This is a genomic window from Streptomyces sp. NPDC002698, from assembly GCF_042888945.1.
Lineage (GTDB): Bacteria > Actinomycetota > Actinomycetes > Streptomycetales > Streptomycetaceae > Streptomyces.
Map to the genome: position 1 here is coordinate 1 of NZ_JBIAQM010000035.1, position 57317 is coordinate 57317.

Here is a 57317-nt window from a genome sequence, read left to right on the forward strand (position 1 = left end):
GGGGCGCGCGCCGGGCCGGGGCCGCCGGCGCTGCCCCCCGCCCCCGGCGGGGGCCCCCCCCCCGCCCCCCGCCGCGCCCCCCCCCCCCCCCCCCCCCCCCCCCCCCCCCCCCCCCCCCCCCACCCCTCGTCGCGTTCCCCGGGCCCGCGGACTCCCCCCCGGGGCGGCCGCCGGTCCGCACGCGCGGGCGGAGCGGCCGACGGTCGCGTACTGGCGTACGAGAAGGATCCGGACAACCGTGCCGCGGTCCGCGACCGCACCCCGCCGACGCGATCCGGGCCACGACACCGGCCGCGCGTCCGTCGAACCGGCCGTTCCCCGGCGCCGTTCCGAGGGCTCGCCGCACATCAGCTCCGTGCGCGCGGGCCCGGCCGGCCCCGACCGCCACCACGCGCCCCCGGTCGGCGCCCCGACGGGCAACTGCACGCCGGGGCGCGGCACTTCAGGGTCCGATCGTGCCGTCGAAGGGTCCGGGCGGGGTGTCCCGCCCCGTGATCGGCCCTTTCACCCCGTGCGAAGGGGCGGCGGCGCCAGGCGCGCGACGGCTCGCGCGGTGGCGCGAAGTGTAACCCTCACACTCCCTCGAAGTGACAGCGATGTGACGGGTCCATGAAACGGTTTGCCGAACATGCGTAGGGTGCAAACAACTCAACAGAAGCGGCGGGCCGGAAATCCGCACGGTTCGCGGACCGACGACGCGAGGGAGGGAGCCGGAGCGATGGGCGACCACAAAGAACAGCCCCTTCGGGTGGGTGCGGCCGTACGGCGACGGCGCCGGGCACTGCGGCTCACCCTCGCCGTCGTGGCCGAACGCAGCGGCCTGTCGGTGCCCTTTCTCAGCCAGGTGGAGAACGAGCGGGCCCGGCCCAGCCGAAGTTCCCTGGAGCGGGTCGCCGACGCCCTCGGCACCACGGCCGTCGACCTGCTCGCCGCCGCCGACCCGGCGTGCAGTGTCGACGTCGTGCGCGCCGACGCCGGGGCCGAGTTCACTCCCGGAGCCCACGCACGCCCCCTGGTGCGCGGTCACCACCAGCTGCACGCCACCGAGTTCACCGGCGACCACGAGGAAGCCCGCGAACTCCAGCACCGGAACGACAAGTTGATGTACGTCGCCGACGGCGGTGTCGAGGTCGAGGCGGAGGGGCGTGCCCATCGGCTGGGGCGGGGCGACACGCTCTACCTCACGGGCGGTGTGCGGCACCGCTGGCGCGCCACCGTGCCGGACACCCGGGTCGTCGTCGTGGAGGTCGCCGACCACATCGACGCGGTGGAGGACCGGCACACCTTCGGCAAGCGCTGAGGACACGCGGACGACAGGGTCGGCCCGGGCGGACGAGGGCGGCTCGGGAGAGGATGGCGGGAGACAGGACGGCGAGGGAGAGGCGGACGGCCGTGCGGGTGGTGTCCCTCGTGCCCTCGCTGACGGAGGCCGTGGCCGTGTCCGTGCCCGCCGTCCTGGTCGGCGCGACCGACTGGTGCAGCCACCCCGCGGACCTGGACGTCGTCCGGATCGGGGGAACCAAGAACCCCGACGTCGATGCCGTCCTGCGGCTGGGGCCCGATCTCGTCGTCGCCAACGAGGAGGAGAACCGGGAGCCCGATCTGGCCGCCCTGCGGGAGGCGGGGATCGAGGTGCTGGTCACCGAGGTGCGGGACGTGCCCGGTGCCTTTCGCGAGCTGGACCGGGTGCTCGCCGCCTGCGGCGCGCGCGCCCGTCCGCGCTGGCTGGACGCGGCGGAGGCCGCCTGGGCCGAGCCGGCCGCCCCCGCCCGCCGCAGGACCGCGATCGTGCCGGTGTGGCGCCGGCCCTGGATGGTGCTGGGCCGGGACACCTTCGCCGGAGACGTGCTCGCCCGGCTGGGCGTCGACAACGTCTACGCGCGCCACGAGGACCGCTATCCCCGCGTCCCGCTCACCGAGCTGACCGCGGCGGCCCCCGATCTCGTCGTGCTGCCCGACGAGCCGTACCGCTTCACCGCCGACGACGGGCCGGAATCCTTCACGGGGATTCCCTGCGCCCTGGTCGACGGCCGCATGCTGACCTGGTACGGACCGTCACTGGCCGAGGCACCGGCGCGGCTCGGGGAAGCATTGCGGACAGCGGTGCCGTGACCGGAGGCTCAGCCGACGGAGCCGTCCGGGCCGCCGGACCGTGGTTCCCTGCGGGGGAGTTCCGGTCCGGCGGCGGGGTCCGTTCAGTGCTCGGGCCCCTCGGTCGCCAGCAGTTCCCGGAGTTCGTCCAGCGCCTCCCGGAGCCGGTCGGCGAAGGTCCGCATCTGCTCGGCGACCGCCGACGGCGTGCTCAGGTAGAGGTTGAACCGGTCGGGAAGCAGCACGTAGGCCACACCGATGCACTGGCTGCTGGTCGACCCGAAGCCGAAGTACTGGATGTTGACGGACGGCGCGGAACTCGTGCTCAGGTAGTCGTCCCGCATGGTCAGCCAGCCCGGCGTCCGGTACAGCGCGGGCTGCTCGGTCACCCCGAGCTCGGCCCCCCGCCGGCGCTGGATCAGCTCCAGCTCCCACAGGTGCTGCTCCGGCACCTGTCCGGCCTGGCACGCCTTCGCGCGCGCCACATGGGCCTGGGTGGCCGCCCGGAACGCGGAGCGCCGGGCGTCCGCGTCCGCCGCCGGATCCTCCATCGCCGCCACGAAGGCCACCATCTCGGGGGTGACCACGCGCATCGCCTCGGTCCGCCCGTGCCGGTACTGCCGGGTGGCGATCGACTCGTACGTGGCGCCCAGGTGCCCCTTGGCGCGCTGGTGGGCGAGCTGGTAGGCGGCCTGGACGAACGCGTCCGGCGAGACCCCCAACGCCTTGGCCGCGCCGCTGCCGAAGTCCGCGAACGACAACGTGCTGGTCGCGGTGTTCTCCCCGTACGCCGTGAACGCCTCGGCGGCGGAGCGCGCCAGGTCCCGCAGCGCGTCGTCCAGTGCGAACACGATCGGTTCCATCGCCGGCAGCCCCTGGGAGCGGGCTCCGGACTGCCGGGACTGCTCCTCGGCCGGGGTGTCGAGCAGGGCGTCGGTGAAGGTGAGGATCGTGGTCCCGTCCAGCTCGCAGTGCTCGACGTTGATGCCCGCCCGTCCGTCGGCGAAGACCACGAACGACACGGCCTTGTCGAACCAGCGGTTGCCGCGGTCGCCGTACAGCAGCTGGTCACAGGCGTCCTGGACGTCCGCGGGGGCGAAGTCCTCCAGAGCGACGCAGAACAGCGCGGTCTCGACATCGTCAAGGGCTTCGGCGTTGCGGGGATGGCAGGCGAGAAGGGACTCCCGGGCGGCCGCCCACTCCGCGCGGGCCATGGTGGTGAGGTGGCCCACCGAGGTGTCCGCGCCGGCCGGGTCGGCCTTCATCACGGCGCGCAGCCCCGCCTCGATGTCATCCAGGCTGTGCGGGACACCGTCCGGACCCAGCACGTCCAGCCGGAACATGCCGCCCCGGAAGAACACCACGACGTGCCGCGCCTCGGACGGGCCGGGCCACTCCTCGGTGTGGGGGGCGCGGACGGTGTCCTGCCGCGCGCCGGGGATACGCGTGCTGGAGAACAGGAACTTGTTCTGCACCATCGACTGAGGCACCCCGCGCTGCACCACCGGCGGGATCAGCCCCTGATCGAGCTGCCGCTTGTAGTTGAGGGCCCCGGCGACGAGCCCGGCCGCCCGCTCCACCTGCGCCTGGCCGGAGTCCTTGAACAGGAAGAAGAAGTTGGCGTTGAGGGCGATCCGGTCCCGGCGGCCCAGGTACCGGTACGGCCAGAAGTCGTCGAGCCAGCTGTGCACGCCCTCCGTGGCGTCGTACTCCTCCAGCGCGGCATGCAGCACCCGGCCCGGGCCACCGGGCCGGAGGAAGGCGGCCACCTCCGCCTCGGTCGCCGACCGCTCGTCGGCGGTCAGCAGCGGCGTGCACCAGGCGAGAAACCTCTCGCAGCTCGCGTCCGGCGTAGGCAGCGGCACGCGCGGGAGGCTGTCCTCCTGGGCGAAGGTCGTGTTGTCTGACGCGTCCTGACTGGTCTTCAACTCTGCTCTCGATTCGGATCGTCGGTACCTGTGCGCGGACCTGTGATGTCGTTGTGCGGCCGGGAAAGGTAGAGCTGTGCGTACAGCCAGCCTTCCGCCTCCAGGCCCCGCGGATCCACCCCCGCGGCCGACATGCTGTCGAGCACGAGCGCCTGCTCCTGCGGGGAGGCGAACCGCCGCTGTCTGAACACCTCGTCGACGCGGACGGTCCGGTAGCCCAGCCCCGCCAACGCGCGCTCGACGGGGTCGAACGGGAACATCCGCAGCACGAAGTGCGCCATCCAGGGCCGGTGGACGCCCTGCGCCCGGACGACTCGCGTGAGCGTCCGCTCGGTGACGTAGCCGACGCAGCCCGTAGAGATCACCAGGTCCGTACCCGAGAGCTCGGCGCGCTGTCGCGGTGTGGGCTCGTGCCGCTCCAGGTCGGCGTGCACCACGGCGTCGAGGAACCCGGCCTCGAGCGCGTAGGACAGCGCGCTGCCGGAGGTGTCGAGGCCGACGAAGCGGATGGCCCGCGGGGGCCGGCGTGACCGGGCCAGCTCCCGGTCGCGGGCCAGCAGAGCCTCGCGGCTCTCACTCGCGCGCTCCTCGTCGCCGTAGCGCGCGTACAGCTCGTCCATGGTCGCGTCGTACTTCAGCAGGGCGGCGTTGATCCCGTACGAGCAGCCGATGTCCAGCACCTTCGGTACCGCGACGCGCCGGGACTCCCGGTACTCCTTGATGAACTTGGCGAAGTAGGGCTTGGCCTGCTGGGGAACGCCGTAGTCGAGCGGGCGCAGCGCCCTGAAATAGGTTCGCGGATCGGGCTGGTCGTAGATGTGGTCGAGTGAGACTTTTCCGGTCGCGTCGAAACGCACAGGGCTTGCTCCTCCGTGGATCGCGCAGGGGGAAGGAGAGGAAAGGAGAGGAAGGAGGGGGAGGGAGAAGAAGGGAAAAGTGAGGGGGAAGGACCGCGGCGACCCGCGCTTTCTCGCCGTCCGCTAGTCCAGGAGCCGGTCGCCGCGGACCGCCCTGCCCTCGGCCGCCAGATGCTCGGGCAGCACCCGGCCGAAGAGCTGCCGGGTCCGTTCCACGCTCCCGATGACGCCGGGGCGCTCGCTGTAGGCGAATATCGCGGAGTGGCGCGCGACCTCGCCGCGCACCGGGCTCACCCGGTGCAGCGAGTAGCGCCCTTTGAACAACTGCAGGTCACCCGGTTGGAGGGGGAGACGCCGGGTCAACCGCTCGCCCCGGCCGTCCACCACGTCCCGGACGTCGTCGAAATTCTCGTCCTGCGCGGTCCGGATGTTCGGGCAGTACTCGAAGACACCGCCGTCCTGCGCCTGCTGGGTGAGCATGCTCACGGTGAACTCGTTGGTGTCGAAGTGCCAGGGGTGCTCCATGCCCGGCGCGACGACGTTGAGCACCAGCCCGGAGAGCGGGTCCGCCAGCTCGTGCAGTTCCGGCAGTTCGAAACAGAGGGCGATGAAGTGCCGGAACGCCGGGTCGGAGTAGAGCCGGCTGATGAGGGAGCCGGCGGGGATGCGGTCCCGCGCCACGAACGCGTTGCCCCGCTCGAAGGTCCTCCGGCCGGGATGGTCCTCCGGCAGCGCCGAGTCCACCGCGATGTTGTAGACGTTCACCGTCTCGACGTCGTGGTGCGCCCGGGGGGCGATGGCCGAGCACTCCTGCCGCAGCACATCGCGCAGCGACGGGCGGACGAAGTCCGGCAGCACGGTGCAGCCGGACGCCGACAGGTCGCGCCGGGCACGGGAGACCACGGCCCGTCCCCGGGCGCTCGCGAGTTCCGACAGGGGATAGCGGGCCGTGTCCACCAACTGATCAAGCGTCAGGGATTCCGAAGAACGCATTCGATCCTCTCCACATGCGGGGCCGCCCCTCCCGTCGGTTCCTCGCCGGCCCGCGGTTCCACCGCTTGCGCACGCGCGGGACGACCGGCGCGCTCCGTGCGGTCGGCCGGACCTCACACGCGCCTCTTCAGTAACTCGGCTGGCAGGAAGGGCACTTGAAGTTCCCACAGCGGCGCGGTGTTGTCTGTGACGCGTCACACTGCCCCACTGTGAGCAGGTCCTGGTCACCGACGTATACGTTCCACCCGGACCGGCGTGGTAAAGCGCGACGGCATCCGCCCGGAACTCGGACGAGCATGCCGACGCCCCCGACGGGAAACCCCGCCCTTCGGATTCTCATCGTCCGAAGGGCGGGGCGTCGTCCAAGGCGTGGCGAGGCGGCCGCGGGAGACTACGTTCGTGAGGGCGCCGCGAGCAGCTTGCCGCCGATCAGGCCGTGGGCCGTGCGGACGGCGGCCACCGACCAGGCGGTCACCAGCAGGACGTACAGGGCGACGGCGAGCACCTCGAAGGCGGCCAGTCCGGTGTGCCGGGCCAGGCCCTCCGCGCCGGTCACACAGGTGCCCACCGGGAAGGTGAACGCCCACCAGGTCATCGCGAAACCCATGCCCTGGCGGCGGGCCCGTACGACCATCGCGACGGCCAGCGCGAGCCACAGCAGCGCGAAGCCCAGCACGGGGACGCCGTAGAGCACGGCCAGGAGCGCGAAGCCCTGGTCGTAGGGGGCGGACATCACACCGGGTGCGGCGTCCGCGAACTTGCCCACCGCGGTCGTCGACTGGCCCAGCGGGCCGAGCACGAGGAACAGGGTCGGGGTGAGCGCGAGCGGCAGCGGACCCGCGGTGACGAGCCGGGCGAAGATGACCGGCAGCATCACGAACGTGGCCAGCAGGCTGATCCCGAACATCGCGACGCAGGCGAGGAGCAGGGTCTCCCGGGGCTGTCCGGCCGGCAGGTGCGGAACGAGGAGGGGGCCGACGGCGGCCGACACCATGGGGGCGACGATCGGCAGCAGCCACACGGGGGACGCCTGTCCGGGCTCTATCCGATGCCGGACGACCATGAGGTACGGGACGGCCACGGCGGCGACGAGTCCGATCAGCGTCCCGGCGGTGAACAGGACGGTGTCCACGGCGACGGCCGCCGGTGTCCCGATCCAGTCCCGGCCGACCAGGAGGGTGCCGCCGCCCACGGCGAGCAGGGCCATCGAGAGGCAGCCGTAGAAGGGGGCCACGGCCGGGTCGAGGAGGTGGGCGCGGGCCTGGTCGCGGTGGTGCGTCCAGTGCAGGGCGCGGGCGGCGAGCAGCGACACCAGCAGGGTGAGCGAGAGGGCCCACACGAGGGTGCAGGCGGTGCGCAGGCCCGGCACGTCGGCGGGGAGCCCGGCCCCCGCCGTGGCCACGATGGCGGTGCCCATCACGGAGGCGTACCAGTTCGGACCGAGATGCCGGACGGCGGCGACGGCGCGGTTTCCCGGGACACGGGGGGTCTTCGTGTCGGGGACGGTTCCCGCCTGATGGGCGGACAGGGGCTGGGCTGCGGTGACCATGACACCACGGTCGCGCCGCCGCGGGTTCCCCACCAGGGAGTGCGCGCCTATGACGGCATAAGCTGGCTTTATGAGCAGCAGCGCTGAGGATCGCCATGAGTAGCGGTGCTGAGGATCGGCCCGGCGCCGGGATCGCGCACCGGGTACCCGATCTGGGCGCGCTGGAACTGCTGCTGGCGGTGGCGCGCCTCGGCAGCCTCGGGCGTGCCGCCCGTGAGGTGGGGATCACCCAGCCGGCGGCCAGCAGCCGTATCCGTTCCATGGAGCGGCTGCTCGGGGTGGCGCTAGTCGACCGTTCGCCGCGCGGGTCCCGGCTCACCCGTGAGGGGGCGCTCGTCACGGACTGGGCCCGTCGGGTGGTGGACGCGGCCGAGGCGTTCGACGCGGGGGCGCAGGCCCTGCGCGACCGGCGCGACTCCCGGCTGCGGGTGGCCGCGAGCATGACCATCGCCGAGTACCTGCTGCCCGGCTGGCTGATCGCCCTGCGCGCCCAGCGTCCCGACACGGCCGTGTCACTGCTCGCCGGGAACTCCGCCGGCGTCGCCGAGCGGCTGCTGACGGGTGAGGCGGACCTTGGGTTCGTCGAGGGGCTCTCGGTGCCGGCCGGTCTCGACGCCACCGTCATCGCGCACGACCGGCTGATCGTGGTGACGGCGCCCGGACATCCCTGGGCGCGGCGCCGGGCGCCCCTGGCGGCGGCGGAGCTGGCGGCCACGCCGCTCATCCTGCGCGAGGAGGGGTCCGGCACGCGTCAGGTACTCGACTCCGCGCTCGGAGGGCTCGCGCGCCCGCTGATCGAGCTGTCGTCGACGACGGCGGTCAAGGCCTCCGCCGTCAGCGGCGCGGGACCCGCCGTGCTCAGCGAGCTCGCCCTGGGTGAGGAGCTGTCCGCACACCGCCTGGTGGGCATCCCGCTCGCCGACGTGCAGCTCACCCGCGCCCTGCGGGCCGTCTGGCCGACGGGGCACCGGCCCACGGGCCCGGCCCGTGACCTGCTGTCCCTGACCCGGGGGGCGTAGCGGGCAGACTTGTCTCGCCCCCTCCGCCCCTGCCCGTCCCGTACCCGGGGCTCCGCCCCGGACCCCGCTCCTCGATCGCCGGAGGGGCTGGGTTTTCCTGTCCGGCGCCGGAAAGTTTCAGCCCGTCCGGCGATTGAGGACGAGGCCGTCAGGCCGAAGCGGGGGGCTGGGGGCGGCAGCCCCCAGGTACGGGACGGGAAGGGGCGGAGGGGGCGAGAAACGTCGGTGCGAGGCCCGGACCGCTCAGGACGCCGCCGCGACCAGGCCCCGCATGACCCGCAGGTCGTCTCCCATCTCCGGGTGCCACTGGACTCCCAGGACCCAGGCGGGGCCGGGGAGTTCGACCGCCTCCACGGTGCCGTCGGCCGCGTGCGCCGAGGCCAGCAGGCCCGCACCGAGGCGGTCCACCGCCTGATGGTGGTAGGTCGGCACGGCGCACGGCTCCGGTACGAGACCGGCGTACCGCGTCCCCGGTACGGGTGTCACCTCGTGGTGTCCGACGACGCCGGTGTCCTTCACGTGCCCGTCGAGGTGCTGGACGAGCGTGCCGCCGAGGAACACGTTCAGGAGCTGGTGGCCCCGGCAGATGCCGAGCAGCGGGGTTCCGGAGTCCAGCGCGGCCCGGATCAGGGCGAGTTCCCAGACGTCGCGCTCGGGAGCGGGCGGGCCCGTACGCGGTGAACGCTCGGCACCGTACCGGGCGGGATCGACATCGGGGCCGCCCGCGACGACCACCGCGTCGAGCCGGGCGACGGTCTCGCGCGCCAGCGCCGGATCGTCCGGCGGCAGCATCACGGTGAGTCCGCCCGCCCGCTGCACGAGCCGCGGATAGCCGGCCGGCAGCAGCGCGGCCTCCAGCTCCCACACGCCCCAGCGTGCCCCGGCCTCCAGATACGTACTCACACCGACCAGCGGCCTGCCCACGCGCTACTCCCTCGGATCCGGGTCGCCACGGCGCCCATGAACGGCGACGCCAATGGAAAGATCTCATACCTTTACGGAACGAGGGGCGCGACGCGGGACTCCACGCGGCGCCCCCTCCCGCGCCGGGACCGCGCGCCCCGCTCACACCGGGAACCGTGCCCCGCTCACACCGGGAACCGTGCCCCGCTCATGCCAGGAACCCCCGCAGCAGGGCCGCCGTGCCCGCGCAGTGCTCCCGCATCATCTCCCGTGCCCCGTCCGCGTCCCCGTCGAGCACCGCCTCGACGATCGCGGTGTGCTGGCGCTGCGAGTGCTCCAGGTTGCGGACGAGCAGCGGGATGCAGTCGAGCAGGTCGTTGACCCCGGCGCGGACGGCCGCGTACCGCTCCGTGAGGGAAGGGGAGCCGCACAACTCCGCGAGGGTGAGGTGGAGCCTGGTGTCCAGGCGCCGGTAGTCGGCCAGCGGGGCGTCGTCCGTGCGCTCCAGCGCCTCGCGCAGGCGCCCGGCCTGCTCCGCGTCGAGCCCGTGTGCCGCGCACAGCCCGGCCGCGCCCACCTCCAGGACCTCACGGAAACGCAGCACGTCCTCGATGTCGACCGCGGCCACCCGGCGGCGCAGCTCGTGCTCGCCCGGTGTGTCGGTGCGCGCCAGCACGAAGGTGCCGCCGTACCGGCCGCGCCGCGACTCGACCAGACCCTGGTCCTGGAGCACCTTCAGGACCTCGCGCAGCGTCACCCGGCTGATGCCGAGCCGCTCGGCCAACTCCCGCTCCGAGGGCAGCCGTCCACCGCCCGGCACCAGGCCGAGCCGGACGATCTGGAGGATCTGCTCCAGCGCCTCCTCGAAGCCGTTGCCCGCCCGCACCGGCCGCAGGACCGGCGTCAGCCGGTCGTCCGTACCGCGGTCGGGTTGCGCCCGCGTCATCAGGTCGCGCCCCCTTCCCAAGCAATGGTTCTCCGCAATACCTTATGGCCCTCGGCTGACCCAAGGAGGCTTTTCCGGTGGCAGACCGCACACCCCCGCTCTCCGTCGACGAACTGCGCGTCCTCGTCGAGGCCGGTGACATCGACACGGTCGTCCTGGCCTTCCCCGACATGCAGGGGCGGCTCCAGGGCAAGCGGTTCGCCGCGGCCTTCTTCCTCGACGAGGTCCTGGAGCACGGGACGGAGGGCTGCAACTACCTCCTCGCCGTCGACACCGACATGAACACCGTCGACGGATACGCCATGTCCTCCTGGGACCGGGGCTACGGCGACTTCGCCATGCACCCCGATCTCACGACCCTGCGACGCGTGCCCTGGAACGCCGGCACGGCCATGCTCATCGCCGACCTCGCCTGGAACGACGGCTCCCCGGTCGTCGCCGCGCCCCGCCAGATCCTGCGTCGCCAGCTCGAACGCCTCGCCGCGCTCGGCCACACCGCCCAGGTCGGCACCGAGCTGGAGTTCATCGTCTTCAAGGACACCTACGAACAGGCCTGGGACAGCGGCTACCGCGGGCTCACCCCGGCCAACCAGTACAACATCGACTACTCGGTCCTCGGCACCGGACGCATAGAGCCCCTGCTGCGCCGCATCCGCAACGAGATGCAGACCGCGGGCCTGACCGTCGAGTCCGCCAAGGGCGAGTGCAACCCCGGCCAGCACGAGATCGCCTTCAAGTACGACGAAGCCCTCGTCACCTGCGACCAGCACGCGATCTACAAGACCGGCGCCAAGGAGATCGCCTCCCAGGAGGGCGTCTCGCTCACCTTCATGGCCAAGTACAACGAGCGCGAGGGCAACTCCTGCCACATCCACCTCTCCCTGGCCGACGCCGACGGAACCAACGTGATGGCCGGTTCCGCCGAGGACCCGGGCGGCATGTCGGAGGTCATGCGCCACTTCCTCGCCGGACAGCTGGCCGCCCTGCGCGACTTCTCCCTCCTCTACGCGCCCAACATCAACTCCTACAAGCGGTTCCAGCCCGGCTCCTTCGCCCCGACCGCCGTCGCCTGGGGCCATGACAACCGCACCTGCGCGCTCCGTGTCGTCGGCCACGGCCGCTCGATGCGCTTCGAGAACCGGCTGCCCGGCGGCGACGTCAACCCGCACCTGGCCGTCGCCGGCCTCGTGGCGGCCGGCCTGTACGGCATCGAGCGGAAGCTGGAGCTGCCCGAGGCGTGCTCGGGCAACGCCTACACCGCCGAGTACGCGCACGTCCCCACCACCCTGCGCGAGGCCGCCGAGCTCTGGGAGAACAGCCCGATCGCCCGGGCCGCCTTCGGTGACGAGGTGGTCGAGCACTACCGCAACATGGCGCGCGTCGAACTGGAGGCCTTCGACGCCGCGGTGACCGACTGGGAGCTGCGCCGCTCCTTCGAACGCATGTGAGGACCCCCTTGCCGCACCCGCACGCATCGCAGCCACCCGCATCGCACCCGTACACCTCACCCCCGTACGACCACGAACTCCGGGTGCTCGACCCGGCCACCGAGGAGGTCGTCGCCACCGTCCCGGCCGCCACCGCCCAGGACGTGGCGGACGCCGTCGTCCGGGCCGGCCGGGCACAGGCCGGCTGGGCCGCCCTCGCGCCCGCCGACCGGGCCAGGCTGCTGCGCCGCTTCGCCGCCGTCGTCGACGGCCACATCGAGGAACTGGCCCGCCTGGAGGTCCGCGAGGCCGGACACACCCTCGGCAACGCCCGCTGGGAGGCGGGCAACGTCCGTGATCTGCTCGACTACGCCGCCGGGGGAGTGGAGCGGCTGACCGGCCGTCAGATCCCCGTCCCCGGCGGCCTCGACATCACCCTTCTCGAACCGCTCGGCGTCGTCGGCGTCATCGCGCCCTGGAACTTCCCGATGCCCATCGCCGCCTGGGGCACCGCACCCGCCCTCGCCGCGGGCAACGCCGTCATCCTCAAACCCGCCGAGACGACCCCGCTCACGGCACTGCGACTGGCCGAACTCGCCCTGGAGGCGGGCCTGCCCGAGCACCTCTTCCAGGTGCTGCCCGGCGCCGGTCCCGTGGCGGGCGACGCGCTCGTCGCACACCCCGGCGTCGCGAAGATCGTCTTCACCGGATCGACCGCCGTCGGCAAGCAGGTGCTGGCGAAGGGCTCCGCCCTCCTCAAGCGCGTCACCCTCGAACTCGGCGGCAAGAGCCCCAACATCGTCTTCGCCGACGCCGACATCGAGGCCGCCGCGGCCGCCGCCCCCATGTCCTTCCTCGACAACTCCGGCCAGGACTGCTGCGCCCGCACCCGCATCCTCGTCCAGCGTTCCGTCCACGACCGCTTCCTCGAACTCCTCGCCCCGGCCGTCGAGTCCGTCGTCGTCGGCGATCCCTCCGACGAGCGGACCCAGATGGGCCCGCTGATCTCCAGGGCTCAGCTGGAACGCGTACGGTCCTACGTCGACGCCGACGCGCCCGGCATCCGGGGCAAGGCCCCCGAGGGTCCCGGCTTCTGGTTCGCTCCCACCGTCCTCACCGGCGTCGGCCCCGGCGCGCCCGTGGCGGTCGAGGAGGTCTTCGGCCCCGTCGCCGTCGTGCTGCCCTTCGAGGACGAGGCCGACGCGATCCGGCTCGCCAACGCCACCGACTACGGCCTGTCCGGCTCCATCTGGACCCGCGACGTCGGCCGCGCCCTGCGGGTCTCCCAGGCCGTCCGGGCCGGCAACCTGTCCGTCAACTCCCACTCCAGCGTCCGTTATTGGACCCCCTTCGGCGGCTTCAAGCAGTCGGGAATCGGCCGCGAACTCGGCCCGGACGCCCTCACCGCCTTCACCGAGACCAAGAACGTCTTCATCAGCACGGAGGGTCCCGCACAGTGACTTCAGACACCCCCGAGATCATCTGCCGCCGCCTGGTGGGCCGCACCGCCGTCATCACCGGCGCCGCCAGCGGCATCGGCCTCGCCACCGCGCGCCGGCTCGCCTCCGAGGGAGCCCACGTCGTCTGCGGCGACATCGACGAACAGCACGGGAAGGCCGTGGCCGCGGAGGTCGGCGGCACCTTCGCCAAGGTCGACGTGACCGACCCCGAACAGGTCGAGGCCCTCTTCAGGACGGCGTACGACACCTACGGCTCGGTCGACATCGCCTTCAACAACGCGGGCATCTCGCCGCCCGACGACGACTCCATCCTGGACACGGGACTGGAGGCCTGGAAGCGCGTCCAGGAGGTCAACCTCACCTCCGTCTACCTGTGCTGCAAGGCCGCCATCCCCTACATGCGCCGCCAGGGCAGGGGCTCCATCATCAACACCGCCTCCTTCGTGGCCCGCATGGGCGCGGCGACGTCCCAGATCTCGTACACGGCCTCCAAGGGCGGTGTCCTGGCCATGTCCCGTGAACTGGGCGTCCAGTTCGCCCGGGAGGGCATCCGGGTCAACGCCCTGTGCCCCGGACCGGTCAACACCCCACTGCTCCAGGAGCTGTTCGCCAAGGACCCCGAGCGGGCCGCGCGCCGGCTCGTGCACATCCCGGTCGGGCGGTTCGCCGAGGCGGACGAGATCGCGGCGGCCGTCGCGTTCCTCGCCAGCGACGACTCCTCCTTCGTGAACGCCACCGACTTCCTTGTGGACGGGGGCATTTCAGGCGCGTACGTCACACCGCTGTAGCCCGCGCGCCAACGGCCCGCGGGTGAGGGGGCGGCCCCGTGCCCGATCCCGCGGACCCGTTGTACCGCTCGTTCCGGCACGTCCTAGAGTGCCGGGATGAGCATGACGCCTCCACCCGGCTGGTACCGCGACCCTTCGTACCCGCTCGTCGAGCGCTGGTGGGACGGAACCGCGTGGACCGACCACCGGCGTCAGCCCGAGACCCCGCAACAGCCCCTGATACAGGCCCCGTCGCCCGGCGGATCCGGCTCCGGCCGGGCCAAGGCCGTCGCCCTGGTGACGGCCGCCGTCGTCCTCGTGGCGGCGATCGTCACCGGCGCCGTACTGCTGCGCGACGACGGCGGCGGCGACGAGGCCGCGACACGGACCGACTCCGCGACCGCGTCGCCCACCCCGTCCGACGACCCCTCGCCGTCCCCGTCCGGTCCCTCGCCGTCCGCCGGTGACCCGTCCGTCGTCGTGGACGAACTCGACGGCATCACCTTCCCGGTCCTCGACGGGTGGGCGAAACCGCAGTACGTCGCCGACCACGACATGGTGCTGACGACCCCGCGAACCTACGACTGCCCGGGCGACCCCGGCCTGTGCCGGCACGGACGGGTCGAGGCGCGTACCGCGACGGCCACCGACGAGACGTCGCCGAAGGCCCTCGCCGAGGGGGACATCGAGGACGCCGCCGACAGCGCGTACGGCCACGACCTCGTCGGCAGCCGCCCCTTCCGGGGCATCACCTCCCACCGGCTGGTGAAGTCCGGCTCGGTCGCCGTCGCCGGGCGCGCCGGGTATTTCGTCCGCTGGAAGGTCAAGACCGGTGTGGGGCCCGGGGGTTACGTCGAGTCGTTGGCCTTCCCGTCCAGCGTGGGCTCGCAGTCCCTGGTCATCGTCCGGTTCGCCTTCGACGCCGGTGCCGACGGGCCCCCGCTGTCCGACATGGACCGGATCACCGAAGGCATCCGCCCGGTGGGCGACAAGGACACCGGCGGCGGTGTGGGCAGCAGCATCGGCCCGTCCGAGTGAACGACGCCCGCCGGGCCGGGGGACAGGCGTTCCCGGCCCGGCGGGCGTGATCCCGCGGATCAGAGGAAGGTGTGGCCCTCGCCGCGATACGTCGGGACGGAGGCCGTGACGGTGTCGCCCTCCACGAGGTGCAGGGTGTCGAACCGCTCGCACAGCTCACCGGCCTTCGCGTGCCGGAACCACACCTTGTCGCCGATGAGCAGATCGTCCGCCGGGGAGCCGAGCAGCGGGGTCTGCACCTCGCCGGGACCCTCCTGGGGGTCGTACGACAGTCCCTCCGGCAGGTACGGGACGGGCAGCCGGTCCGCGCCCGCGGCCCCGGACGCGGGATATCCGCCGCCCAGCACGGTCACCACGCCCACACCGGGCCGGCGCACCACGGGCTGGGCGAACAGTGCCGCCGGGCGTCCGCTGAAGGACGTGTAGTTGTCGAAGAGCCTCGGCACGTACAGTCCCGACCCGGCCGCGATCTCCGTGACCGCGTCCTCGGCCGCCGTGTGCTGGACGCTGCCGGTGCCGCCGCCGTTGACGAATTCGAGGTCCGGTTCGACGGCCCGCACGGCCCGGACGACCTCCGCGCGCCGCTGGGCGAGCTCCTTGCGGGCGGTGGCCTGCATCAGCCGCACGGCACGCGAGCGCAGCGGCCGTCCCGAGATCGCGTCGCCGACGCCCGCTATGTGGCCCTCGTACGCCATGATCCCCACCAGCTTGAACCCGGGGGCGCGTCCGACGGCACGGGCCATCTCGGCCACCTGGGCGGGGGAGTGCAGCGGCGAACGCAGCGCCCCGACCCGGACCCGGCCGCCGAACAGCTTGAGCGAGGTGTCCAGCTCCAGGCAGACCCGCACGACCTCGGTGCCACCCTCGCGTGCCTCGTCGATGAGGCGGAGCTGCGCCGGATCGTCGACCATGACGGTCACCGCGGCGGCGAGCTTGGGGTCGGCGGTCAGCTCGGCGTAGCCCTTGCGGTCGGCCGACGGATAGGCGAGCAGGACGTCGTCGAAACCGGACCTGGCCAGCCACAGCGACTCGGCGAGAGTGAACGACATGATCCCCGCGAAGCCGTCCCGGTCCAGGACGCGTTCCAGGAGGGTGCGGCAGCGGACGGACTTGCTGGCGACACGGATCGGCTTCCCGCCGGCCCTGCGGACCAGATCGTCCGCGTTCGCGTCGAAGGCCTCCAGGTCCACGATGGCGACGGGGGCGTCGAGGTGAGCGGTGGCCCGGTCGTAGCGGGCCCTGTCGGCGGCACGGGCAGTCATGGACGAAGACTGCCAGACTCCATTACCGCAGGGTAGGGGGACGTTCCGGGCAGATGCCCCGGGGCCTCGCACTGGTTCCCGCCCGGGGCGCGTCAACCCGTAGAGTGACGCGGACGCAGGGAGGAACGACCTTGCCCCGGCGGACCCTGCCCGGGTGACGGTCCACCGGTGCGGGTATGCGTGCCCGTGGCGGACCTTCGGCGCACAGGAACGGCTCGCCGGGTTACGGGGCGTCCGACAGCCCGGTACGAGGAAACGGGGGGTGCATGGGTACGGAAGCGCGGCGCGCCTCGCATCCCCAGCGTCCCCCCGCCCCGCCCGCCTCGGCGCCGCCGGCCGCCCGGACTCCGCCGCCCCCCGCGAACCCGCCGGGCGGTCCGGCTCCCGCTCACCCCCCGGTTCCGCCGAAGCCGGTCCGCCCGCCCGGGCCGGACCTGTCGGGCGGGGAGGACTGGTCCGCCGAGGACCCCACGCCGAGCGTCCAGGGATCCCCCTCCGGATCCGGGCAGGCGGCGTCCGACCGCGCTCCGGCGCTCCCGCCGCGCCCCGCGAGCCCGCCCCGTGGCACGGCCCCGTCGGTGCCGCCCCAGCCCGTAGGGCCGCCGCCGCGGTCCGGTGCGCCGGGCGGACGATCCGCGGGCGGAGGCGCTTTCCGCTCCTCCGGCGATGCCTCCCCGACGGGTTCCACCTCGGCCTCCTCCGCCGAGCCGAGGCCCGGACACGCCCCTCGGGTGCCCGCGCCGCCGCCGTCCTTCGACTTCTTCGACATGTCCACGGAGCCCGAGGCACCGTCCGGTACGACGAACGCCCCGACGTCCGCTCCGCCGTCCGGGCCGCGGTCGGCCTCGTCCGGTACACGGGCGTCCGCCGGGCCCGGCGGGACCGGTGCCGTTTCGCCCGGCGGGCAGGGTGCCGCCGCATCCGGCGCGCCGGATCCAGCCGCTCCTGGCGCCCCGAAGCGCGACTCGCTCGCCCGGCCGAGGGCGGCTTCTGCGGGTGCGTCCGGCAGGCAGGGTGCCGCTGCGACCGGCGTGCCGGATCCAGCCGCTTCCCGTGCCCCGAGGCCCGACTCGCTCGCCCGGCCGAGGGCGGCTTCGGCCGGTGCGTCCGGTGCCCCTGGGACCGCTTCGTCCGGCGGGCCGGCATCCGCCCCGCCCCGTGCGGGGGGCTCCTCGGAGCCGGCCGCGTCCCGTGCGCCGGAGCCCGCTTCACCCGGCGCCCCGGGGTCCGCCGCACCTGCCGCACCGGAGTCCGTCTCGCCCGGCAGGCCGTGGTCGGCCCCGTCCGGTACATCAGGGTCCGACGCGCCGCGGTCCACTCCGACGGGGACGCCGGGGGCCGACCGCCGGGGTGCCGCCGCACCCGGCAGGCGGGGGTCCGACACGCCGGGCTCCGACTCGTCCGGAACGCCGGAGCGCGACCCGCGACGGTCCGCCCCGACCGGCCCGGCATCGTCCGCCGTGCCGCGCCCGGCGACGCCGTCCGACGCGCCGCGCCCCGTGCCGCAAGTCACACCGTACGGCTCCGCGACCTCCCCGTCGGCGAGCCCGGCCCCACCGTCGGCGGCTTCGCGGCGCTCCGCGTCGGACGCGGCTCCGCAGGGTCCCGGATCCGCGTCGAGGCCGGAGGCCCGGCGCTACCCCCACCTGCGCCCAGAAGGCCGGACGGGGCCGTCGGCCCCGCCGCCGCCCGCGGCCTCCGCACGCTTCCCGGACGCGCCCCCCGTGTCCGCCGGCCCGGCACGTCCCGACGAGGCGCCGCACACCGCGGGGCCGTCGCGACCCGGCGGGACACAGCGTCCCGCGCAGCGCCCCTCCCGGCTGTCGCACCCGGCGGCGCCTCAGCGCCCGTCCGAGCCCCCGCGATCCTCCGAGTCCGGGGCGTCCGAGCGGGCCGGGGCGGCAGGGCGGGGCCCCGGTTCCGGGGAGCGGGTCGGGGAGACTGCACGGGAGACGCGGCCCGGGCGGAACGATCAGGCACCCCTGGCCCCCGCGGCCGCACGGCCGTTCATTCCGGCCCCTTCGGCCCCTTCGGCGGCGCCCGCCGAGGCGACCCCGGCGACCCCCCACGTACAGCGCCCCTTCGTGTCGTTCGCGGAGCCCGAGACGTACGGCGGCGGCACCGCGCGCGTGCGTCCGTTCCGCCGGCGGGCCCGGCCCGGCGTCGTCACCGCGGCGACCTGTGTCGTGCTCGGACTCGGGCTCATCGGCGGCGCGGTGACCGGCAGTTGGCTCACCGGCGACAACACGGACGCACCCGGTTCGCCCGGCGCCTTCACGTCGGCCGGAGAGCTCTGGCACAGCGTGCCCGTGGACCGGCTCTTCCCGCCGACCGTGCGCGGGGACGGTGCGGGCCCCGGCGGTTCCGACCGCACCTGGACGCGGATCGCCGTCGCGCCCGACACCGGCTGCAAGGACGCCTTCGACCCGCTGCTGCGCCAGGCCCTCGCCCCCGTCGGCTGCCTGCGCCTGCTGCGCGCCACCTACGTGGACGCGACCCGCAGCCATGTCACCACCGTCGGCCTGCTGTTCACCAAGGCCGACGCGGCGGGCATGACCTCCCTGAAGGCCCGCTTCCGCAAGGAGGGCCTGGACCGGCGCACCGACCTGCTGCCCCTGCCCTACGCGGCCAAGGGCACCGCGGCCGAGGGTTTCGGCAAGGCCCAGCGTGCCTCCTGGACCGAGTCGGTCCTCACGGACGCCCCCGTCGTCGTGTACGCGGTCTCCGGGTTCGCGGACGGGCGTACGGTCGCCGCCCCGCAGCCCGCCGCCGACGCGATGAAGCCGGACTCGACCACGGCCGCGGCCCAGGCGGGCCTCGGCCATGAGGCCCAGGGCCTCGCCGACCGGGTCGAGCGAGGCCTTCGCAAGACCGTCACCTCGTCCACGGAGAAGCCGTCATGACCCGCCCCGACGGCCCCGACGGCCGCATCCGGCAGTCCCGCACGACCGGTCCTGCCGCTACGACCGGTACGACGCCCCCCGTCGGCCGCCCCCGGCGCCCGGCCCCGGGGGTCCGCGGGCCCCGGATCTCCCGCAGGGCCGGCGCCCTCGCCGCCCTGCTCGCCGCCTCCCTCACGCTGGTGCCCTCGGCCGCCGCGCACGCCGACGGCATACGCGCCCAGCAGTGGGGCCTCGACGCGATGCACACGCAGCAGGCGTGGCGCACGACCAAGGGCAAGGGCGTCACCGTCGCCGTCCTCGACACCGGCGTCGACGCCCTGCACCCCGATCTCAAGGGCAATGTGCTCGCGGAGAAGGACCTGGTCGGTTTCGGCGCGAGCCGCGGCGACCGGACCTGGGCCCGGCACGGCACCGCCATGGCGGGCATCATCGCCGGGCACGGCCACGGGCCGGGTGACGCCGACGGCGTCATGGGAATCGCCCCGGAGGCGAAGATCCTGCCCGTCCGCGTCATCCTCGAGGACAAGGACCCGGCCCGTTCCAAGGCCCGCAACACCCGTGGCAACGCCCTCGCGGACGGCATCCGCTGGGCCACCGACCACGGCGCCGACGTCATCAACCTCTCCCTCGGCGACGACTCCAGGTCCGCCCACCCCGAACCCGCCGAGGACGAAGCCGTCCAGTACGCGCTGAAGAAGGGCGTCGCCGTCGTCGCCTCCGCCGGCAACGGCGGGGAGAAGGGCGACCACATCTCGTACCCCGCCGCCTACCCGGGCGTCATCACGGCGACGGCCGTGGACCGCTACGGAACCCACGCGTCCTTCTCCACCCGCCGCTGGTACGCCACCGTCAGCGCCCCGGGCGTCGACGTGGTCATCGCCGACCCGGACGACCGGTACTACGAGGGCTGGGGCACCAGCGCGGCGTCCGCGTTCGTCTCCGGAGCGGTCGCGCTCGTCAAGGCCGCCCACCCCGGTCTGTCGCCCGCGCAGATCAAACGGCTGCTGGAGGACACCGCCCGCAACGTTCCCTCCGGGGGCCGCGACGACTCCCGCGGCTTCGGCTTCGTCGACCCGGCCGCCGCCATCAAGGCGGCCGGCCGGATCGAGCCGGAAAGCGGTCCCACGTCGGCCGAGTACGGCCACGAGTACTTCGGCACGGGCCCCGACGCCCCCGACGACGACGGCGGTCCGGCCGTATGGGCGGCCCCCCTCGCGGGCGCCCTGGGCCTCGCCCTGCTGACGGCCGCGGTGTTCCTGTGGCGCGGACGCAGAGACACGAATCCCTTCCAGCGGCCTTGACCGTGCGGGTCGTCGGGAACCCCGCGCTCCCCGCACACCGACTCCCGCCGGCCGGCCCTGTGGTGGCGGGCCTCAGTCCTCGGCCGTGTCCTGGAACGCGGACACCGCGGCCTTCGACACCGCTTCCACCAGCGAAATGCCCTTCGCCTGCGTGGAGTTCCCGTTCGACAGCGTCGCCACCAGGTAGTCGTGGCCGTCGGCGGAGATCCGCCCGATGCTGTTGACGTCCCACAGCCCGGTCGTGCTGCGCGCCAGCCACCCGTTCTTCAGCGCCCATCGAGAACCGTCGGCAGCGGCGGACACCCCCCACCGCTGGTCGGTCTCGATCTCGGCCATGAGGCCCTGGAGATAGGACCGCGAGGCCGCGCTGAGTTCGGAGTCCTCCCCGAACACCTGGCGCAGCAGCGTGAGTTGGTCGCTCGCGGTGGTCTGGGTCAGTCCCCACAGCTCGCCGTCGCCGCCCTGCGTGTCCTTCAGGCCGAAGCGCTCGTTCGCCGCGTCCAGACCGTCGGCCCGCCCGATGGAGGCCCACAGAGCGGTCGCCGACACGTTGTCGCTGTTCTCGATCATCGCGGTGGCGTTCGTCTTCTCCCGCGCGGTCAGATGCCGGTCCGCGTCCTGCGCCTGGAGCAGCAGCGCGGCCAGGATGTTCACCTTGACGATGCTCGCGGTGTCGAAGGCCGCGTCACCGTAGGCGGCGCTCTCACCGGAGTCCACGTCGAGGACGGCCACCGACGTCTTCGCTCCGGCCGCCACCGTCACCGACTTCAGCGCCTTCGCGAGCAGCGCGTCCCGGTCCACGGAGGGTTCCGCCACGGGTTCCACCGATGCCTCCTCGCTCACGGCCGGCGACGGCGAGGATGACGCCGACGCGGCCGACGATACGACGGCGGGACCGTCGTGCGCCTGTGCCTTCACGTACACCGTCCCGGCCGCCGTGGCGCCCACGAGGACGGCCGAGGCCACCGCGGTGTACAGAAGTGGCTTGCGTCGGGAGGGCCGGGCGCGGCGCCCGCGTGCTCTGTGACGGTCCATCCGCCGATGCTGGACGGCCGGGCTGTGCCTGCGGTTAGACGAGTGTTAGAGGTGTGTCAGCGAAGACTGAGAAACTCGTTAATCCCGTCAACCCGGGGTTTCAGGGGCCGCACAAGCCCAGCAGCATCCCCCCTATAGGGTCGGGGACCGTGGCGAACAAGAACATTCCCGACCCCGGCTTCCCCGACGACGACGGCTCCGCCGACCCCCGGCTGAGCGCGGCGCTCACGGCCTGGTCCGCCGACCGCGCCGCCGTACCGCCGGTCCTGGAGGCGCTCACGGGTGCCCGGCTGCTCGTGCCCGTCGTGGCGATGCTCGGCGAGGTCGAGGAGGACGAGAACGGGCTGCGCCGCGAGAAGACCAGCGACATGGCGGTGCCCACGCTCAAGGCGGGGAACCGTACGGCCCTGCCCGCCTTCACGTCCACGGACGCGCTGGCCCGCTGGGATCCCGAGGCCCGCCCCGTCGCCGTACGCCTGAACCAGGTCCTGGAGGCCGCGGCGCACGAGAAGGCCGACACGATCGTGCTGGACCTGGCCGGGCCCGTGTCCTACGAGCTGACCGGTTCCGCCCTGCTGGCGCTCGCCGAGGGACGGACGACCGCCGATCCGCTCGCCGATCCCGCCGTGGTCGAGGCGGTACGCGCCGCGGTCGCCGCGGAGCCCCTGGTGGTCCGTGCCCATCTCGGCCCCGGTCCGGCGGACGGCACCCTGGCGCTCGTGCTCGACCCGTCGGCCGCCCCCGCCGAGACGGCCCGCGCGGTGGCCGAGCGGCTCGCGGCCGACGAGACGCTGAGGGCCCGCCTGGTGCGCGGCCTCGACCTGGCACTGCTGCCGGCCGAGGTCACGCCTCCGGGCGAGCCCCTGTACGTACGCGCGTAGGTACGCGGGTGGTCCGTGTCCGTACGACGGACGGACACGGGTCGGCCGCTGTCAGCCGTAGACGGGTCCCGTGTACTTCTCGCCGGGGCCCTGGCCCGGCTCGTCCGGCACCAGGGACGCCTCGCGGAAGGCCAGCTGGAGGGACTTCAGGCCGTCGCGCAGCGGCGCCGCGTGGAAGGAGCTGATCTCGGTCGCGCTCGCGTCGAGCAGTCCGGCGAGCGCGGTGACCAGCTTGCGCGCCTCGTCCAGGTCCTTGTGCTCGTCGCCCTCCTCGGTGAGACCGAGCTTCACGGCGGCGGCGCTCATCAGGTTCACGGCGACCGTCACGATGACCTCGACCGCGGGGACCTCGGCGATGTCGCGGGTCATGGTGTCGTAGTCGGGGTTCTGGGGAGGGGTGTCACTCATGCCTCACACGATAGGCCCCGGCGCGCGCGACCCCGTCCACGGGAGCCCTCCGCCCGGCGAGAGGCGGTGAGGCGGCCTCCGGTTAGCGCGTACCCGGCGGAACTGCTAACCTTGTGTAACGACCGGCTGGGTACGTATGTGCTCAGCCCACAAGTGGAGGCTCCGATCTCCCACCCGACTGTCCTCCGGGACGGCGGGTCATCCGGTCAGGTGGCCACCACCGTTCCGTACGGACGGTGGAGTCGCCCGAATGTGCGCCCCGCGGTTGACTGCGGCGGTGCTCCGGTTAGCCATGGAGCCCCGCCTGTGTCCCGTCCGGGGCATTTTTCATGTGCCGCGATGGTTGGTCCACTGTCATCAGAGACATACGCGGCGGTCCGCCAGACCGTCGTGTGGTGCTACCGAGGAGGATCCATCAGCACCGAGCCCCGCATCAACGACCGGATTCGCGTTCCCGAAGTGCGACTTGTCGGTCCCAGCGGCGAGCAGGTCGGGATTGTTCCGCTTGCCAAGGCCCTGGAGCTTGCTCAGGAGTACGACCTCGACCTGGTCGAGGTGGCCGCGAGCGCACGCCCGCCGGTCTGCAAGCTCATGGACTACGGGAAGTTCAAGTACGAGTCGGCCATGAAGGCCCGTGAGGCGCGCAAGAACCAGGCGCACACGGTCATCAAGGAAATGAAGCTCCGGCCGAAGATCGACCCGCACGACTACGACACCAAAAAGGGTCACGTCGTCCGGTTCCTCAAGCAGGGCGACAAGGTCAAGATCACGATCATGTTCCGTGGTCGCGAGCAGTCCCGGCCGGAGCTCGGCTACCGACTGCTGCAGCGTCTCGCGACGGACGTCGAGGACCTCGGGTTCATCGAGTCGAACCCGAAGCAGGACGGCCGAAACATGATCATGGTTCTCGGTCCGCACAAGAAGAAGACCGAGGCGATGGCCGAGGCCCGTGAGGCTCAGGCGGCTCGCAAGGCGGAAGCGAAGGCCAACCCGGGTCGCTCGCAGAACGCCGCCGATGACGACATCGCCGAGGGCGAAGCCGTCGAGGGCGAGACCACCGAGGCCGAGTCGGCCGAGGCGCCGGCCGAGGCATCAGCCGAGGCCTGATCCCAGGGCTGACGCCCCGGGATGCCAACCCATACATATGACGTTCCACCGTGCCCGGTCTTGCGACCGGGCACCGGAACGCCACTGACGAGGAGAGAACGGCGCTATGCCGAAGAACAAGTCGCACAGCGGTGCCAGCAAGCGCTTCAAGATCACCGGCTCCGGCAAGGTGCTCCGTGAGCGCGCCGGCAAGCGCCACCTGCTCGAGCACAAGTCGTCCCGCGTGACCCGTCGTCTCACCGGCACCGCCGAGATGGCCCCGGGCGACGCCGCGAAGATCAAGAAGCTTCTCGGCAAGTGACGAACCGGCGCCCAGCGCCGTTTCGTCTGATCCGGGACCCCATCGATTTCGGGCCGTGTGAGTCCAACCACGGCCCCGCTACAAGGAGTTAAAAAGTGGCACGCGTCAAGCGGGCAGTCAACGCCCACAAGAAGCGCCGGGCGATCCTCGAGGCGGCCTCCGGCTACCGCGGTCAGCGTTCGCGCCTGTACCGCAAGGCCAAGGAGCAGGTCACCCACTCGCTGGTCTACAACTACAACGACCGCAAGAAGCGCAAGGGCGACTTCCGTCAGCTGTGGATCCAGCGCATCAACGCTGCGGCCCGCCAGAACGGCATGACGTACAACCGCCTCATCCAGGGTCTGAAGGCCGCCAACATCGAGGTGGACCGCAAGATCCTCGCGGAGCTGGCCGTCAACGACGCCAACGCGTTCGCCGCGCTGGTCGAGGTCGCGCAGAAGGCGCTGCCGTCGGACGTCAACGCGCCGAAGGCCGCGTGACGCTGCGCCGGCTCAGCCGACGTGACTGAAGGACCCGCAGGTTTCGGCCTGCGGGTCCTTTGCTGCTACCCCACGGGTCGCCGTTCGGGTGCGGGCCGCCGGGGGCCGGTCGCTCCCCCGAGTTCTCGACTCCGCTCGAACAGGGGGACCCCCATCGCGGCGGAACCGCGGATCGACCAGGCCCCGCGCCCCTGGGAGTCGGAGTCGCCCCCGCCGTCATGCGATCCGCACAGATACCGAAGGTGGACCAGAACATGCCCCCCGCCAGCCCCGAGCTGATCTCGCCCCGTTCCCCCCGTGTCTCCGCCGCGCGGCGGCTGGCCCGGCGGAACTTCCGGGGGAAGGAGCGGCTGTTCCTCGCCGAGGGGCCGCAGGCCGTGCGGGAGGCCGCGGCGTACGGCGGCGACACGCTCGTCGAGCTGTTCGCCACCGTGGAGGCCGCCGAGCGGTACGCCGACCTCGTCGCGGAGGCCCGCACCGCCGGAGCCCGGGTCCACCTGGCCGACGAGCAGGTCATCGCGGACATCTCCACCACCGTGACCCCGCAGGGAATCGTCGGCGTGTGCCGGTTCGTCGACACGTCCTTCGAGGAGATCCTCGCCGCCCGCCCGAAACTGGTCGCCGTGCTCGCCCACGTCCGCGACCCCGGGAACGCCGGGACCGTGCTGCGCTGCGCGGACGCCGCCGGAGCCGACGCCGTCGTCCTCACCGACGCGTCCGTCGACCTCTACAACCCCAAGGCCGTACGCGCCTCCGTCGGCTCCCTGTTCCATCTGCCCGTCGCCGTCGGCGTGCCCGTCGAGCAGGCCGTGGCCGGGCTCAAGGCCGCCGGCGTCCGCATCCTCGCCGCCGACGGCGCCGGTGAGGACGACCTCGACGACGAACTCGACAAGGGGACCATGGGCGGCCCCACCGCCTGGGTCTTCGGCAACGAGGCCTGGGGGCTTCCGGAGGAGACCCGCGCGCTGGCCGACGCCGTCGTGCGCGTTCCGATCCACGGAAAGGCCGAGAGCCTGAACCTGGCCACGGCCGCGGCCGTATGTCTCTACGCGTCGGCCCGTGCACAGCGCGCCTCCACAGGGTGCCGTTCCGTCACCGGCAGCTAGTAGGGTGACGGGCCCGGGGGCCCTCTGTGCCGGACGAGAGGTGGGGTACGGGGATGAGTGTCGGCACGGGCGGTGCCCAGGGCGCGCTGCGAGCACGGGACGCGCGCGGCACATCCGCGCCCCCGCTCGATGACACCGCCGGGGCCGGTCCCGGTCTCGGCATAGACCCCGACGACCTGCCCGACGGGATCGTCGTCGCCGACGAACACGGCCGCGTCGTCTGCTTCAACGCCGCCGCCGCCCGGATCGCGGCGGTCCCCGCCGCCGAGGCCCTCGGCCGCCGGCTCGAAGCGGCGCTCCCGCTGGAGGACCTCGAGGGCCGGCGCTGGTGGCAGCTCACGGACCCCTACGGCGGACTCGCCATCCGCAACGGCCAGCCCGAACGGAACCTGCTGCTCCCCGGCGGCCGCGAGATCCTCGTCTCCGCCCGCTATGTGCGCACCCACCCCACCGGGCCGGTCCGCCGGGTCGTCGTCTGCCTGCGCGACACCGAGGCCCGCCGCCGCACCGAGCGCAGCCACGCCGAGCTGATCGCCACGGTCGCCCACGAACTGCGCTCGCCGCTCACCTCCGTCAAAGGCTTCACCGCGACCCTGCTCGCCAAATGGGAACGCTTCACCGACGACCAGAAGAAACTGATGCTGGAGACCGTCGACGCCGACGCGAACCGCGTCACCCGGCTCATCGCCGAGCTCCTCGACATCTCCCGCATCGACTCCGGCCGCCTCGAAGTGCGCCGCCAGCCCGTCGACATCGGCGCCGCCGTCGGCCGGCACATCCAGGCGTACGTCGCCTCCGGCCAGCCCGCCGACCGCTTCCTGCTGCGCATCGAGCAGCCCCTGCCCGCCCTCTGGGCCGACCCCGACAAGGTCGACCAGGTGCTCAGCAACCTGATCGAAAATGCGGTGCGCCACGGCGAGGGAACCGTCACCATTGACGTGGCACCCTCCACCTCCCCGCGTGAGCGGCCGGACGAGGAGGGCACGGCGAACGCCGTCACGTCGGTCACCGTGAGCGACGAGGGCACCGGAATCCCGGAGGAGTCCATGAACCGCGTCTTCACCCGCTTCTGGCGGGGCAGCAAGCGCGGCGGCACCGGCCTCGGGCTCTACATCGTCAAGGGCATCGTCGAAGCCCACGGCGGCACCATCACGGTCGGCCGCGCCCCCGGCGGGGGAGCGGAGTTCCGATTTACGTTGCCCGTGGGCACCCCGGCGTACCTTCTGTAACGCCACAGCGGCCCCCACGGGCGCATCCGCACGGGAGCACCGCGAGGACGCCCAGTCCTGGGCAGGCCCCCACCCCCGTTAGACTCGGCCTTTGGCACCTTTGCGTCCTCTCATCTGCGGACGATTCGTCTCCGAGTCGATGACGGGGACCCTCAGCCAGCCAACCGGAAGCACGGGAAGAGATGTCGGCACCTAATAAGTCGTACGACCCTGTAGAGGTCGAGGCCTTGAAACCGGAAGAGATCGAGCGCATGCGGGACGAGGCGCTCGCCGCCTTCGCGGCCGCCGGCGACCTCGACGCGCTCCAGGAGGCCAAGGTCGCCCACACCGGCGGCACCTCTCCGCTGGCCCTCGCCAACCGCGAGATCGGCGCACTGCCCCCGCAGGCCAAGGCCGCGGCCGGCAAGCTCGTCGGCCAGGCCCGCGGCGCCGTCAACAAGGCCCTCGCCGCCCGCCAGAGCGAACTGGAGGCCGAGCGCGACGCGCGCGTACTGGTCGAGGAGGCGGTGGACGTCACCCTGCCGTACGACCGCGTACCGTCCGGCGCCCGGCACCCGCTCACCACCATGATGGAGCGGGTCGCGGACGTCTTCGTGTCCATGGGATACGAGGTCGCCGAGGGCCCCGAGGTCGAGGCGGAGTGGTTCAACTTCGACGCCCTCAACTTCACGCCCGACCACCCGGCCCGGCAGATGCAGGACACCTTCTTCGTCCAGGGCCCCGAGGGCACCCACGGCGACGAGTCCGGTGTCGTGCTGCGCACCCACACCTCGCCGGTGCAGGCCCGCGCCCTGCTCGACCGGGAGCCGCCCGTCTACGTCGTGTGCCCCGGCCGCGTCTACCGCACGGACGAGCTCGACGCCACGCACACCCCGGTCTTCCACCAGATCGAGCTGCTGGCCGTCGACGAGGGCCTGACCATGGCCGACCTCAAGGGCACCCTGGACCACATGGTCCAGTCGCTCTTCGGATCGGACATGAAGACCCGGCTGCGCCCGAACTACTTCCCCTTCACCGAGCCGTCCGCCGAGATGGACATGCTCTGCTACGTCTGCAAGGGCGAGTCCGTCGGCAACCCCGACCGCCCCTGCCGGACCTGCTCCTCCGAGGGCTGGATCGAGCTCGGCGGCTGCGGCATGGTCAACCCGCGGGTGCTGGTCGCCTGTGGTGTCGACCCGGAGAAGTACAGCGGATTCGCCTTCGGGTTCGGCATCGAGCGGATGCTGATGTTCCGTCACAGTGTTGAAGACATGCGAGACATGGTCGAGGGTGACGTCCGGTTCACCCGGCCGTTCGGGATGGAGATCTGATGCGGGTCCCGCTTTCTTGGCTGCGGGAGTACGTCGACCTGCCGGCGACGGAGACCGGGCGTGACGTCCAGGCCAAGCTCATTTCGGCAGGCCTCGAGGTCGAGACGGTCGAGCAGCTCGGCGCCGGCCTCAAGGGCCCCCTGGTCGTCGGCCAGGTGCTCACGATCGAGGAACTGACGGAGTTCAAGAAGCCCATCCGCTTCTGCACCGTCGACGTCGGCACCGCCAACGGCACCGGTGAGCCCCAGGAGATCGTCTGCGGCGCCCGCAACTTCGCCGTCGGCGACAAGGTCGTCGTGGTCCTGCCCGGCGCCGTCCTGCCCGGTGACTTCGCGATCGCCGCGCGCAAGACGTACGGCAAGACCTCGCACGGCATGATCTGCTCCGGCGACGAGCTGGGCATGGGCGACGACGGCAGCGGCGGCATCATCGTGCTGCCGCCGGAGATGGAGCCCGGCACCGACGCGATCGAGCTGCTCCAGCTCGTCGACGAGGTCCTCGACATCGCCGTCACGCCCGACCGCGGCTACGCCCTGTCGCTGCGCGGTGTGGCCCGCGAGGCCGCCATCGCCTACGGCCTGCCGCTGCGCGACCCCGCGCTGCTCGACGTACCGGCCCCGAACGCGTTCGGCCACCCGGTGCAGATCTCCGACCCGATGGGCTGCGACCGCTTCACCGCGCGCACGGTGACCGGCCTGGACCCCGACGCCCAGTCCCCGATCTGGCTGCGCCGCCGGCTCCAGAAGGCCGGCATGCGCCCGGTCTCGCTCGCCGTCGACATCACCAACTACGTGATGCTGGAGCTCGGCCAGCCCCTGCACGCCTACGACCGCAGCCGGGTCCAGGGCACGATCGGCGTGCGCCGGGCCGAGCAGGGCGAGAAGCTCACCACGCTGGACGGCGTCAAGCGCACGCTGGACGCCGGCGACCTGGTGATCACCGACGACCGCGGCCCCATCGGCCTCGCGGGCGTCATGGGCGGCGCCCACACCGAGATCGACGACACCGAGGGCACCACCACCGAGGTCGTCATCGAGGCCGCGCACTTCGACCCGATCACCATCGCGCGCACGGCCCGCCGCCACAAGCTGGCCTCCGAGGCGTCCAAGCGCTTCGAGCGCGGCGCCGACCCCGAGGCCACCTCGGCCGCGGCCCAGCGGACCGTCGACCTCCTCGTGCTCCTCGCGGGCGGCACCGCCGACGCCGGGGTCACCGAGGTGATCGCGCCGTCCGCGCCGCACACCATCACCATCCCGGCGGACCACCCGGACAAGGTGGCCGGTGTCGACTACGGCCGCGAGACCGTCGTACGCCGCCTCCAGGAGGTCGGCTGCGACGTCTACGGCCAGGACGAGCTGATCGTCACCGTGCCGTCCTGGCGGCCCGACCTGACCGACCCGAACGACCTCGCGGAAGAGGTCATCCGGCTCGAGGGCTACGAGAACCTGCCCTCCACGCTGCCCAAGCCCCCGGCGGGCCTCGGCCTCACGGACCGGCAGCGGCTGCACCGCCGGGCCGGCCGCGCGCTGGCCGGTGCCGGATACGTCGAGGCGCTGAACTACCCGTTCATCGGCGAGCACGTCTTCGACCAGTTCGGCCTCGCCGAGGACGACCCGAAGCGCAGGGTCGTCAAGCTGGTCAACCCGCTCTCCGACGAGGAGCCCGCGCTCCGCACGACGCTGCTGCCGGGCCTGCTGCACGCCCTGCGCCGCAACGACGGACGCGGCAGCCACGACCTGGCGCTCTTCGAGACCGGCCTGGTCTTCCACCCCCGGGAGGAACTGCTTGTCGCCGGGCGGCTGCCCGTCGACCGCCGTCCCACCGACGAGGACGTCGCGTCCCTGACCGCCGCGCTTCCCGCCCAGCCCCGGCACGCCGCCGTCGTCCTCGCGGGCGCCCGCGAGCAGGCCGGCTGGTGGGGCAAGGGACGCCCGGCCGACTGGGCCGACGCGATCGAGGCCGCGCGCACCCTGGCCCGCGAGTCGGGGACCGAACTCCTCGTCCGCTCCGGTCGGTACGGGCCGTGGCACCCGGGCCGCTGCGCCGAGCTCGCGGTCCTCGTGGACGGCGCGGAGCAGGTCATCGGGTACGCCGGTGAGCTGCACCCCGGTGTCCTGAAGACGCTGGGCCTGCCCGCGCGTACCTGCGCGATGGAGCTGGACCTGGACGCGCTGGAGCGGGCGAGCTCGGGCCACCCCAAGGGCCCGAAGATCTCGACCTTCCCGGTCGCCACGCAGGACGTCGCGCTGGTCGTCGACAAGAGCGTCCCGCACACGGACGTCGAGGCGGCCCTGCACGAGGGCGCGGGTGAACTCCTGGAGTCCATCCGGCTGTTCGACGAGTACGAGAGCGAGCAGCTCGGCGCGGACAAGAAGTCCCTCGCCTACGCGCTGCGGTTCCGTGCCGCCGACCGCACGCTGACCGTCGACGAGGCCTCCGCGGCCCGCGACGCGGCGGTGGCGCTCGCCGCCGAGCGCACGGGGGCGGTGCTGCGCGGAGCCTGACCGCTCCACCGGGTGTGCCGGGGAACTGTGCGCCGTGAAGGGGCCGCGGATCATTCCGCGGCCTGGCGCACGGTTCCCCGCACCCGTTTTCAACGGGTTCCGCCGGCTCCTGTCCAGGGGTTCCGCGGCTCCTGCCCGGCCGTTCCGTGGCCCCTGCCTGCATAAATGCGCGTCTCCGAAGACACCTCACTCATTCGGGTGACATGCCCGGGCGATCGGTCCCGGGCGGGCCGGGCGGTCGACAGAATCGGAGCGGTCTCTCCGAGGCCGTCTGCGCTGTCAGTGCCTATTGGGGGGCCAATCGGCATGATCCGTATCAAGGCTGGGGCTCCCCGCAGGGCGACGCTCCACACGCATTCGCGGAACCCGGCCCGGGCGGTCCTCGGCCCGCGTCGTCGGCGTGACCGGCTGAGAGCCGGATTCGACCGGGTGGTGCGCGGTCGCCGGCCCCGCCTCGGTCTCACCCGCTCGGGGTGCGGACGCGGCGCGCTCGGCCACCAGGTCCCGCGCACCGCCGACCGGCCGCCGCTGCGCCGGGCGGTGAACCTGGGGCTGCCCGCGGTCTGGGGCGCGCTGGCGATCTCGTACAAGATGGCCTGTCCGCTCGCCCAGGAGAACGGGTTCGGCGCCCGCGTCGTCACCAGCGCCGTCTTCTTCGCGGTCGGAGCCGGTCTGATACTCCACGTCAGAAGAGTGCTGCTGCGCGAGCTCCGGCAGATCCGCAAGGTCGCGGGAGCCGCGCAGAGCGTCCTGCTGCGCCCGCTGCCACCGCGGATCGACGGGCTGGACATCGCGGCGGCCCAGCTCTCCGCGGACCACGGCGCGAGCATCGGCGGCGATCTGTACGAGGCGATCGCCACCGAGCACGGTGTGCGGGTCGTGATGGGAGACGTGCGGGGGCACGGACTGGGGGCCATCGGAACCGTCGCCGCCGTCCTCGGCAGTTTCCGCGAGGCCGCGCACGACGAAGGCGAACTCGGCGGCGTCCTCAGAAGACTGGAGCGGGCACTGGCCCGGCACCTGTGCGAGCGGGACCGGGCCGGACACCCCTCCTCCGGGCCCGGCTCCGACAGCGACACCGCCGAGGAGTTCGTCACCGTCCTGCTCCTGGAGATCCGCGGGGACGGCGAGGTGCACGCCCTCAACTGCGGTCACCCGTGGCCGTATCTGCTCACCAGGGGCCGCGTCCGGCCACTCGTCCGCGCCGAACCGCTGCCCCCGCTCGGGCCGTTCCCGCTGCCGGCCCGTCTCCCGGCCGAATCCTGCGGCCGACTCCGTCCCGGCGAGGGTCTCTTCCTGCACACCGACGGTGCCGAGGACGCGCGGGACACCCGGGGGCGGTTCTTCCCGCTGCTGACGGCGCTCACCGCGGCCGTCCGCGACGGACCCGTCGTACCGCAGGCCGTGCTGCGCTCGGTGCTCACCGGCCTGCTGAGCCACACCGGCGGCCGGCCCGCCGACGACGTGGCCCTCCTGGTGCTCCACAACGACCGCCGTCCCCTCGCCCTGAAGCCGGACCGTGTGTCCCAGCACGTGCCTCGCTAGTGCCTGCCGCGGCACTGGGGCGCGGCGAGCACGGGTGGCCACCGGTCGCGCTTCGCGTTCCCGGCCGGGGCGACCGGCCACGGGACCCGCACCCGGACGACCGGAGTCCCGCGGTCGCCCCGGCCGAACCGGCTCTGCCGTCCGCCCGGCCACGGTGTCGGGCAGGCGGCCGGGCGGACGGCGCGGAGCGGGCCGCCGTACTGTACGAGGGGGAGCCCGGCGGCCCGGCCGGCCTCTTGCGAGGCATTTCAGTCAACCGGTACGAAACTCTCCGCGACAGCGCGCGCACAGCGCGGATACGGGCATTCCCATCACACCCCGTGTGAAAGGGGACGCACTACTCTCTCTGATGCGGTCGGGCGCGGTCGGGCATGACCGGCGCCGTCGGCAACGAGCCACTCGGGGGCATCCATGCAGCCCAACACTCTGCTCGACTCGATCCTCGACGAGGCGGGCATATCGCACGCGGGACTCGCCGCCCACGTCAACCAGGCGGGCCGGGCCCGCGGTCTGGCCCTGCGCTACGAACACACCGCCGTGGCACGGTGGCTGAAGGGCCAGCGACCGCGCGGTCAGGTGCCCGACCTGATCTGCGAGGTGCTCGCGGGACGCCTGCACCGGCCGGTCACGCTCGACGACATCGGCCTCGGGGTCCCCGGCGAGCCCTCCACCCCGCACGCCGGCTCGCTCTCGGGTTTCGTCGAACGCGCCACCGCTCTGTGGCGCTCCGACGAACAGCAGCGCCCCCACCTCCTCGGCGCCCCGGCCGTCACCGGAACCCCCGCCGTGATGCCCGTGTGGGAGTGGGAGAACCCGCCCGAGGACGTGGACGTCTCCCGCGGCGGCCGCCACCGGGTCAGCATGGCCGACATCGAGATGCTGCGCGCGGCGCGGGCCCACTACGAGCAGATGTACCGCAAGGCCGGCGGCATAGCGACCCGCACCCGGATCGTCGGCTTCCTCAACTCCGAGACCGCGCCCCTGCTGCGCGGCAGCTACACCGACGCCACCGGCCGCCAACTGCACCGCGCGACGGGCGGGTTGGTGGCCATCGCGGGCATCTGCGCCTACGACTCCGACGCGCACGGACTCGCGCAGCGCTACTTCCACCAGGCACTGCGTCTGGCGAAAGCCAGCGGGGACAGGGGACTTGGGGCGTACGTCATAGCTCTGCTCGTCAACCAGTCGCTGTTCATGCGCGAGTACCGGCAGGCGGTCGCCTTCGCCGAGGCCGCGCTGCGAGCGGCGGGGCGCCACATCACCCCGGCCCTCGCCTCCGACCTCTACGCCATGCAGGCCAAGGCGTACGCACACCTCGGCGACGGCAGCAGCGCGCTGTCCTGCATACGGCGTGCCGAGCAGGCCGCCGAGCGTATCCGGCGCGGTTACGAGCCCGACGAGACCGGCTATGTCCAGCCGGGCCTGGTCAACGTACAGGTGGCGGAGGCCCTGCTCAGCCTCGGCGACCTGGTGGCCGCCGCGGAGCACGCGGCGGCCGCGGTCGACACTCCGGCGCACGACCGGGGGCGTGTGCACCGGCTGGCCATGCTCAGCCAGATCGAACTGCGCCAGGGCAACGCCGACAAAGCGGTGGCGACGGCCGTCCAGATGGCGGAGCAGGCACGGGGGATGGAGTCCCAGCGGCTGCGCGACAGACTGCGCGCGGTACGCGAACACCTGGTGCGCAGCGGCTGTTCGGGCACGACCGAGGCCGCCGAACTCATCGACGGCGCACTGCGCGTACCGCTGTAGGGAGCAGTCCGGCAAGCCGTTTCACCGACCGCGCCGGAGCGCCGAGGCACGAGCGGCGCCTGAACGCGGGCCACCGTCTCGCCCGCCCGTGTTCAGGCGCCGCTGTGCTGCGCCCCGACCCCAGTGAGCCCTGCTGTCGGAACGCGGCTGCTGCGATATTGCCATCACTCGGCGGAAGGTGGCAGAACCGTGCAGTGGACGAAACAGAACGAACAAACTGTGTATGAAAACCGCTGGTTCAGCGTCAATCTCGCGGATGTGGAGCTGCCGGACGGGCGGCATCTCGATCACTTCCTGATACGGCTGCGGCCCGTCGCCGTGGCCACGGTGGTGAACGACGCCAACGAGGTGCTGCTCCTGTGGCGGCATCGCTTCATCACCGACAGCTGGGGATGGGAGCTCCCGGCGGGCGTCGTGGAGGACGGCGAGGACATCGCCGTGGCGGCGGCCCGCGAACTGGAGGAGGAGACCGGGTGGCGGCCGGGACCCCTGCGGCATCTGATGAGTGTCGAGCCCTCCAACGGGCTCACCGACGCCCGGCATCACATCTACTGGGCCGACGAGGGCGCCTACATCGGACACCCCGTGGACGACTTCGAGTCGGACCGCCGGGAGTGGGTTCCCCTGAAGCTCGTTCCCGACATGGTCGCCCGCGGTGAGGTCCCGGCCGCCAACATGGCGGCCGCACTGCTCCTCCTGCACCATCTCAGGCTCGGGCAGGACGCGTTGCCCTGATCCGGTCCCCCCTTCACAGCCCCCTGGCCCTAGTGGCCCAGGGCCTGCCAGACCGCCACGGCCAGTGCGCCCACGGCCGCGACGACGGCGACGGTGGGCAGTGGCCAGCGGGTGTGTTCGAGCGCGACGATCCGTGTGCTGAGGTCATCGAGGTCCTTGGCCGTCTGGTCGTCGCGCTGGGTGAGCAGCGCCAGTCCTCCCTCGACGCGGGTGAACCCCACTTCGAGCGACCGGCGTAACTCCGCGATCTCCTTCGGTGCCACGGGATGCTCGGGGTCGGCGGTCACGAGTCCGCTCCTTTCCGTGGTCGGCACATCCCTTGTCCGTGCACGGAAAGTCAACTCGCCTGGTGGGCGAGTGGGGAGAGTGTGCGCCGGGCATATGCGGGCCCGGCACGCACACGGCGTGTGAACGCCGCGGGCCCGGCACCACGGAAGGTGCCGGGCCCGCGCGAACTCCGCTGAGCGGAGCGGGTGTTCCGTCGATGTCCGGCCTGGTCAGCCGTAGGTGTAGAACCCCGAACCGGACTTGCGGCCGAGGCGGCCGGCGTCGACCATGCGCTGGAGCAGCGGGGGAGCGGCGTACAGCGGCTCCTTGTACTCCTCGTACATCGAGTACGCGACCGAGGCCACCGTGTCGAGGCCGATCAGGTCGGACAGCTTGAGCGGGCCCATCGGGTGGGCGCAGCCCATCTCCATGCCGTTGTCGATGTCCTCGCGGCTCGCCATGCCCGACTCGAACATCCGGATCGCGGACAGGAGATAGGGGATCAGCAGCGCGTTGACGACGAAGCCCGAGCGGTCCTGGGCACGGATCGCGTGCTTGCCGAGCGCCTTCTCGGCGAACAGCTGGGCGCGGCTGATGGTGCCCTCGGAGGTGGTCAGCGCCGGGATCAGCTCCACGAGCTGCTGCACCGGGGCCGGGTTGAAGAAGTGGATGCCGATGACCTGGTCGGGACGCGAGGTCGCGACGGCCAGCTTCACCAGCGGGATCGAGGAGGTGTTGGAGGCCAGGATCGCGTCCGGCCTGGTCATCACCTGGTCGAGCACCTGGAAGATCTCGGTCTTCACCTGCTCGTTCTCGACGACGGCCTCGATCACCAGGTCACGGTCGGCGAACTCGCCGAGGTCCGTGGTGAAGCTCAGCCGGTCCTGGGTGGCCTTGAGCTCCTCCTCGGAGATCTTTCCGCGTCCGGCCGCCTTGGCCAGGGAGGAGAAGAGCCGGGTCCGGCCGATCTCCAGGGCTTCGCCGGTGGTCTCGGCGACCTTGACGTCCAGTCCGGCGCGGGCGCACACCTCGGCAATGCCCGCTCCCATCTGGCCGCAGCCCACCACTCCGACGCGTTCGATGTCGGTCACATCGTCCCCTTCGCTGATCCGTACGGCCCGGCAGGTGGTCCGTTGTTCGGGCCCTGCTCCGAACGTGCACGTTACTCCCAAGTATCGATGATCGATCGTCGGGGTGGTGCATGCTGGGTTCCGGTACGGCACGTGACCGGACGGATCCGCGGCGTAGGGGGTAGGGGTATGGGGCGACTGCCACGCCGGACGTTCGCGGCGGCCGCGCTCGCGACGCTGTCGGGGTTCGGCACGGCGGGGGACGCCGCGGCCGCCCAGGACACGGCCCCACCGCACCGGTCGGCGGCCCCGCGCGCCATGCGCGGCATGTGGCTCGCGACCGCCTCGAACCGCGACTGGCCCTCCCGCACCGGCCTGAGCCCCGCACGCCAGCGCGCCGAACTCGTCGGCCATCTGGACACGGCGGTACGCCTGCGCCTCAACACCGTGTTCCTCCAGGTCCGTCCCGCCGCCGACGCGCTGTGGCCCTCTCCGTACGAGCCGTGGTCCCGTTACCTGACCGGCGTCCAGGGCGGGGATCCCGGCTGGGACCCGCTGGGCACCGCCGTGCGCGAGGCCCACGCGCGCGGTCTGGAACTGCACGCATGGTTCAACCCGTACCGCGTGTCCGGACAGCCGGACCCCGGCAGGCTCGCCCCGTCGCACCCCGCGCGTCTCCACCCGGACTGGACCGTGCGCTACGGCGGGAAGCTCTACTACAACCCCGGACTGCCCCCGGTCCGTACGTTCGTCCGGGCCGCGATGCTCGACGCGGTGCGCCGGTACCCCGTCGACGGCGTGCACTGGGACGACTACTTCTACCCCTACCCGGTGCCCGGCGAGCGCTTCGACGACGACGCGGCGTACGCCGAACACGGCGCGGGCTTCCCGGACCGGGCGGCCTGGCGGCGCCACAACGTCGACCTGCTGGTGCAGGAGATGGCGGCGGGCGTCAAGAAGGCCCGTCCCGGGGTCCGCTTCGGGATCAGCCCCTTCGGCGTCTGGCGCAACGCGTCGACCGACCCGCTCGGCTCGCCGACCCGGGCCGGCGTCGAGACCTATGACGATCTGTACGCCGACACCAGGAAATGGGTCGGGCGGCGCTGGGTGGACTACATCTGCCCCCAGCTCTACTGGAACATCGGCTTCGCCGCCGCCGACTACGCGAAGCTGCTGCCCTGGTGGGCGCGGGTCACCCGGGGCACGGGCGTGCACCTGTACGCGGGCGAGGCGCTCTACAAGGCGGGCGACCCGGCGCAGCCCGCCGCCTGGCGGGACCCGGCCGAACTCTCCCGGCACCTCACCCTCGCCCGCGGCCACGCCGAAGTGCGCGGGCATGTCTTCTTCGCGGCCTCGGAGGCGGGCGCCGACCGGACCGGCGCGATGGCACGGGTGGTCGCCGACCACTACCGGCAGCCGGCGAAGCCCCCGCGCTGAGCGGACGCCGGCATCCCGGCGTCCGCTCCCGCCGTTCTACCGCGGCGGCATGTCCCGGTGACGGATCTCGGAGTCCGGACCCGGCGAGCACACGGCCTCGTGCCCGTCCTCGAACCGCACGCGGTAGGGGGGAGAGCCTTTCTCTCCCATGACCTCGGTGATCTCCGCGACCTTGTCGTGCTGGCCGACGGTCCTGCCGTGCTGCACCAGCTGGTCGCCTTTGGTTGCCTGCATCTGAACGGTCTCCTCGCTTGTACGGGAGCAACGGTTCGTGGCCTCGGGCCGAAAGGCCCGGGGCGCGGGTCGGTGCGGCCTGTTCGTGCGGGTCAGCCCCGTGCCCGCTGGGTCAGGGCGATGCAGACGAGGACGGCGGCCGCCGTCAGGGGTGCCGCCGGGGTGAGCCGCTCGCCCAGGAGCAGTACCGACCACACCAGTGTGAGCAGCGGCTGGGCCAGCTGCAACTGGCTGGCCTTGGGAATCCCGATCGACGCCATCCCCCGGTACCAGACGACCAGGCCGAGGAACTGCGAACCGACCGCGACCCACAGCAGCCCGGTCACGCCGTGTGCCGTCAGCCGCACCGGTTCGTACGACAGCGCCAGCAGCGCGCCCGGAACGCTGAGCGGCAGACACAGGACCAGGGCCCAGCCGATGACCTGCCAGCCCGGCATCATCCGGGCCAGCCGGCCGCCCTCGGTGTAGCCCGCCGCGCAGATCAGCAGGGCCCCGAAGAGATAGGCGTCCGCACCGGTCAGGGCACCGCCGCTCTGCTGCACGGTGAACGCGATCACGGCCGCGGCGCCCGCGCAGGCCGCCACCCAGAACGTCCGCGACGGCCGCGCGCCGGTGCGCAGCGCCGAGAACAGCGCCGTCGTGAGCGGCAGCAGCCCGACGACGACGGCCGCGTGGGCGGTGGTCGACGTCCGCAGGGCGAGTGTCGTCAGGAGCGGGAAGCCGAGGACGACACCGGCGGCGACGACGGCGAGGCCCGCCAGGTGCCGCCGGGCGGGCCGGGGGACCCGCAGCGCGAGGAGGCAGCCGCCCGCGAGGACCGCCGCGAGGACGCAGCGCACGGTCACCAGCGACCAGGGGCCGAAGCCCTCCAGGCCCCAGGCTGTCGCGGGGAAGGTGAGGGAGAAGGCGGTGACCCCCAGGGCCGCCTGAAGGGTGCCCGAGCGGCGGTCCGCCGGAGCGGGGTTCCGGGGCGGGGCGGAGACCGGGGGCTCGATGCCGGTGCTGACCGCTATCCCGGTCCGGTCGATAGCGCTACTCTCTGCTCTCATGCAAGAGCGTAGCAGTGTGGGCGATCTGGCGGATCAGCTGCGACAGGAGCTGAACCGCTACTCTCCAGGTGGAAAGCTGCCGTCCAGCCGGGCGCTCGTCGAGCGGTTCCGCGTGAGCCCGGTGACCGTGTCACGGGCGCTGGCGCAACTCGCCGCCGAGGGGCTCGTGATCACCCGGCCCGGTGCGGGCGCCTTCCGGGCGAGGCCCCGGCCCGCCGTCACCTCCACCGGGGACACCTCCTGGCAGGAGGTCGCGCTCAGCGCGGACGCCGCGCCGGAGGCCGTCCCGCGCACCGTGGACGCCTCCGGCGTCCTCGCCTCGCTCGCCGCGCCGCCCCCCGGCGTCATCGAGTTCAACGGCGGCTATCTGCACCCCTCGCTCCAGCCGGAACGGGCGATGGGCGCTGCCCTCTCCCGGGCCGGCCGTCGCCCCGGGGCCTGGTCACGGCCGCCCATGGAGGGACTGCCCGAACTGCGCGAGTGGTTCGCGCGCGGTATCGGCGGGGCGATCGGCGCCGCCGAGGTACTGGTCGCGGCCGGCGGCCAGACCGCCCTGACGACCGCCCTGCGCGCGCTCGCGCCGCCCGGCGCCCCGGTCCTGGTCGAGTCGCCCACGTATCCGGGCATGCTGGCCATCGCCCGCGCCGCCGGCCTTCGCCCCGTTCCGGTCCCGGTGGACCCCGACGGCGTGAAACCCGGGCTCCTGGCCGACGCCTTCAGGGCGACCGGCGCCCGGGTCTTCGTCTGCCAGCCGCTGTTCCAGAACCCGACCGGCGCCGTGCTCGCGCCCGAGCGGCGCGGCGAGGTGCTGCGCATCGCGCGGGACGCCGGAGCCTTCGTCGTCGAGGACGACTTCGTACGCCGCCTGGTGCACGAGGACGCGGGCCCGCTGCCGCGGCCGCTGGCCGCCGAGGACCCCGACGGAGTCGTGGTGCACGTCGGTTCCCTGACCAAGGCGACCTCGCCGAGCTTCAGGGTGAGCGCCCTGGCCGCGCGCGGGCCGGTGCTGGAGCGGCTGCGCGCCATCCAGGTCGTCGACACCTTCTTCGTGCCGCGCCCGCTCCAGGAGGCCGCGCTCGAACTCGTCGGCTCGCCGGCCTGGCCGCGTCATCTGCGTACGGTTTCGGCCGAGTTGAAGGTCCGGCGGGACACCATGACCGCCGCACTGCGGCTGCGGCTGCCCGAACTCGCCCTGCCCCACATCCCGTTCGGCGGCTACCACCTGTGGGCGCGGCTGCCCGACGGCACCGACGAGTCCGCGCTCGTCGCCGCCGCCCTGCGCGCGGGGGTGGCCGTGACCCCGGGCCGCCCCTACTACAGCGCCGAACCCCCGGCCGCCCAGATCCGGTTGAGCTTCGCGGCGGTGGCGGGGACGGAGGAGATCACGGAGGGCGTACGACGGCTGACGGCGGCGTACGACGAGGTGCGGGCCTGAGCGGAGGCGGCGGGACTCGGTGCGACGGGGAGCCGCGGGGACGCAACGGCGGGAAGGCGCGGGTACAGGGCGCCGACACGGTCGGTGCACAGACCAGGAGCCGATGTTGCGTGAATATTCGGATACTCTGCGTAACACCCTTGACCTGCGGAGTCCGGCGCTCCACGATCTGCGCATGCATCTTCGGGTCACGTTCGTCGCCGCCGCGCGCAGTTCCGCGCTGCTGGCGGAGCGCTTCGAGGACGACCGGCCGCTGGACCAGGCGGGATGGGAGGAAGCCCAGCGCGCCGCCGCGGGGCTGCTGCCACTGGCGGCGGCCGAGCTGCGCTACTGCGCGCCGACACCCCGCAGCCGGGCCACCGGTGACGTCCTCGGCTACGCGCCACTGGTCCAGCTCGCGCTGCGTGACTGCGACATGGGCCGCTGGCGGGGCTTCACCCTCGGGGAGGCCATGGCCCGCGAGCCCGAGGCCGTGGACTCCTGGCTGTCCGATCCGCGCTCCACGTCCCACGGCGGTGAGAGCCTGCTGACCTTCATCGCCCGGGTCGGTGCCTGGCTCGACACCCGGCCGGGGGAGGACGGCGGCAGCATCGTCGCGGTGGCCGAACCGTCGGTGGTACGGGCCGCGCTGGTCTACGCGCTGAAGGCGCCGCCGTCGACGTACTGGAACATCGACGTCCGTCCCCTGTCGGCGATCACCGTGACCGGCCGGGCGGGCCGCTGGAACCTGCGCGTCGACGGGGTGCCCGCTCAGGTCGGGCGCGCGTAACCGGTGGTGAGCACGAGGTCCTTCGCGGGTCCCCGCACCCGCCAGACGGACCGCCAGTGGCGCTCGTCCCGGACGGTGAACTCGCCGCGGTAGAGATCCGCGGCGCAGGGGTGGTCGGCGACGTACCGTCCGGTCGTCAGGTCCAGGTCGTGGAACGGGCGGCCGTCGGAGAACCGTACGAGAGCGGTCCCGGGTCCCCGGCCCGGCAGGAACCGCAGCGTCCGCTCGGCGGGCCGCGCGACGCCCTGCCACACGAACGTGCCCGACTCCCGGTGCAGCAGCCCGCCCTCCTCCAGCGGCTCGAACACCGTCGTGCCGGTGAAGCGCCCTTCGGCATCGCTCGCGAGGTCCCGTACGGTGCGCTCGACCCGCCAGTTTCCGCCCAGGTACGTCAGCACGTCCTCGACCGGCCAGAACTCGCCCATGCCGTCCCGCTCTCCGTCCCGTCCGATGCGGCGCGCCCCGTCGACGCGCGCCCGGCCTCCCCATCCTGCCGTCCCGGTCGCTTCCGGGGCGGGGCCGGGGTGGAGCCCGGTCAGGAACCGCGGCGGGGCCTGCCGCGCTTGGCGCCGCCGGTGCCGCCGCCCCGGGTGTTCTTGGCCGCGGTCCTGCCGCCGCCGCCCTTGCCGCCCGTCTTGCCGGGCGCGGGCTTGCGCCGGGCGCCGCCGCCCGAGTCCGACTTCCGGGGGGCGGACTTCGCCGCGCCCCGGTCCTTCTGCGCCGCCGCGGGCGGGGTCTGGGAACGCCCTCGGGTGCTGTTGACCGTGCGTCCGCGCACGATGCCGATGAAGTCCTCCACCAGATCGGTGGTCCGCTCCTCGGGCCAGGCCAGCGCGACCCGCGACTCGGGGGCGTCCGTGACCGTCCGGTACGTGAGGTCCTTGCGGTGGTGCAGACGGGCCAGGGACTGCGGCACGACCACGACCCCGATGCCCGCCGCGACGAGTTCCACGGCGTCCGCGGTGGCCGCGGGGCGCTCCAGCGCGGGCCTGCCCGGCAGACGCTCCCAGTCCAGCGGGTCGTCGAGGGGGTGCAGCACGATGTCGTCGGCGAGGTCCTCGCCACTGACCTGCTCGACCGCCGCCACGATGTGGTCCTTCGGGACCACGACGACCGTCGTCTCGGTGTAGAGGGGGATCGCGCTGAGGTCGGTCCCGTCGACCGGCAGCCGAACGAAGCCCGCGTCGGCGTCGCCGCGCCGCAGGACGTCGTACACCTCGTCGGCGGACACCGGGACGAGGGCCAGGGGCACGCCGGGCATCCGCTCGTTCCAGATCCGCACCCACTTCGAGGGCGTCACCCCCGGAACGTAGGCGAGCCTGAACGAGGGGGATGCTTCGGAGCCGGTCACCACGTCAGATTACCCGGCGTGGCCGCGGCACCGTACCGGCGATGGTCGGCGGGGGCCCGCGCGCTCGATACCCTTGACCCATGAGTTCGCACCAGACCGCCCAGACGATGAAGCCCGCCACAGCGGCGAAGAAGCTGGGTGTGTACCTCGAGGCCACCCCCGCCGAGTTCCAGGAGGGTGTCGTCTCTCGTGCCGAGCTGAACGCCTTGCAGACCGACCCGCCCGCGTGGCTCCAGGAACTGCGCCGCACCGGCCCGCACCCGCGTCCGGTCGTCGCGGCCAAGCTCGGTGTCTCCATCGCGGGACTCGCCCGCGGTGGCGTCAGCGAGGCCCTCACCACCGAGCAGATCGAGGCGCTGAAGACCGAGGACCCCGAGTGGCTGCGGCGCGAGCGCGCCACCCAGGCGGACGTCCGCAAGGAGACGGTACGCATCAAGGAGAAGAACGCGGAGCGGGACGCCAAGCGCTCCTGACCGAGTCGCCCCCCGCCGCGGACGTCGGCCGGGGGCACCCGAGCCGCCCCGCGCCGGGATCTCGGCCGCCGGTCCCGGGGTGCCGGGCCCGCCGGCACCGGCCGTTCCGGAGCCGTTCGCGCCGGGCGGGGAGCCGTGCCCGCCCGCGTGCCCGAACGCCTTGACGAGCAGGTGGATCACTGCGGCCGGCGGGAGCGGGAAGACGACGACGGGGAACTGGAACGTGCCCGTCGTCCGGTGGGCGACACACCACCCGTTGCAGGTGAGGAAGATCCCGCCCGGGGCGGCCCGGACGCGGTTCTCGAACGAGTTTCCGGGGACGGACGCCGCTCCGATCAGGATCGTTCCCGACAGGACGGCGAAGATCCCGTACGCGCTCCGGTGCGCGGACGACGACGATGACACGGGCGGTCCTCCGGAGGTTTTCGGAGCGGGGCCGAGACCACGGCGCCGTCCAGGACGATGACCATCCCGTCCACCACCGCCGGCCCCGGCGCGAACGCGGCGCGGGCGGCGGATCCGCCACCGGCGGTCCCGCAGGCGACGGCCGAGTCCCGCGCGGCGCCCTCCCGCCCCGTCGAGCGCCTCTCCCGTGCCGTGCGGTCCAGCGCCGCGAAGCGCGCCGGGAGCGCCGCGCCACCACGGACCGCCGCGTGTCCGCCGCGGCGGAGGGTGGCCCGGAGGAGGAGAACCCTGTGCGGGGCCCGGGGGAGACGCGTGCGGGGACGGGGCCGATCCGGCGCCCTCCGGCGAAGGTGATGCCGGGCTTTGACCGGAATCAATCCGGAGTGTGCGTGCTGTTCCACCGGATCCGATCGTGTGGTCCGAGTGGAAGGACAGTGACTCTGGGCATGATTCCCACCGTGCCGACCGGACGGGGGCGTCGCGGAGCCGCGCGTGCCCCCGCGGGCATCCAGGGAGGATTGCATAAACGTGCAGGGAAACGTATAGTCATGCCATCCAAGAGGAGGGTTCCATGGCGATGCGTGCGGCGGTGGCGGGAGCGAGTGGGTACGCGGGCGGGGAACTGCTGCGCCTGCTCCTGGCACACCCCGAGATCGAGATCGGCACCCTGACCGGCAACTCCAACGCGGGCCGGCGGCTCGGCGGGATCCAGCCCCATCTGCTGCCGCTCGCCGACCGCGTCCTCGCCGAGACCACAGCCGAGGCGCTGGGCGGCCACGACGTGGTGTTCCTCGCGCTGCCCCACGGCCAGTCCGCCGAGGTCGCCGAACAGCTCGGTCCCGAGGTCCTCGTGGTCGACATGGGTGCCGACTTCCGGCTGAAGGACGCGGCCGACTGGGAGCGTTTCTACGGCTCCCCCCACGCCGGGACCTGGCCGTACGGCCTCCCCGAACTGCCGGGTGCCCGCGCCGCGCTGGAGGGGTCCAAGCGCATCGCGGTACCCGGTTGCTATCCGACGGCCGTCTCGCTGGCCCTCTTCCCCGCGTACGCGGCGGGGCTGGCGGAGACCGAGGCCGTGATCGTCGCCGCCTCGGGCACCTCGGGGGCCGGCAAGGCACCCAAGGCGCACCTGCTCGGCAGCGAGGTCATGGGGTCGATGAGCCCGTACGGCGTCGGCGGCGTCCACCGGCACACCCCGGAGATGATCCAGAACCTCACCGCCGCCGCCGGTGAGCCCGTCACCGTCTCCTTCACCCCCACCCTCGCGCCCATGCCCCGCGGCATCCTCGCCACGTGCAGCGCCAAGGCGCGGCCGGGAGCCACCGCCGAGTCGGTCCGGGCCGCCTACGAGAAGGCCTTCGCCGACGAGCCCTTCGTCCACCTCCTTCCCGAGGGGCAGTGGCCGGCCACGGCGTCCGTCTACGGTTCCAACGCCGTTCAGGTCCAGGTCGCGTACGACGCCGCCGCGCACCGCATCATCGCGATCAGCGCCATCGACAACCTGACCAAGGGCACCGCGGGCGGTGCCGTCCAGAGCATGAACCTCGCCCTCGGCCTCCCCGAGGAGCTGGGACTTTCCACGATCGGAGTCGCACCGTGAGCGTCACGGCAGCACAGGGATTCACCGCGGCCGGAGTCGCCGCGGGGATCAAGCAGAACGGCAACCCGGACCTGGCCCTCGTGGTCAACAACGGGCCCCGCCGCGCCGCCGCGGGCGTCTTCACCTCCAACCGCGTGAAGGCCGCGCCGGTCCTGTGGTCGGAACAGGTCCTCAAGAGCGGCCGACTGTCCGCGGTCGTCCTCAACTCCGGCGGCGCCAACGCCTGTACGGGACCCAAGGGCTTCCAGGACACCCACGCCACCGCCGAGAAGGTCGCCGAGGCGCTCGGTGACACCGGCGCGGGCAGTGTCGCCGTGTGCTCGACCGGCCTCATCGGCGTACTGCTCCCTATGGACAAGCTCCTCCCGGGCATCGACCTCGCCGTCGCCCGACTCGGCCCGCACGGCGGCGAGAAGGCCGCCATCGCCATCAAGACCACCGACACCGTGCACAAGACCTCGGTCGTGACCGGGAACGGCTGGACGGTGGGCGGCATGGCCAAGGGCGCCGGCATGCTCGCGCCGGGCCTGGCCACCATGCTCGTCGTGCTCACCACCGACGCGGACGTGGACACCGCGGACCTCGACCGGGCGCTGCGCGACGCCACCCGCACCACCTTCGACCGCGTCGACTCCGACGGCTGCATGTCCACCAACGACACCGTGCTGCTGCTCGCCTCCGGGGCCAGTGAAGTCACCCCGGAGTACGCGGAGTTCGCCGAGGCGGTCCGCGCGGTCTGCGACGACCTCGGTCAGCAGCTGATCCGCGACGCCGAGGGCGCCAGCAAGGACATCAAGGTGGAGGTGGTCAACGCCGCTACCGAGGACGACGCCGTCGAGGTGGGCCGCTCCATCGCCCGCAACAACCTCCTCAAGTGCGCCCTCCACGGCGAGGACCCCAACTGGGGCCGCGTGCTGTCCGCGATCGGCACCACCCGGGCCGCCTTCGAGCCGGACCTGCTGAACGTCGCCATCAACGGCGTGTGGGTCTGCAAGAACGGCGGGGTCGGCGAGGACCGCGACAAGGTCGACATGCGCTACCGCGAGGTCCACATCGTCGCGGACCTCGCCGCGGGCGACGCGACCGCCACCATCTGGACCAACGACCTCACCGCCGACTACGTCCACGAGAACAGCGCGTACAGCTCATGAGCAATACGACCCGTAAGCACACCGCCCTGCCCAAGGCGCAGATCCTCATCGAGGCGCTGCCCTGGCTGACCCGGCACCGCGGCAAGACCGTCGTCGTCAAGTTCGGCGGCAACGCCATGATCGACGCCGAGCTGAAGGCCGCCTTCGCCCAGGACATCGTGTTCCTGCACCACGCGGGCCTCAAGCCCGTCGTCGTGCACGGCGGCGGCCCGCAGATCAGCGCCGCCCTCGACCGGCACGGCATCGTCAGCGAGTTCAAGGCGGGCCTGCGCGTCACCACCGAGGACGCGATGGACGTCGTCCGCATGGTGCTGGCGGGACAGGTCCAGCGCGAGCTGGTCGGACTCCTCAACGAGCACGGCCCCCTCGCCGTCGGACTCACCGGCGAGGACGCGCACACCATCACCGCGACCAAGCACCGGCCCACGATCGACGGCCAGTTGGTCGACATCGGGCGGGTGGGCGAGATCACCGCGATCGACACGGGCGCGATCGAGGCCCTGCTCGCCGACGGCCGCATCCCGGTCGTCTCCTCGATCGCCCGGAGCCAGGACGACGGACATGTCTACAACGTCAATGCTGATACGGCGGCTGCGGCACTCGCTGCCGCGCTGGACGCCGAGACCCTCATGGTCCTCACGGACGTCGAGGGCCTCTACGAGGACTGGCCGAACAGCGACGAGGTGATCAGTCGCCTCACCGCCACCCAGCTGGAGAAGCTCCTTCCCGAGCTGGCCAGCGGCATGGTGCCGAAGATGGAGGGCTGTCTGCACGCCGTGCGCAACGGCGTCACCACCGCCCGTGTCATCGACGGCCGGGTCCAGCACTCGATCCTGCTGGAGATCTTCACCGACGAAGGCATCGGCACGATGGTCGTGCCGGACGACGAGGAAGCGGGGGACGCCGAATGACCGGCAGCGCGAGCAACGCGGAGCTCACCGAGCGGTGGCAGGGCGCGCTCATGGACAACTACGGCACCCCACGGCTGCCGCTCGTGCGCGGTGCCGGAACCAAGCTGTGGGACGCCGACGGCAACGAGTACCTCGACTTCGTCGGCGGCATCGCGGTCAACGCCCTCGGACACGGCCACCCCGCGATCGTCGAGGCGGTGAGCCGGCAGATCCGTTCGCTCGGCCACGTCTCCAACCTCTTCGTCGCCGAACCGCCCGTCGCGCTCGCCGAACGGCTGCTCCAGCTCTTCGGCCGCGAGGGCCGGGTGTACTTCTGCAACTCGGGCGCCGAGGCCAACGAGGGCGCGTTCAAGATCGGCCGGCTGACCGGCCGGACCCACATGGTCGCCACCACCGGCGGCTTCCACGGGCGGACCATGGGCGCCCTCGCGCTCACCGGCCAGCCCGCCAAGCAGGAGCCCTTCCTGCCGCTGCCCGGCGACGTCACGCACGTCCCGTACGGCGACGCGCAGGCCCTCGCCGAGGCGGTCACCGAGGACACCGCGCTGGTGATCATCGAGCCGATCCAGGGCGAGAACGGTGTGGTCGTCCCGCCCCCCGGCTACCTGAAGGCGGCCCGCGCCATCACCGCGGCCCATGGCGCGCTGCTCGTCCTGGACGAGGTGCAGACCGGTATCGGCCGCACCGGCCACTGGTTCGAGTACCAGGCCCACGAAGGCGTCCTGCCCGACATCGTCACCCTGGCCAAGGGGCTCGGCGGCGGACTGCCGCTCGGTGCCACCGTCGCCTTCGGCCGCGCCGCCGGGCTGCTGAAGCCCGGCCACCACGGCACGACCTTCGGCGGCAACCCGGTCGTCTGCGCGGCGGGACTCGCCGTGCTCGACACGATCGGGTCCGAGGGGCTCCTGGAGAACGTCAAGCGCGCCGGCGAGAAGCTGCGGGACGGGATCGAGGGGCTCGGGGACGGTTCCGGCCATCCGTTGATCGACCACGTCAGGGGTGCGGGCCTGCTCCTGGGTATCGTGCTCACCGAGCCGCTCGCGCCCCAGGTGCAGCAGGCGGCTCAGGACGCCGGTCTCCTGGTGAACGCGCCCGCCCCCGATGTCGTACGGCTGATGCCGCCGCTGAACCTCGGCGACGACGAGGTGGACGCGTTCCTCCGGGCCCTTCCCGGCATCCTCGACGCAGCCAACGGGGACGGGTGATCCCGGGAATGGGACGACGACGATGAGTCAGGCGCAGGACCACGAGCACGCAGGGCCTGCCGTGCCGCAGACCCGCACCGCACGCCACCGCCGGATCGTGGACATCCTCAACCGGCAACCGGTGCGCTCGCAGAGCCAGTTGGCGAAGCTTCTGGCCGACGACGGGCTGAACGTCACGCAGGCGACGCTCTCCCGGGACCTCGACGAGCTGAACGCGGTGAAGATCCGCAACAACGACGGCGACCTCATCTACGCGGTGCCGAGCGAGGGCGGTTTCCGCACTCCGCGCGCACCGCTGGGGGAGTCGGCGAAGGAGGAGCGGATGCGCCGGCTCTCCTCGGAGCTGCTGATCTCCGCGGAGGCCTCGGCGAATCTCGTGGTCCTGCGCACCCCGCCGGGCGCCGCGCAGTTCCTCGCCTCGGCGATCGACCAGGCGGAGCTGCACGACGTCCTGGGCACGATCGCGGGGGACGACACCCTGATGCTGATCAGCCGCGATCCGACGGGCGGCCAGGCGCTGGCCGACCATCTGCTGCGGCTGGCCCAGAACGACCACTGACCCGTACGACGGTGGAGGCGCACCCCGCTCCGGGGTGCGCCTCCACCGTCGTACGTCTCGGAGCGGGTGCGCCGGGGGACCGTGCCGGCGAACGGCCGCCGGTCACCCCAGGCGCTGGGCGAGGCCTCCGGTGCACCGGACCTCGTTGCCGGCCGTGATGAGCAGCGCCTCCACGTCCGGGAGCGACTCCAGCCAGTCGAGGCCCGCCCGCGAACCCATCGCGAAGGCCGCGGTCGCCCAGGCGTCCGCCCAGGTCAGACGGGGGCCCACCACGGTCACGGCCAGCAGGTCGGTGACCGCCGACTTCCCGGTGCGCGGGTCGACGATATGGGCACCGCGTTCGGCGGTGCCCGAGGTCGCGACGGCCAGCCGGTCGACACCGGCCGCGGAGACCACCGCGGCGAGCGAGCCCGGGCGGAGCGGGTCGGACACGCCCACCCGCCAGGGGCGGTGCGGCCCGGGGACGCCGCAGAGCTGGACGTCGCCGCCGCCGTTAACGCTCACCCCGCTCGCCCCGGCCGCGGCGAGACTCAGGGCCGCGCGCTCCGCAGCCCAGCCCTTGACGATCCCCGTGGGGTCGAGCTGTCCCTCGTAGCGGGTGCTGAACCAGCCGTCGCTGGCCCGTTCCGCCTCGGCGCCCAGGTCGAGCACCTCGGCGACCTCCGGGTCGCACTCCTCGACGGTGAGCTCTCCGCGCACCAGCCGCGAGATCTGGCTGTCCTCGCGGTAGGTGCTGAACACCGCGTCCACGCGGTGCAGTTGGGTGATCGCCTCCTCCAACGCCGTCCGCACGGCCTCGGGTTCGCCGCCGCGCACGTCGAAGGAGAAGACCGTGCCCATCACCTCCTCGGCGTGGCGCAGCTCCTGCGGTGCGTCCTGCGCGGGCTCAGACACCGGCCTTGTCCAGCGCCGACTGCAGGGACTTCTTGTAGCCCTCGCTCGTGTAGGTCGCGCCGGAGACGGTGTCGATCTGGGCGTTGCCCGCCGCGACGGCCTCCTGGTTGAGCTTGGGCACCGAGAGTTCGGTCTTCTGGGAGCTGGTCCCGCCGGAGGGGGCCTGGACCGCCTCGGCCTTGGTGATCTTCTTGCCGTCGAGGGTGATCCGGACCTGGACGGGGCCGTACTGGGTGTTCGTCACGGCGCCGGTGACGACGCGTGCCTGCGCGGCCGGTGCCGCGGAGGCCTTGCCCGGGGAACCCGGGGAGTCCGACGTGCCGCCGGAGGTCTTCGCCTTGTCCAGGGCCGACTGGAGGGACTTCTTGTAGCCCTCGCTGGTGTAGGTGGCGCCGGAGACGCTGTCGATGTCGGCGTTGCCCGCCGCGACGGCCTCCTGGTTGAGCTTGGGCACCGAGAGTTCGGTCTTCTGCGAGCTGGTCCCGCCCGAGGGGGCCTGGACCGCCTCGGCCTTGGTGATCTTGCCGCCGCTCATGGTGAGCCGCACCTGGACCGGACCGTACTCGGTCCGCACCACGTCACCGAGGACGGTGCCGGCACCCGCCTGCTCGGCGGCGCCGCCCTGTGCGGCCCCCTGGGCGGCCGCCGTCTGCTGGGGAGCGGCACCGGCCTGCGCCGACGCGGCGGCCGGGTCGGTCGCCGGCTTGAGCGCCAGCAGCAGCACGATCCCGGACACGGTGGCGGCGCTCGCCAGAACGAACCGCCGGATGGGGTGATTTGTCTTCATCGTTCCTGACTCCCGTCGCTCACATCTCGAACGACTCGTGATGGATGCGGCGGGCGGGGACACCCGCGCCGCGCAGTGCCGCGTACACCTCCTGGGCGAAGCCGGGCGGCCCGCACATGAAGACGTCGTGGTGGTCGATGTCGGGCAGTTTGCGGCGCAGGGATTCCGCCGAGATGTCGGGGCGCTCACCCTCGGGGCTGTTCACCGCGTACATCAGACGCGCCCCGCGCTCCTTGGAGATGGCGGCCAGCTCGTCCCACAGGGCCAGGTCCTGGGTGGTGTTGGCCCGGTAGAGCAGCGTGAGGTCGCCGGACGCGCCGGGAAGGGTCTCGAACAGGGCCCGCATCGGGGTGATGCCGACGCCGCCCGCCACCAGGAGCACCTTGCCGCGGCTGCGCTTTCCGGCGGTCAGCGCGCCGTACGGGCCCTCGGCCCAGACCCGGGTGCCCGGCTCCAGATCGCGCAGGGCGGAACTGTGGTCGCCGATCGCCTTCACGGTGATGCGCAGCATGTTGGGGCGGGGTGCCGCGGAGAGCGAGTACGGGTGGGAGCTGAACCGCATCCCGGGAGCCAGGAAGCGCCAGCGGAAGAACTGCCCGGCCTCGGCGCCCATCCGGTGCAGCTTGCGTCCGCTGATCAGCACCGACACGATGCCGGGCGTCTCCTCGATGACGGCCTGGACCCGCATCCGGTGCTTCAGGTTCAGCCGGATCGGAGAAAGGATTCGGTACCAGATGACCAGCGCGGTCACCGATCCGTAGAGCCCGTACCAGACGGTCTTGGCGACCGGTTCGACCGCGAAGTCGTTGCCGGTGGAGAGCTGGTGCCAGAACGTCAGGAACACCGCGGCGTACGTCAGCAGGTGGACGTGGTACCAGGTGTCGTACGGGATCAGCCGGCGGAGCCAGCCCATGGATATGAACCCGATGAGCACGAGCAGACCCGTGCCGATCGCGGCCTTGCCCATGTCGGGCAGCTGGTTGACCGAGTCGACGGTCTGCTGCACGATCCCGCCGAGCCCTTTGCCGGACTGCAGGGCATAACCCCACATCGTCAGGAAGAGATGGGCGAGGACCAGGCAGATGGTGTAGCGGCCGGTCATCGCGTGCCAGCGCGCCACCCGGTCGGATCCCACCCGGCGTTCGAGGGCGGGGACGCGGGCCATCTGCAGCACCACGAGGGCCATCAGATATCCGGCGAGCAGCCCGGTGATGCGGCCGGCGTTGAGGATCCTGCTGTTGTTGTCCGCGATGGACGGGGTGTTGTTCCACCACAGCCACAGGACTGCGGCGGCGCCGGCCCAGACGGCGATCAGCAGCGGGACGGCGGGCGAGCGGCGAGGGCGGATTCGGCGCATGGTCTGGCGCCGCGCGGCGCGACCACCGGCGATCGTGGACACGGTTCCTCCGTGTTCGTCCTGGAGAGACGGGGTGAGGGGAGTGGCCCCCTGGCCCAGAGATACGGTCCGCGACGCCCGTGCGTTCAGAAGCCCGCCGAGTCCGGTGAGGACTGCGGCGACCGCCTGTGTCCGTCACCGGTGTACGTGGCTCCGGACACCGAGTCGATCCGGGCGCTCTGTGCGGCCGGCGTCTCGCGCCCGGGCTCGGGAAGCGCGTAACCGTTGATCTCCTGGCCCCTGGGATTGTCCGAAGGATAGACGACCGCCGTGGACTCGGTGATCTTGCCGTCCTTCAGCGTGATCCTCACCTGGACGGGCCCCAACGGGTCTGCGCCGAGTGGCCGGTGACGGGGACGGGGAACGGCCCGGGAGCGGCCACGTTCACGGTCGGACTCCCCGCGGCGTGGACCACGGCCCGTACCCGTACGAGGTCGCCGCCGCTCCCTCGGCGCCGTCAGTACCGGGTGACCGCCGTCGCCCCGCTTGTCGTGCCGATGACGATGTGCGGCCTGCGCGCGGGATCGGCCCACGCGAGGATCCGCCGCATCGCGTCCGCCGGCACGGACACGCAACCGGCCGTGGGCCCGCTCCCGTCGACGTGCAGGAAGATCCCCGCGCCACGCCCCCGCACCGGCCGCGCGTAGTTGAACCCGATGACGAGGGCGTACGCGTACTGCTTCTCGTAGGCGATCAGATGCTCGGACTCCCCGGCCCGGCAGTCCGCGGGGCGCGGCTCCGTCCACCGGTTGTACGACCGGGAGGCGTTGTCCTGGCACCACCAGGAGTCCTGGTTCACCCGGCGGTACGGCATCGAGGTCCCGTCCGGCGCCGCCCGCGTTCCGAACGCGTACGGCAGCTCGTACAGCCCCGTGGGTGTCGTGTTCGTGCCCTGGCGCCGGGCTCCGCCCTCGACGAGTCCGCGCGCCCCGAACCGCGCGGGAGCGGAACCGGCCCGCACCCAGCGCCCGTTCCGCAGGTCCCACCACGTGAGGGTCCCCGAGGTCGCGTTCGCTCGCGGTGCCTCGGCGGTGAGGATCTGGCTCCCGCCGCCGGTGTCGGTCAGCCGCGAGGGCGGTACGGCGACGGGCGGCGGCCCGCTCGGGGCCAGGGCGAGCAGGGACACGGACGCGAGGGCGGCGGCTCCGAGGCGCATGGCTCAGACCGTACTGGGGGGCAACGGCAGCGGCAGCCCGGGAAGTCCGTCCAGGCTCGTCGCGATGTGCTCCTTCTTGGTGAAGTACGCGTTCAGCGACGCGTCGTCCTCGCGCGCGAAGCGCCTGCCGTGCAGGTCGCGGTCGTCGTCGTAGGACATGTAGGGCACCGCGTAGCCGCATGAGTCGCGGACGAGCTCGGCCGTCACGACGATGACCGCGCGCAGCCCGTGCGCGGTCGGGTCGATGCCGCCGAAGTGGGTGAGCAGTTCCGCGAAGCGCGGGTCGTCGCGGAAGACCGGCTCGCCGCGGCCGTGCACCCGGACGATGTTGGGCGGACCCTGGAAGGCGCACCACATCAGGGTAATCCGGCCGTTCTCGCGCAGATGCGCGATCGTCTCCGCGGTGCTCCCGGCGAAGTCCAGATAGGCCACGGTCAGTTCGTCGAGAACGGCGAACGAGCCGCTGAGCCCTTTGGGGGAGAGGTTGACCGTGCCGTCCCCGGACAGGGGCGCGGTCGCGGTGAAGAAGAGGGGCTGTGCCTCGATGAACGTACGGAGGCGGCCGTCGATGCGCTCATAGGTCTTTCCCATGTCTAACGATTATCCGGGAAAGTCTTTTGCCTGTCTAAGGGGTTGCGGGTTCCGGCGGCGTCGTTCAGGGGCACCGCCGGAACCCGCGGACCGCCCCGGCCCTTGCCGGCGGGGCGGCCGCATGGCGGGTCAGGTCACTTGGTGAGCGTGCAGGCGGCGAGGGTGTCCAGTCCGGTGGGCTTCGCGGCGGTGCGGCCGATGGAGATCGCGATGCGGTCGATGGTGGAGACCCGCTTGTCCTTGAGGGGGCCGAGGATCGCGTTCTGGACGAAGTTCGGGCCGCCCTGTCCGACGGTCTTGACCAGACGGGTGTTGGCCTCGGAGATCTGGGTGTTCAGCAGGGCGAGGTTGCGGTCGACCTCGGCCTTGGCGGAGGCCGGTACGGCGGGCAGTCGCGAGGCGACGTCCGGGCAGGTGATGGTGCCAGCGGTGGCGGCACCCGCTCCGGAGGCGTCACCGCCCGCCTGCGCCGTGGCCGGCGCGCTCGGCGCGGTGGAGGCGGCGCCCGCGCCTCCGGCGGCCGCGCCCGCGCCCGCGGTGTTGAGCGTGCAGGCGGCGAGGGCGTCGAGTCCGGTGGGCTTGGCGGCGGTGCGGCCGATGGAGATCGCGATGCGGTCGATGGTGGAGACCCGCTTGTCCTTGAGGGGGCCGAGGATCGCGTTCTGGACGAAGTTCGGGCCGCCCTGTCCGACGGTGTCGACCAGTCGCTTGTTCGCCTCCGCGATCTGGGTGTCCAGCAGGGCCAGGTTGCGGTCGACCTCGGCCTTCGCGGAGGCGGGGACCGTGGGCAGGCTCGGGGCGACCGCCGGGCAGTTCACCGTGTTCGCCGCGGCCTTCGTCGTGGCGTTCTGCGCGGTGTCGTGCGACTCGCCCGCCAGGGCGCTGCCGGCGATCACCGCCGCGGACAGCACCACGGCGGAGGCTCCGCCGATCATCACGACGCGCCGCTTGTTGTACTTCGGAAGAGCCCTGGACATGCGGAATCCTCACTCGGGTCGGGGTGGACGACCGTCCGGTGTTCGACGGGTCGGCCGTTGTCCGTGTGCCTGCCGTGCGTGAACGCGGCGCCTGCGTTCAGCGGGAGATACGCGAAAGCGGTTTCGGGTGTTCAACGCTCCGTGAAGATTCCTCGGCCGGGTGTGCGGAGGGGCCCGCCGCCCGGGCGCCGGAAGAAGTCGCCGCCCCGTGAGCCGCGATTGACGAACCATGCAGAGTGCTGCATACTCATGCATGTCAGCGAATGCACTGTGAGGAGAATCCCGTGACCGAGCGCGTCGTACTCGCCTACTCGGGCGGTCTGGACACCTCCGTCGCCATCGGCTGGATCGCCGAGGAGACGGGCGCCGAGGTCATCGCCGTTGCGGTCGACGTCGGCCAGGGCGGCGAGGACCTGGACGTGATCCGCAAGCGAGCACTCGCCTGCGGTGCCGTCGAGGCCGAGGTCGCGGACGCCAAGGACGAGTTCGCCGACGAGTACTGCCTCCCGGCGATCAAGGCCAACGCCCTCTACATGGACCGCTACCCGCTGGTCTCCGCCCTCTCCCGGCCGACGATCGTCAAGCACCTCGTGGCCGCCGCCCAGAAGCACGGCGCCACCACGGTCGCCCACGGCTGCACCGGCAAGGGCAACGACCAGGTGCGGTTCGAGGCCGGCATCGTCGCCCTCGCCCCCGACCTCAAGTGCATCGCGCCGGTCCGTGACTACGCGATGACCCGGGACAAGGCGATCGCCTTCTGCGAGGAGAAGCAGCTCCCGATCGCCACCACCAAGAAGTCCCCGTACTCCATCGACCAGAACGTCTTCGGGCGCGCGGTCGAGACGGGCTTCCTGGAGGACATCTGGAACGCGCCGATCGAGGACATCTACGAGTACACCTCGAACCCGGCCGAGCACCGCGAGGCCGACGAGGTGGTCATCACCTTCAAGCAGGGCGTCCCGGTCGCCGTCGACGGCAAGCCCGTCAGCGTGCTCCAGGCGATCCAGCAGCTCAACGAGCGCGCCGGCGCCCAGGGCATCGGCCGGATCGACATGGTCGAGGACCGGCTCGTGGGCATCAAGTCCCGTGAGGTGTACGAGGCTCCGGGCGCGATCGCGCTGATCACCGCGCACCAGGAGCTGGAGAACGTCACGGTCGAGCGTGAACTCGCCCGCTACAAGCGGCAGGTCGAGCAGCGCTGGGGCGAACTGGTCTACGACGGCCAGTGGTTCTCCCCGCTCAAGCGCGCCCTGGACGGCTTCATCAATGAGGCCAACCAGCACGTCAACGGCGACATCCGGATGACGCTCCACGGCGGCCGCGCGGTCGTCACGGGCCGGCGCTCCGACACCTCGCTCTACGACTTCGACCTCGCCACGTACGACACCGGCGACACCTTCGACCAGGCCGCGGCCAAGGGCTTCATCGACATCTACAGCCTGTCGTCGAAGATCGCCGCCAAGCGGGATCTGGCCTGAGCCGTACGGGACCCGGCGCGGACCGCGTCGTGTCCGCCGCCTCGAAGCCTCCCGAGCACTAGCCTGGCAGCCGCCTCCTCACGCACGCGTGGGGAGGCGGCGGCACATCCACACCTTTCGAGGAGTAACGCAAGTGAGCAGCAACAGCGGTGACGTCCGGCTCTGGGGCGGACGGTTCGCCGACGGTCCCGCCGAGGCCCTGGCCAAGCTGTCCGCGTCGGTCCACTTCGACTGGCGCCTCGCGCCGTACGACATCGCCGGTTCGCGTGCCCACGCGCGCGTGCTGCACAAGGCGGGCCTGCTCACCGAGGACGAGCTCACACGCATGATCGGGGGCCTCGACCGGCTGGAGTCGGACGTCGCCGACGGCTCCTTCGTGGGCACGATCGCCGACGAGGACGTGCACACCGCCCTGGAGCGCGGCCTCCTGGAGCGCCTCGGCCCGGACCTCGGCGGCAAGCTCCGCGCCGGCCGCTCCCGCAACGACCAGGTGGCCACGCTCTTCAGGATGTACCTGCGCGACCACGCCCGGATCATCGGCGGTCTGATCGCCGACCTCCAGGAGGCGCTGATCGGTCTGGCGGAGGCCCACCCGGACGTGGCGATGCCGGGGCGCACCCACCTCCAGCACGCCCAGCCCGTGCTGTTCGCCCACCACGTCCTGGCCCACGTCCAGTCCCTGTCCCGGGACGCGGAACGGCTGCGGCAGTGGGACGAGCGGACGGCCGTCTCGCCGTACGGCTCCGGCGCCCTGGCCGGTTCCTCCCTCGGCCTGGACCCCGAGGCGGTGGCGAAGGACCTCGGATTCGAGCACGGCAGCGTCGCCAACTCCATCGACGGCACGGCCTCCCGCGACTTCGTGGCGGAGTTCGCCTTCGTCACCGCGATGATCGGCGTGAACCTCTCCCGGATCGCCGAAGAGGTCATCATCTGGAACACGAAGGAGTTCTCCTTCGTCACCCTCCACGACGCGTTCTCCACCGGCTCGTCGATCATGCCGCAGAAGAAGAACCCGGACATCGCCGAACTCGCGCGCGGCAAGTCGGGGCGGCTGATCGGCAACCTGACCGGGCTGATGGCCACGCTCAAGGCCCTGCCCCTCGCGTACAACCGCGACCTCCAGGAGGACAAGGAGCCGGTCTTCGACTCCTGCGACCAGCTGGAGGTACTGCTCCCCGCCTTCACCGGCATGATGGCCACGCTGACCGTCCACCGCGAGCGCATGGAGGAGCTGGCCCCGGCCGGCTTCTCGCTCGCCACCGACATCGCCGAGTGGCTGGTCAGGC

At 72.5% G+C, this 57317-nt stretch carries 52 protein-coding genes and 1 pseudogene (1 of these 53 running past the window's edge); 31 read left to right on the top strand and 22 right to left on the bottom strand.

Annotation, left to right across the window (positions count from 1 at the left end):
• Positions 1-718: 718 nt before the first annotated feature.
• The gene (locus tag ACFYW9_RS33015) at positions 719-1300 is read left to right on the top strand and encodes an XRE family transcriptional regulator (protein WP_328454303.1); all 582 of its coding nucleotides are present in this window, start codon (positions 719-721) and stop codon (positions 1298-1300) included.
• 92 nt (positions 1301-1392) lie between these two features.
• Entirely contained in the window at positions 1393-2112 is a 720-nt protein-coding gene (locus ACFYW9_RS33020) for a helical backbone metal receptor (RefSeq protein ID WP_389158240.1), read from the top strand.
• An 83-nt stretch (positions 2113-2195) separates the two neighbouring features.
• Here the strand turns inward: ACFYW9_RS33020 and ACFYW9_RS33025 are convergent, their stop codons facing one another.
• From ACFYW9_RS33025 to ACFYW9_RS33040, 4 genes are all read right to left on the bottom strand, one after another.
• Positions 2196-4019 (bottom strand): choline/carnitine O-acyltransferase, encoded by a 1824-nt coding sequence (locus tag ACFYW9_RS33025; protein WP_389158243.1) that lies wholly within the window; start codon positions 4017-4019, stop codon positions 2196-2198.
• Complete coding sequence (locus ACFYW9_RS33030) at positions 4016-4876, bottom strand: class I SAM-dependent methyltransferase (RefSeq protein ID WP_389158246.1); 861 nt, start codon at positions 4874-4876, stop codon at positions 4016-4018. Before ACFYW9_RS33030 ends, ACFYW9_RS33025 begins: the two co-directional genes overlap by 4 nt.
• Positions 4877-4999: 123 nt before the next feature.
• Positions 5000-5869: an arpA protein gene (locus tag ACFYW9_RS33035; protein ID WP_389158248.1), complete on the bottom strand. Its 870-nt coding sequence runs from the start codon at positions 5867-5869 to the stop codon at positions 5000-5002.
• Between the two features lie 391 nt (positions 5870-6260).
• Entirely contained in the window at positions 6261-7418 is a 1158-nt protein-coding gene (locus tag ACFYW9_RS33040) for a TDT family transporter (RefSeq protein WP_389158251.1), read from the bottom strand.
• Positions 7419-7513: 95 nt separating this feature from the next.
• On the opposite strand from ACFYW9_RS33040, the gene ACFYW9_RS33045 reads away from it, so the two are divergent.
• A complete protein-coding gene (locus ACFYW9_RS33045) occupies positions 7514-8437 on the top strand; it encodes a LysR family transcriptional regulator (RefSeq protein ID WP_351862389.1) in 924 nt (307 codons plus the stop codon).
• 243 nt (positions 8438-8680) lie between these two features.
• On the opposite strand, the gene ACFYW9_RS33050 is transcribed toward ACFYW9_RS33045, so the two are convergent.
• Both ACFYW9_RS33050 and ACFYW9_RS33055 read right to left on the bottom strand, forming a co-directional pair.
• On the bottom strand, positions 8681-9361 hold the full coding sequence (locus ACFYW9_RS33050) for a gamma-glutamyl-gamma-aminobutyrate hydrolase family protein (protein WP_389158255.1): 681 nt from the start codon (positions 9359-9361) through the stop codon (positions 8681-8683).
• Between the two features lie 187 nt (positions 9362-9548).
• Positions 9549-10286: an FCD domain-containing protein gene (locus tag ACFYW9_RS33055; RefSeq protein WP_351862391.1), complete on the bottom strand. Its 738-nt coding sequence runs from the start codon at positions 10284-10286 to the stop codon at positions 9549-9551.
• Between the two features lie 77 nt (positions 10287-10363).
• Between ACFYW9_RS33055 and ACFYW9_RS33060 the strand changes: the two genes are divergently transcribed.
• The 4 genes from ACFYW9_RS33060 (at position 10364) to ACFYW9_RS33075 (ending at position 14978) form a co-directional block, all read left to right on the top strand.
• A complete protein-coding gene (locus tag ACFYW9_RS33060) occupies positions 10364-11734 on the top strand; it encodes a glutamine synthetase family protein (RefSeq protein ID WP_389158259.1) in 1371 nt (456 codons plus the stop codon).
• A gap of 83 nt (positions 11735-11817) precedes the next feature.
• Positions 11818-13173: an aldehyde dehydrogenase family protein gene (locus tag ACFYW9_RS33065; protein ID WP_389158402.1), complete on the top strand. Its 1356-nt coding sequence runs from the start codon at positions 11818-11820 to the stop codon at positions 13171-13173.
• The gene (locus ACFYW9_RS33070) at positions 13170-13961 is read left to right on the top strand and encodes a 3-oxoacyl-ACP reductase (protein ID WP_389158262.1); all 792 of its coding nucleotides are present in this window, start codon (positions 13170-13172) and stop codon (positions 13959-13961) included. The genes ACFYW9_RS33065 and ACFYW9_RS33070 overlap by 4 nt, the downstream gene beginning before the upstream one ends.
• 96 nt (positions 13962-14057) lie before the next feature.
• Entirely contained in the window at positions 14058-14978 is a 921-nt protein-coding gene (locus ACFYW9_RS33075; protein WP_389158265.1) for a DUF2510 domain-containing protein, read from the top strand.
• Between the two features lie 59 nt (positions 14979-15037).
• Here ACFYW9_RS33075 and ACFYW9_RS33080 read toward each other — a convergent pair whose 3' ends face one another.
• Positions 15038-16240, bottom strand: coding sequence for an amino acid deaminase/aldolase (locus ACFYW9_RS33080; protein WP_351862394.1), 1203 nt, complete (start codon positions 16238-16240; stop codon positions 15038-15040).
• A 2084-nt stretch (positions 16241-18324) separates the two neighbouring features.
• On the opposite strand from ACFYW9_RS33080, the gene ACFYW9_RS33085 reads away from it, so the two are divergent.
• Entirely contained in the window at positions 18325-19143 is an 819-nt protein-coding gene (locus tag ACFYW9_RS33085) for a hypothetical protein (protein ID WP_351862395.1), read from the top strand.
• A complete protein-coding gene (gene mycP / locus ACFYW9_RS33090) occupies positions 19140-20444 on the top strand; it encodes a type VII secretion-associated serine protease mycosin (protein WP_389158270.1) in 1305 nt (434 codons plus the stop codon). The genes ACFYW9_RS33085 and mycP overlap by 4 nt, the downstream gene beginning before the upstream one ends.
• Before the next feature lie 72 nt (positions 20445-20516).
• Here the strand turns inward: mycP and ACFYW9_RS33095 are convergent, their stop codons facing one another.
• On the bottom strand, positions 20517-21479 hold the full coding sequence (locus ACFYW9_RS33095) for a serine hydrolase (RefSeq protein WP_389158273.1): 963 nt from the start codon (positions 21477-21479) through the stop codon (positions 20517-20519).
• Positions 21480-21628: 149 nt separating this feature from the next.
• Here ACFYW9_RS33095 and ACFYW9_RS33100 point away from each other — a divergent pair, with 149 nt between their 5' ends.
• On the top strand, positions 21629-22360 hold the full coding sequence (locus tag ACFYW9_RS33100; RefSeq protein WP_389158276.1) for an SseB family protein: 732 nt from the start codon (positions 21629-21631) through the stop codon (positions 22358-22360).
• A 51-nt stretch (positions 22361-22411) separates the two neighbouring features.
• Here ACFYW9_RS33100 and ACFYW9_RS33105 read toward each other — a convergent pair whose 3' ends face one another.
• Positions 22412-22768: a DUF1844 domain-containing protein gene (locus ACFYW9_RS33105; protein WP_151468384.1), complete on the bottom strand. Its 357-nt coding sequence runs from the start codon at positions 22766-22768 to the stop codon at positions 22412-22414.
• Positions 22769-23158: 390 nt separating this feature from the next.
• Here ACFYW9_RS33105 and infC point away from each other — a divergent pair, with 390 nt between their 5' ends.
• The 10 genes from infC (at position 23159) to ACFYW9_RS33155 (ending at position 34836) form a co-directional block, all read left to right on the top strand.
• A complete protein-coding gene (gene infC / locus ACFYW9_RS33110; protein ID WP_387307448.1) occupies positions 23159-23875 on the top strand; it encodes a translation initiation factor IF-3 in 717 nt (238 codons plus the stop codon).
• A gap of 106 nt (positions 23876-23981) precedes the next feature.
• Positions 23982-24176 (top strand): 50S ribosomal protein L35, encoded by a 195-nt coding sequence (rpmI, locus tag ACFYW9_RS33115; protein WP_006374321.1) that lies wholly within the window; start codon positions 23982-23984, stop codon positions 24174-24176.
• A gap of 95 nt (positions 24177-24271) precedes the next feature.
• Positions 24272-24655, top strand: coding sequence for a 50S ribosomal protein L20 (gene rplT / locus ACFYW9_RS33120; RefSeq protein ID WP_003970214.1), 384 nt, complete (start codon positions 24272-24274; stop codon positions 24653-24655).
• 254 nt (positions 24656-24909) lie between these two features.
• Entirely contained in the window at positions 24910-25761 is an 852-nt protein-coding gene (locus tag ACFYW9_RS33125; RefSeq protein ID WP_389158281.1) for a TrmH family RNA methyltransferase, read from the top strand.
• 53 nt (positions 25762-25814) lie between these two features.
• A complete protein-coding gene (locus ACFYW9_RS33130) occupies positions 25815-26990 on the top strand; it encodes an ATP-binding protein (RefSeq protein ID WP_389158284.1) in 1176 nt (391 codons plus the stop codon).
• 182 nt (positions 26991-27172) lie between these two features.
• Positions 27173-28300 (top strand): phenylalanine--tRNA ligase subunit alpha, encoded by a 1128-nt coding sequence (gene pheS, locus ACFYW9_RS33135; RefSeq protein WP_389158287.1) that lies wholly within the window; start codon positions 27173-27175, stop codon positions 28298-28300.
• The gene (gene pheT, locus ACFYW9_RS33140) at positions 28300-30804 is read left to right on the top strand and encodes a phenylalanine--tRNA ligase subunit beta (protein ID WP_389158290.1); all 2505 of its coding nucleotides are present in this window, start codon (positions 28300-28302) and stop codon (positions 30802-30804) included. The genes pheS and pheT overlap by 1 nt, the downstream gene beginning before the upstream one ends.
• 591 nt (positions 30805-31395) lie before the next feature.
• Entirely contained in the window at positions 31396-32349 is a 954-nt protein-coding gene (locus ACFYW9_RS33145) for a PP2C family protein-serine/threonine phosphatase (protein WP_389158407.1), read from the top strand.
• Positions 32350-32760: 411 nt separating this feature from the next.
• Positions 32761-34101, top strand: a complete 1341-nt coding sequence (locus ACFYW9_RS33150) for a transcriptional regulator (RefSeq protein ID WP_351862405.1) — start codon at positions 32761-32763, stop codon at positions 34099-34101.
• A 189-nt stretch (positions 34102-34290) separates the two neighbouring features.
• Complete coding sequence (locus ACFYW9_RS33155) at positions 34291-34836, top strand: NUDIX hydrolase (RefSeq protein ID WP_326788823.1); 546 nt, start codon at positions 34291-34293, stop codon at positions 34834-34836.
• A 29-nt stretch (positions 34837-34865) separates the two neighbouring features.
• Here the strand turns inward: ACFYW9_RS33155 and ACFYW9_RS33160 are convergent, their stop codons facing one another.
• Positions 34866-35123: a hypothetical protein gene (locus ACFYW9_RS33160; protein ID WP_351862406.1), complete on the bottom strand. Its 258-nt coding sequence runs from the start codon at positions 35121-35123 to the stop codon at positions 34866-34868.
• Between the two features lie 210 nt (positions 35124-35333).
• On the bottom strand, positions 35334-36194 hold the full coding sequence (locus ACFYW9_RS33165) for a 3-hydroxybutyryl-CoA dehydrogenase (protein WP_351862407.1): 861 nt from the start codon (positions 36192-36194) through the stop codon (positions 35334-35336).
• Between the two features lie 168 nt (positions 36195-36362).
• Between ACFYW9_RS33165 and ACFYW9_RS33170 the strand changes: the two genes are divergently transcribed.
• On the top strand, positions 36363-37610 hold the full coding sequence (locus ACFYW9_RS33170; RefSeq protein WP_389158296.1) for a glycoside hydrolase family 10 protein: 1248 nt from the start codon (positions 36363-36365) through the stop codon (positions 37608-37610).
• A 36-nt stretch (positions 37611-37646) separates the two neighbouring features.
• Here ACFYW9_RS33170 and ACFYW9_RS33175 read toward each other — a convergent pair whose 3' ends face one another.
• Together ACFYW9_RS33175 and ACFYW9_RS33180 are read right to left on the bottom strand one after the other, a co-directional pair.
• Positions 37647-37844, bottom strand: a complete 198-nt coding sequence (locus tag ACFYW9_RS33175) for a DUF1918 domain-containing protein (RefSeq protein ID WP_351862409.1) — start codon at positions 37842-37844, stop codon at positions 37647-37649.
• 92 nt (positions 37845-37936) lie between these two features.
• A complete protein-coding gene (locus ACFYW9_RS33180; RefSeq protein ID WP_389158300.1) occupies positions 37937-38893 on the bottom strand; it encodes a DMT family transporter in 957 nt (318 codons plus the stop codon).
• Here ACFYW9_RS33180 and ACFYW9_RS33185 point away from each other — a divergent pair.
• Complete coding sequence (locus tag ACFYW9_RS33185; protein ID WP_351862411.1) at positions 38892-40328, top strand: PLP-dependent aminotransferase family protein; 1437 nt, start codon at positions 38892-38894, stop codon at positions 40326-40328. The two genes, ACFYW9_RS33180 and ACFYW9_RS33185, sit on opposite strands and share 2 nt — an antisense overlap.
• Before the next feature lie 175 nt (positions 40329-40503).
• Positions 40504-41097 (top strand): histidine phosphatase family protein, encoded by a 594-nt coding sequence (locus tag ACFYW9_RS33190; protein ID WP_351862412.1) that lies wholly within the window; start codon positions 40504-40506, stop codon positions 41095-41097.
• Here ACFYW9_RS33190 and ACFYW9_RS33195 read toward each other — a convergent pair.
• Positions 41079-41522: a DUF6314 family protein gene (locus tag ACFYW9_RS33195; protein WP_389158305.1), complete on the bottom strand. Its 444-nt coding sequence runs from the start codon at positions 41520-41522 to the stop codon at positions 41079-41081. The genes ACFYW9_RS33190 and ACFYW9_RS33195 overlap by 19 nt on opposite strands.
• A 110-nt stretch (positions 41523-41632) precedes the next feature.
• Positions 41633-42448 (bottom strand): LysR family transcriptional regulator substrate-binding protein, encoded by an 816-nt coding sequence (locus tag ACFYW9_RS33200; protein ID WP_389158309.1) that lies wholly within the window; start codon positions 42446-42448, stop codon positions 41633-41635.
• Between the two features lie 80 nt (positions 42449-42528).
• Between ACFYW9_RS33200 and ACFYW9_RS33205 the strand changes: the two genes are divergently transcribed.
• From ACFYW9_RS33205 to ACFYW9_RS33230, 6 genes are all read left to right on the top strand, one after another.
• Positions 42529-42921 carry a DUF5997 family protein gene (locus ACFYW9_RS33205; RefSeq protein ID WP_326788832.1) on the top strand — a complete coding sequence of 131 codons (393 nt, stop codon included), beginning with the start codon at positions 42529-42531 and terminating at the stop codon, positions 42919-42921.
• A gap of 976 nt (positions 42922-43897) precedes the next feature.
• Positions 43898-44926 (top strand): N-acetyl-gamma-glutamyl-phosphate reductase, encoded by a 1029-nt coding sequence (gene argC / locus ACFYW9_RS33210; RefSeq protein ID WP_389158312.1) that lies wholly within the window; start codon positions 43898-43900, stop codon positions 44924-44926.
• Positions 44923-46077 carry a bifunctional glutamate N-acetyltransferase/amino-acid acetyltransferase ArgJ gene (gene argJ, locus ACFYW9_RS33215; RefSeq protein WP_389158315.1) on the top strand — a complete coding sequence of 385 codons (1155 nt, stop codon included), beginning with the start codon at positions 44923-44925 and terminating at the stop codon, positions 46075-46077. Before argC ends, argJ begins: the two co-directional genes overlap by 4 nt.
• Positions 46074-46988, top strand: coding sequence for an acetylglutamate kinase (gene argB, locus ACFYW9_RS33220; RefSeq protein ID WP_351862419.1), 915 nt, complete (start codon positions 46074-46076; stop codon positions 46986-46988). The genes argJ and argB overlap by 4 nt, the downstream gene beginning before the upstream one ends.
• Entirely contained in the window at positions 46985-48193 is a 1209-nt protein-coding gene (locus ACFYW9_RS33225; protein WP_389158320.1) for an acetylornithine transaminase, read from the top strand. Before argB ends, ACFYW9_RS33225 begins: the two co-directional genes overlap by 4 nt.
• Before the next feature lie 22 nt (positions 48194-48215).
• Positions 48216-48752 carry an arginine repressor gene (locus ACFYW9_RS33230; protein WP_328454389.1) on the top strand — a complete coding sequence of 179 codons (537 nt, stop codon included), beginning with the start codon at positions 48216-48218 and terminating at the stop codon, positions 48750-48752.
• A gap of 102 nt (positions 48753-48854) precedes the next feature.
• Here the strand turns inward: ACFYW9_RS33230 and ACFYW9_RS33235 are convergent, their stop codons facing one another.
• The 7 genes and pseudogenes from ACFYW9_RS33235 to ACFYW9_RS33265 all read right to left on the bottom strand — a co-directional run bounded on the left by ACFYW9_RS33235 (position 48855) and on the right by ACFYW9_RS33265 (position 54553).
• Complete coding sequence (locus tag ACFYW9_RS33235) at positions 48855-49646, bottom strand: FAD:protein FMN transferase (RefSeq protein ID WP_351862421.1); 792 nt, start codon at positions 49644-49646, stop codon at positions 48855-48857.
• Positions 49639-50433 carry an FMN-binding protein gene (locus tag ACFYW9_RS33240; protein WP_389158325.1) on the bottom strand — a complete coding sequence of 265 codons (795 nt, stop codon included), beginning with the start codon at positions 50431-50433 and terminating at the stop codon, positions 49639-49641. Before ACFYW9_RS33240 ends, ACFYW9_RS33235 begins: the two co-directional genes overlap by 8 nt.
• 19 nt (positions 50434-50452) lie before the next feature.
• Positions 50453-51790, bottom strand: a complete 1338-nt coding sequence (locus tag ACFYW9_RS33245) for a ferredoxin reductase family protein (RefSeq protein ID WP_351862612.1) — start codon at positions 51788-51790, stop codon at positions 50453-50455.
• 125 nt (positions 51791-51915) lie between these two features.
• Positions 51916-52181: pseudogene (locus ACFYW9_RS33250) on the bottom strand (FMN-binding protein); the annotation flags it as partial.
• A gap of 105 nt (positions 52182-52286) precedes the next feature.
• Positions 52287-52985: a L,D-transpeptidase gene (locus ACFYW9_RS33255; RefSeq protein ID WP_389158328.1), complete on the bottom strand. Its 699-nt coding sequence runs from the start codon at positions 52983-52985 to the stop codon at positions 52287-52289.
• Between the two features lie 3 nt (positions 52986-52988).
• Positions 52989-53576 (bottom strand): pyridoxamine 5'-phosphate oxidase family protein, encoded by a 588-nt coding sequence (locus tag ACFYW9_RS33260; RefSeq protein WP_351862424.1) that lies wholly within the window; start codon positions 53574-53576, stop codon positions 52989-52991.
• Positions 53577-53710: 134 nt separating this feature from the next.
• The gene (locus ACFYW9_RS33265; RefSeq protein ID WP_389158333.1) at positions 53711-54553 is read right to left on the bottom strand and encodes a hypothetical protein; all 843 of its coding nucleotides are present in this window, start codon (positions 54551-54553) and stop codon (positions 53711-53713) included.
• Between the two features lie 284 nt (positions 54554-54837).
• On the opposite strand from ACFYW9_RS33265, the gene ACFYW9_RS33270 reads away from it, so the two are divergent.
• A complete protein-coding gene (locus ACFYW9_RS33270; RefSeq protein WP_389158336.1) occupies positions 54838-56031 on the top strand; it encodes an argininosuccinate synthase in 1194 nt (397 codons plus the stop codon).
• A 133-nt stretch (positions 56032-56164) separates the two neighbouring features.
• Positions 56165-57317, top strand: partial view of an argininosuccinate lyase gene (argH, locus tag ACFYW9_RS33275; RefSeq protein ID WP_389158339.1) — the 5' portion only. Its footprint extends 281 nt past the window's final position; 1153 of the gene's 1434 nt are visible here — the first part of the coding sequence; the start codon lies at positions 56165-56167; its stop codon lies off the right edge, out of view.

Bases quoted from the DNA above. Each gene is read 5' to 3' on its own strand.
- mycP (WP_389158270.1), top strand. From the start codon at position 19,140: ATGACCCGCCCCGACGGCCCCGACGGCCGCATCCGGCAGTCCCGCACG.
- ACFYW9_RS33190 (WP_351862412.1), top strand. From the start codon at position 40,504: ATGCATCTTCGGGTCACGTTCGTCGCCGCCGCGCGCAGTTCCGCGCTG.
- ACFYW9_RS33040 (WP_389158251.1), bottom strand. From the start codon at position 7,418: ATGGTCACCGCAGCCCAGCCCCTGTCCGCCCATCAGGCGGGAACCGTC.
- ACFYW9_RS33055 (WP_351862391.1), bottom strand. From the start codon at position 10,286: ATGACGCGGGCGCAACCCGACCGCGGTACGGACGACCGGCTGACGCCG.
- ACFYW9_RS33105 (WP_151468384.1), bottom strand. From the start codon at position 22,768: ATGAGTGACACCCCTCCCCAGAACCCCGACTACGACACCATGACCCGC.
- ACFYW9_RS33130 (WP_389158284.1), top strand. From the start codon at position 25,815: ATGAGTGTCGGCACGGGCGGTGCCCAGGGCGCGCTGCGAGCACGGGAC.
- ACFYW9_RS33075 (WP_389158265.1), top strand. From the start codon at position 14,058: ATGAGCATGACGCCTCCACCCGGCTGGTACCGCGACCCTTCGTACCCG.
- ACFYW9_RS33205 (WP_326788832.1), top strand. From the start codon at position 42,529: ATGAGTTCGCACCAGACCGCCCAGACGATGAAGCCCGCCACAGCGGCG.
- ACFYW9_RS33185 (WP_351862411.1), top strand. From the start codon at position 38,892: ATGCAAGAGCGTAGCAGTGTGGGCGATCTGGCGGATCAGCTGCGACAG.
- pheT (WP_389158290.1), top strand. From the start codon at position 28,300: ATGCGGGTCCCGCTTTCTTGGCTGCGGGAGTACGTCGACCTGCCGGCG.
- ACFYW9_RS33175 (WP_351862409.1), bottom strand. From the start codon at position 37,844: ATGCAGGCAACCAAAGGCGACCAGCTGGTGCAGCACGGCAGGACCGTC.
- ACFYW9_RS33170 (WP_389158296.1), top strand. From the start codon at position 36,363: ATGGGGCGACTGCCACGCCGGACGTTCGCGGCGGCCGCGCTCGCGACG.
- ACFYW9_RS33045 (WP_351862389.1), top strand. From the start codon at position 7,514: ATGAGTAGCGGTGCTGAGGATCGGCCCGGCGCCGGGATCGCGCACCGG.
- ACFYW9_RS33080 (WP_351862394.1), bottom strand. From the start codon at position 16,240: ATGACTGCCCGTGCCGCCGACAGGGCCCGCTACGACCGGGCCACCGCT.
- ACFYW9_RS33225 (WP_389158320.1), top strand. From the start codon at position 46,985: ATGACCGGCAGCGCGAGCAACGCGGAGCTCACCGAGCGGTGGCAGGGC.
- ACFYW9_RS33095 (WP_389158273.1), bottom strand. From the start codon at position 21,479: ATGGACCGTCACAGAGCACGCGGGCGCCGCGCCCGGCCCTCCCGACGC.
- ACFYW9_RS33195 (WP_389158305.1), bottom strand. From the start codon at position 41,522: ATGGGCGAGTTCTGGCCGGTCGAGGACGTGCTGACGTACCTGGGCGGA.
- argC (WP_389158312.1), top strand. From the start codon at position 43,898: ATGGCGATGCGTGCGGCGGTGGCGGGAGCGAGTGGGTACGCGGGCGGG.
- ACFYW9_RS33125 (WP_389158281.1), top strand. From the start codon at position 24,910: ATGCCCCCCGCCAGCCCCGAGCTGATCTCGCCCCGTTCCCCCCGTGTC.
- ACFYW9_RS33265 (WP_389158333.1), bottom strand. From the start codon at position 54,553: ATGTCCAGGGCTCTTCCGAAGTACAACAAGCGGCGCGTCGTGATGATC.
- rpmI (WP_006374321.1), top strand. From the start codon at position 23,982: ATGCCGAAGAACAAGTCGCACAGCGGTGCCAGCAAGCGCTTCAAGATC.
- ACFYW9_RS33015 (WP_328454303.1), top strand. From the start codon at position 719: ATGGGCGACCACAAAGAACAGCCCCTTCGGGTGGGTGCGGCCGTACGG.
- ACFYW9_RS33230 (WP_328454389.1), top strand. From the start codon at position 48,216: ATGAGTCAGGCGCAGGACCACGAGCACGCAGGGCCTGCCGTGCCGCAG.
- ACFYW9_RS33245 (WP_351862612.1), bottom strand. From the start codon at position 51,790: ATGCGCCGAATCCGCCCTCGCCGCTCGCCCGCCGTCCCGCTGCTGATC.
- argB (WP_351862419.1), top strand. From the start codon at position 46,074: ATGAGCAATACGACCCGTAAGCACACCGCCCTGCCCAAGGCGCAGATC.
- ACFYW9_RS33150 (WP_351862405.1), top strand. From the start codon at position 32,761: ATGCAGCCCAACACTCTGCTCGACTCGATCCTCGACGAGGCGGGCATA.
- pheS (WP_389158287.1), top strand. From the start codon at position 27,173: ATGTCGGCACCTAATAAGTCGTACGACCCTGTAGAGGTCGAGGCCTTG.
- ACFYW9_RS33255 (WP_389158328.1), bottom strand. From the start codon at position 52,985: ATGCGCCTCGGAGCCGCCGCCCTCGCGTCCGTGTCCCTGCTCGCCCTG.
- ACFYW9_RS33180 (WP_389158300.1), bottom strand. From the start codon at position 38,893: ATGAGAGCAGAGAGTAGCGCTATCGACCGGACCGGGATAGCGGTCAGC.
- ACFYW9_RS33240 (WP_389158325.1), bottom strand. From the start codon at position 50,433: ATGAAGACAAATCACCCCATCCGGCGGTTCGTTCTGGCGAGCGCCGCC.
- ACFYW9_RS33145 (WP_389158407.1), top strand. From the start codon at position 31,396: ATGGCCTGTCCGCTCGCCCAGGAGAACGGGTTCGGCGCCCGCGTCGTC.
- ACFYW9_RS33260 (WP_351862424.1), bottom strand. From the start codon at position 53,576: ATGGGAAAGACCTATGAGCGCATCGACGGCCGCCTCCGTACGTTCATC.
- ACFYW9_RS33035 (WP_389158248.1), bottom strand. From the start codon at position 5,869: ATGCGTTCTTCGGAATCCCTGACGCTTGATCAGTTGGTGGACACGGCC.